The sequence below is a fragment of the Allobosea sp. FBZP-16 genome, from assembly GCF_002831785.1.
GTDB classification, from domain to species: domain Bacteria; phylum Pseudomonadota; class Alphaproteobacteria; order Rhizobiales; family Beijerinckiaceae; genus Allobosea; species Allobosea lupini.
Window position 1 is genome coordinate 1 of record NZ_LNCQ01000028.1, and the last position, 43,216, is coordinate 43,216.

Consider the following 43,216-nt stretch of genomic DNA (forward strand, 5'->3'; position numbering starts at 1 on the left):
CGCCGCTCGCCATCCTGCGCGGGCGCCATCGCATGCGGCTGATCGTCAGGACGGCGCGCGAGATCAACCTGCAGGACTATCTGCGTGCCTGGCTCAAACGGGCGCCGCGACCGAAGGGCTCGGTCAGGGTCGCGGTCGACGTCGATCCGCAGAGCTTTCTTTAGCCGGATTCCCGCTGCGTAGCCGCGCAGGTGGCCGCGCCCGGCGCCGGCTGCTTCTTTCGACCGCATCCAAAGCATGTGGGGCGGGTATTTCGTTGGTTGCGCACCCCGAAACCCCATGCTATCGCACCGCCGCAATCCAAGCGCCGCAAGCCCTGGAACAGGTTTGTCGCGCGCTTGATCATCGCAGTGTCGGGGCCGTGCACTCCACCTTCGCCAGAAGGTCGCCGGAGCGGTCCCCTGGAAGAGAGAGCGAGAGCGTGGCCGAGGGCGGATCGCAGGAACAGTCCCCAGTCTCGGGCGTGGCCGAGCGCTATGCGACGGCTCTGTTCGAACTGGCCAGCGAGGCCAAGACGGTCGACGCCGTCGCCAAGGACCTCGATGGCTTCGCCGCGATGATCGCCGAGAGCGATGATCTCAAGCGCCTGATCGAGAGCCCGGCTTTCTCGGCGCAGGATCAGGTCTCCGCCATCACCGCGCTCACCGCCAAGGCCGGCATCGCCGGGCTTGCCGCCAACTTCATCGGCTTCGTCGCCAGCAAGCGCCGCCTGTTCGCGCTGCCGGGCATGATCCGTGCCTTCCGTGCCAAGGTCGCCGAGGCCAAGGGCGTGGTCAGCGCCGAGGTCACGCTCGCCGAGCAGCCCTCGGCCGCCCAGCTCAAGGACATCACTGCCGCCCTCAGGGAGGTTGCGGGCAAGGATGTCGACGTTTCGCTCAAGGTCGACCCGGCCATCATCGGCGGTCTCATCGTCAAGATGGGTTCGCGCATGGTCGATGCGTCCCTGAAAACCAAGCTCAATTCTATTCGTCTTGCCATGAAAGAGGTCGGCTGATGGACATCCGCGCCGCTGAAATCTCCGCTATCCTGAAGTCGCAGATCTCGAACTTCGGCTCGGAAGCCTCGGTCACCGAGGTCGGTCAGGTTCTCTCCGTCGGTGACGGCATCGCCCGCGTCTACGGTCTCGACAAGGTCCAGGCCGGCGAGATGGTCGAGTTCGAGTCGGGCGTGCGCGGCATGGCCCTCAACCTCGAGAGCGACAATGTCGGCGTCGTCATTTTCGGTTCCGACCGCGAGATCAAGGAAGGCCAGACCGTTAAGCGCACCGGCGCCATCGTCGACGTGCCGGTCGGCAAGGAGCTGCTCGGCCGCGTCGTCGACGCGCTCGGCAACCCGATCGACGGCAAGGGCCCGATCAAGGCGGCCCAGCGTGCCCGCGTCGACGTCAAGGCCCCCGGCATCATCCCGCGCAAGTCGGTGCACGAGCCGATGGCGACCGGCCTCAAGGCGATCGACGCCCTGATCCCGATCGGCCGCGGCCAGCGCGAGCTGATCATCGGCGACCGCCAGACCGGCAAGACCGCCGTGGCGCTCGATACGATCCTCAACCAGAAGCCGCTGAACGTCGAAGGCGCGCCGGAGAGCCAGAAGCTCTACTGCGTCTACGTCGCCGTCGGCCAGAAGCGTTCGACCGTCGCCCAGCTCGTGAAGGTGCTCGAGGAGCGCGGCGCGATGGAGTATTCCATCGTCGTGGCGGCCACCGCCTCCGACCCGGCCCCGATGCAGTTCCTGGCGCCCTTCGCCGGCTGCTCGATGGGCGAGTATTTCCGCGACAACGGCATGCACGCCGTGATCATCTATGACGACCTGTCGAAGCAGGCCGTCGCCTACCGCCAGATGTCGCTGCTGCTGCGCCGCCCGCCGGGCCGCGAGGCTTATCCCGGCGACGTGTTCTACCTCCACTCCCGCCTGCTCGAGCGCGCCGCCAAGATGGGCGAGGCCGCCGGTCTCGGCTCGCTGACGGCGCTGCCGGTCATCGAGACGCAGGCCAACGACGTCTCGGCCTACATCCCGACCAACGTGATCTCGATCACCGACGGGCAGATCTTCCTCGAGACCGACCTGTTCTACCAGGGCATCCGCCCGGCGGTGAACGTCGGCCTCTCGGTGTCGCGCGTCGGCTCGGCCGCCCAGACCAAGGCGACCAAGAAGGTTGCCGGCAAGATCAAGGGCGAGCTCGCCCAGTATCGCGAGATGGCGGCCTTCGCCCAGTTCGGCTCCGACCTCGATGCCGTCACGCAGCGCCTGCTCAACCGCGGCGCCCGCCTGACCGAGCTGCTGAAGCAGGGCCAGTTCTCGCCGCTGAAGATGGAAGAGCAGACGGTCGTGATCTATGCCGGCGTCAACGGCTATCTCGACCCGCTGCCGGTCAACAAGGTCCGCGCCTTCGAGGACGGGCTGCTCTCGCTGGTGCGCGGCAAGCACGCCGACCTGCTGAACGAGATCGGCTCCTCGAAGGACCTTTCGGACGCGAATGCCGCGAAGCTGAAGGGGATCGTCGAGGGCTACGCCAAGTCCTTCGCCTGATCTTTGCGAGCGCAGCGAGGCAATCCAGCCCCGCTGCGCCAGTTCTGGATTGCTTCGTCGCTGCGCCCTCGCAATGACGGATAGGGGATCAAGACCGGATGCCGTCCCTTAAGGACCTACGCAACCGCATCGCCTCGGTGAAGGCGACGCAGAAGATCACCAAGGCCATGCAGATGGTCGCGGCAGCCAAGCTGCGCCGCGCCCAGAGCGCGGCCGAGGCGGCGCGTCCCTATGCCGAGCGCATGGAGACGGTGCTGGCGAACCTCGCCTCCGGCATCTCCGGGCCGGGCGCGCCGAAGCTGATCGGCGGGACGGGCTCGGACAAGGTGCACCTGCTCGTGGTCTGCACCGCCGAGCGCGGCCTCTGCGGCGCCTTTAACTCCTCGATCGCCCGCCTCGCCCGCGACAAGGCGCTGGCGCTGAAGGCAGAGGGCAAGACGGTCAAGTTCATCTGCGTCGGCAAGAAGGGCTTCGACATCCTGCGTCGGCAGTTCGCCGCCGACATCGTCGAAGTGATCGACCTGCGCGCCTTCAAGCAGCTCGGTTTCGCCAATGCCGAGACGATCGCGCAGAACATCCTGGCGCGCTTTGCCGCCGGCGAGTTCGACGTCGCGACGCTGTTCTTCTCGAAGTTCAAGTCGGTGATCTCGCAGATCCCGACGGCACAGCGCATCATCCCGGCCGAAATCCCGGCTGGCACCAAGACGATGAGCGCCGTCTATGATTACGAGCCGGAGGAAAGCGAGATCCTCGAGACGCTGCTGCCGCGCAACCTCACGGTGCAGGTGCTGCGTGCGATCCTGGAGAACGCCGCTTCCGAGCAGGGCGCGCGCATGTCGGCGATGGACTCCGCCACGCGCAATGCCGGCGAGATGATCAAGAAGCAGACGCAGCTGTACAACCGCTCGCGCCAGGCGATGATCACCAAGGAACTGATCGAGATCATCTCCGGCGCGGAAGCGCTCTAACCGCCTAACTTCAGGCCGGCGTGCCGGCCATCCGACACGCTGAACGCGAATCCGAGGTTCGAACCATGGCCAAAGCCGCTACCAAGACCAAGACCGACAAGCCCGCCAACACCGGCACCGGCCGCGTCGCGCAGGTCATCGGCGCCGTCGTCGACGTGCAGTTCGACGGCGTCCTGCCCGAGATCCTGAATGCGCTCGAGACCGACAATCTCGGCAACCGCCTCGTCCTCGAGGTCGCCCAGCATCTCGGTGAGAACACGGTTCGCACCATCGCCATGGACTCGACCGAAGGTCTGGTCCGCGGCCAGGTGGTCACCGACACCGGCGCCCCGATCGCGGTTCCGGTCGGTGACGAGTGCCTCGGCCGCATCATGAACGTCATCGGCGAGCCGGTGGACGAGGCCGGTCCGATCAAGACGTCGGGCACCCGCGCCATCCACCAGCCGGCTCCGAGCTATGCCGACCAGGCGACGGAAGCGCAGATCCTGGTCACCGGCATCAAGGTCGTCGACCTGCTGGCGCCTTACGCCAAGGGCGGCAAGATCGGCCTGTTCGGCGGCGCCGGCGTCGGCAAGACCGTTCTGATCATGGAGCTGATCAACAACGTCGCGAAGGCGCACGGTGGTTATTCCGTGTTCGCCGGCGTCGGCGAGCGCACCCGCGAAGGCAACGACCTTTATCACGAGATGATCGAGTCGGGCGTGAACAAGAAGGGCGGCGGCGAAGGCTCCAAGTGCGCTCTCGTCTACGGTCAGATGAACGAGCCCCCGGGTGCCCGCATGCGCGTCGCCCTGTCCGGCCTGACCGTGGCGGAAGACTTCCGCGACCGCGGCCAGGACGTGCTGTTCTTCGTCGACAACATCTTCCGCTTCACCCAGGCGGGCTCCGAGGTGTCGGCGCTGCTCGGCCGTATCCCGTCGGCGGTGGGCTATCAGCCGACGCTTGCCACCGACATGGGCAACCTGCAGGAGCGCATCACCACCACCAACAAGGGCTCGATCACCTCGGTGCAGGCGATCTACGTGCCGGCGGACGACCTGACCGACCCGGCGCCGGCGACCTCGTTCGCGCACCTTGACGCCACGACCGTGCTCTCGCGCTCGATCGCGGAAAAGGGCATCTATCCGGCGGTCGACCCGCTCGACTCGACCTCGCGCATGCTCTCTGCCGCCATCGTCGGTGACGAGCACTATGGCGTCGCCCGCCAGGTCCAGCAGATCCTCCAGCGCTACAAGGCCCTGCAGGACATCATCGCGATCCTGGGCATGGACGAGCTCTCGGAAGAGGACAAGCTCGCCGTCGCCCGCGCCCGCAAGATTGAGCGCTTCCTGTCGCAGCCCTTCTTCGTCGCGGAAGTCTTCACCGGCTCGCCTGGCAAGCTCGTCGCGCTCGAAGACACGATCAAGGGCTTCAAGGGCCTGGTCGAGGGCAAGTACGACCACCTGCCGGAAGCCGCCTTCTACATGGTCGGCTCGATCGAGGAAGCGGTCGAGAAGGCCCAGCGCCTGGCTGCCGAGGCGGCGTAAGTTTCACGGGCCATCCCGGCCGGCATCGGTCGGTCGGGGGGGCGTGACACGCGTCTTTCCCGGGCTTGTCCCGGGAATCTCTGGACGAGAAGACACTGGTTTCAGAGATGGTCGGGTCAGGCCCGACCATGACGAGCCTGGAGAGATTTTACGATGGCCACCTTCACATTCGAACTCGTCTCGCCGGAGCGCATCCTGTTCTCGGGCGACGCCGTCAGCGTCATCGTGCCGTCGGTGGAGGGTGAGATGACCGTGCTCGCCGGTCATGCGCCGGTCGTCGCCGTGCTGAAGCCCGGCATCGTCCTGGTCCAGACCGACTCGAGCAACGGCAAGGAATTCTTCGTCTCCGGCGGCCTCGCCGAGATCAACGCCACGAGCCTCACCATCCTGGCTGAGCAGGCCCGCTTCCTCGAGGACGTCGACACCGCCGTCCTGGATGCGGAGATTCTGACCGCCGAGACCCGCCATGCCGGTTCGCATGACGAAGCCGAGAAGAAGCGCCTGCACGACCAGCTCGTGCAGCTGCGCGAGTTCAAGGGCGTGTTCGAGCAGCGCAAGGCCGCCTGACGGACCGCGTCGCGGTCTGGGGCGAGAGACAACGGGCCGCGCAAGCGGCCCTTTTTCGTTGGGTCTGGAGGCGAGGATCAGCTCGTCGGCTTGGCGAACTCGGCAAAGGCCGCGACCACTTTCTCGTAGACCATTCGCTTGAACGGCACGACGCGCTCCGGCATCTCCGCGAGCGGCAGCCAGGCCCACTCCGAGAACTCGGCGGGCTCGTCACCATTCGGCCGGCTGATGTCGAACTCGGTCTCGCTGCCGGTGAAGCGGAAAGCGACCCAGCGCTGGCGCTGGCCGCGAAAGACGCTCAGCCTGTGCGGCGGGCCGGCATAGGCGGGGAAGTCGTAGGCCCACCACTCCTGCGTGGCGGCGAGGAATGCGGCGCTGCTCACCCCGGTTTCCTCGGCGAGCTCGCGGCGGGCGGCCGCAACGATATCCTCGTTCGCGTCGATGCCGCCCTGCGGCATCTGCCAGTCGAAGCCCGGCAGGACGATCTCGGGCCCGGCGCTGTGCGAGCGGCCGGCAAAGACGCGGCCCTGCGCGTTGAACAGGGCGATGCCGACATTGGGACGATAGGGGAGGGAGGAGGTCATGACCCCTCCCGCTACCACGTGATGGCCAGCAAGGTGAACTCAGGCCGCGATCGCCTCGGCCAGTGCGACGACACGCTTGGCCATCTCGGCATGCAAACGCTCGACCATGCGCCCGTCGAGCTGGATCGCGCCCTTGTCGGCGTTCCCCGGCTCGTCGAAAGCCGAGATGATGGCGCGGGCCCGCGCGAGCTCGGTCTCCTCCGGTGCGAAGATGCCGTTCGCCACTGCGACCTGGTTGGGATGGATCAGGGTCTTGCCGTCGAAGCCGAGGTCGCGGGCCTGCTCGCATTCGGCGCGGAAGCCGGCCTCGTCCTTGAGGTCATTGTAGACGCCGTCGATGACGTCGATGCCATGGGCGCGCGCGGCGAGGATCGCCGTGGTCAGCCAGGGCAGCATCGGCGCACGGCCGGGCACAAAGCGGGCGCGGGTTTCCTTGGCAAGGTCGTTGGTGCCGAGGATGAAGCAGGTGAGACGGGTCGAGGGATCACGGGCGGCCCGAGCGATCTTCTCGCAATCGAGGATGGCGAGCGGTGTCTCGATCATCGCCCAGATCTGCGTTTCCGGCCTGGCCCAGAGCCCTGTCAGGCGATGGCCGATCTCGATCAACGCTTCCGGCGAAGACACCTTGGGGATCAGGATCGCGTTGGGCGCGGCCTCCGTCGCGGCGGCGAGGTCTGCGTCGAACCAGGGCGTGTCGATGCCGTTGGTGCGGATGACCAGCTCGCGCCGGCCATAGCCGCCCGCCTTCACCGCGGCGCAGACCTGTTCGCGCGCCAGTCCCTTGGCGTCCGGAGCGACCGCGTCCTCGAGATCGAGGATCAGCGCGTCGGCGGCAATCTCGCGGGCCTTCTCCAACGCGCGGGCATTGGAGCCCGGCATATAGAGGACGCTGCGGCGCGGACGGATGTCGGTCATAGTGTCTCTCCGGATAGAGGGTCGCCGGGTTCGCTGCAGTGCACACTAAGCTGCGCCGCAATGCAATGTCAGTTCTGCGAAAGACGAATGACGGGGCTGTGATGGGCTGGATTGCCGGTGTGGATGGCTGCAAGGCCGGCTGGATCGCGGCTTTCGCCGATCCTACCGGGCATCTAGCACCATTTTTCCGGGTCATTCCGCGCTGGAGCGATCTGCTTGCCGGCCAGACTGTGCCGGAGCTGATCGCGGTCGACATGCCGATCGGCTTGCCGGACCGGATCTCCGGATCGGGACGTGGGCCGGAGCAGGCGGTGCGGGCGCTCCTCGGCGAGCGGCAATCCTCGGTATTCTCTATTCCCTCGCGCAGCGCGGTACACGCAACCGACTATGCTGAGGCCTGCCTATTGGCGCTTGCGACCTCGGAGCCGCCGCGTAAGGTCTCGAAGCAGGGCTTCCATCTCTTTCCGCGCATCCGCGAGATCGACGCCCTGCTGCGGGCCGAGCCTGATTGGCGCGAGCGCATCTTCGAGACGCATCCGGAGCTTGCTTTCGCGACCATGCGCGGTGCGCCGCTGGTGCACCCGAAGAAGATCAAGGGCGTGGTCAACCCGGCCGGGATGGCCGAGCGCCGCGCTCTGCTGCTGGCGGCAGGACTGCCGGAGGCCATCGTCCATGCGAAACCGCCGCGCGGTGCCGCGGCTGACGATGCCCTCGACGCCCTCGCAGCGCTGGTCGTCGCCCGGCACATTGCCGCCGGGCGCGGGAGGCCCTTTCCCGATCCGCCGGGACGCGATAGCCACGCTCTACCTATCGCGATCTGGACCTATGTCGCGGATCGCTCCCTCGCCCAGGATCCGCCCATGACAGACAAGCCTGTGCCGCGCTCGATGATCGAGGCCGCGGCTGACCGCATTGCCGGCCATGCCCGCACCACTCCGGTGATGCGGCTTGGCACCGGCGCTTTCGGCTCGCGCGCCGATGTCTCGCTCAAGCTCGAATGCCTGCAGCATGCCGGCTCGTTCAAGACGCGCGGCGCTTTCAACAACCTGCTCTCGCTCGATGTGCCGGCCGCCGGCGTCGCCGCGGCCTCGGGCGGCAATCACGGTGCAGCGGTCGCCTATGCCGCCGGCCAGCGCGGCGTGAAGGCGACGATCTTCGTGCCGGAGATCTCGCCGGCCGCCAAGATCGAGGCGATCCGCCGTTTCGGCGCCGAGGTCCGGATCGGTGGTGCGCAATATGACGACGCCCAGGCGGCCTGCGACAAGTTCGTGGCCGAGACCGGCGCGCTGAAGATCCACCCCTTCTCGGCCAAGGAGACGATCGCCGGCCAGGGCACGCTCGGCCGCGAATGGCAAGGCCAGGAGCCCGATCTCGACACCGTCCTCGTCGCGGTCGGCGGCGGCGGGTTGATCTCTGGCATCGCCGCCTGGTTCGCCGGCACCAGCGTCAAGGTCGTCGGCGTCGAGCCGGAGGGCTCGCGGGCGCTGCACGCCGCACTCGAGGCGAAGGCGCCGGTGACGGTGACCGTCGCCTCGGTCGCGGCCGATTCGCTGGGGGCCCGCAATGTCGGCCAGCTGGTCTATGACGTCTGCAAGGATGCGGTCGACCATGTCGTGCTGGTCCCGGATGCGGCGATCACCGAGGCTCAAGCGCTGCTCTGGCGCGATTTCCGCCTCGCGGTCGAGCCCGGCGGTGCGGCGGCGCTGGGCGCGCTGATCGCCGGCTCCTACAAGCCGCAGCCTGGCGAGCGTCTCGGCGTCCTCGTCTGCGGCGCCAATGTCGATCTCGCCAAGCTGATCGAGATCATCGCGTGAGCCGGCGGGGCATCGCGAAGGGCGGCAAGGCGCTCTATGGCGCGCCGCTCGGCGTGCTGATGCTGGAGGCGCGTTTTCCGCGCATTTTCGGCGACATGGGTAACGCCACGACCTGGCCTTTCCCGGTTCTCTACCGCGTCGTCTCCGGGGCCAGCCCGGAGAAGGTGGTGCTGAAGGGAGCGGCCGGACTGCTCCCAGATTTCGTCGCGGCGGCGCAGGAGCTGATCCGGCACGGCGCCGAGGCGATCACCACCAATTGCGGCTTCCTCTCGCTGTTTCAGCAGGAGCTGGCGGCTGCGGTCGGTGTTCCCGTCGCGACGTCATCGCTGATGCAGGTGCCCTGGGTGCAGGCGACCCTGCCGCCGGGCAAGCGCGTCGGCCTCGTCACCGTCTCGGCGGCGACGCTGACGCCGCAGCACCTTGCGGCCGTCGGCGTCCCCGCCGACACACCGGTCACCGGCACCGAGAACGGCCGCGAATTCTTCCGCGTGCTGATCAAGGCGGAGAAGGACGAGATGGATATCGACCTCGCCGAGCAGGACGTGGTCGAGGCGGCGCTGCGACTGGTCGCAGGCCATCCCGAAGTCGGTGCCATCGTACTCGAATGCACCAACATGCCGCCCTATGCGGCTGCGGTGCAGGCGGCGACGGGCCTGCCGGTCTACGACATCTATTCGATGATCACCTGGTTCCATGCCGGTCTGCGGCCGCGCGACTTCCGGCTCTGACTTCGGCTTCGGGCGAGCTTTACGGCGGGCCGCGCCGCAGCGCACAATGAGGTCCCGCCGCGAGAGCCGAGCCGATGTCCGAGATCACCAGCAAGACCAATACCGGCCGCTTCTTCGAGGACTTCCGGCTCGGCGAGACCATCGTCCACGCGACGCCGCGCACGGTCACGGTCGGCGACGTCTCGCTCTACACCGCGCTCTACGGGACGCGCTTCGCCGTGCAATCCTCGGATGCCTTCGCCAAAGCGATCGGCTATCCGGTCGCGCCGGTCGACGATCTCCTCGTCTTCCACATCGTCTTCGGCAAGACGGTGCCGGACATCTCGCTCAATGCCGTCGCCAATCTCGGCTATGCCGATGGCCGCTTCCTCAAGCCGGTCTTTCCGGGCGACACGCTCTCGACGACGTCGGAGGTGATCGGTCTGAAGCAGACCTCGGGCGGCGATGCCGGCATTGTCTATGTCCGCTCGATCGGCCGCAACCAGCATAATGAGATCGTGCTGAGCTATGCTCGCTGGGTGCTGGTGCGCAAGCGCCGGCCCGGCACGCCGGCGGAGTTCGAGCTGGTGCCCGAGCTGCCGAAGAGCGTCGCCCCGGAGGCGTTGGGCGAGGGCTGCCCGCCGCTGCATCCGGCCGCCTATGACGATGCGCTTTCGGGCTCGCCCTTCCGCTGGGGCGACTACCGGGCAGGCGAGCGCATCGACCACGTCGACGGCATGACCGTCGAGGAGGCCGAGCACCAGATTGCGACGCGGCTCTACCAGAATACCGCCAAGGTCCATTTCGACGCCTATGGCGCCCGCGAGACCCGCTTCGGCAAGCGCCTGATCTATGGCGGGCATGTCATCAGCCTGGCGCGCGCCCTGTCCTTCAACGGGCTCGGCAACGCCTTCCACATCGCGGCGATCAACGCGGGTCGCCATGTCTCGCCGCTCTTTGCCGGCGACACCGTCTTCGCCTGGAGCGAGGTGCTGGAGGCGGCCGAGGTGCCTGGACGCGAGGATGTCGGCGCGCTCAGGCTTCGCCTCGTCGCGACCAAGAACCTGCCCTGCAACGAGCACCCGCTGAAGCACGCCGACCAGTACGCCGACGGGGTGATCCTCGATTTCGACTACTGGGCGCTGCTGCCGCGGTGACGATCCGGAAGCGGTCGAGGGCCGTCGTGAACTGAAAAGTTACAGATTTTGATTTCTGTAATCGCCCGAATGCATACCGCATTGCGACAAGGACATGGTTTCGTTAGAGAGCCATACACTCTAGAACGATACCAAGCGATCTTCGCTTCGTGAGCTTGAAGGGTCGGGAGTTCAAGACTTGGCCGAGTCCAGACCGGCGGCACGCCCGCTTTCACCGCATCTGCAGATTTATCGCTGGTCCTGGACCATGGCGATGTCGATCGCCCATCGCGCCACCGGTTCGGCGCTCTATGCCGGTACCCTGCTGATCGCGCTCTGGCTCATCGCCGCCGCCTCGGGCCCGGCCGCTTACGAAACGGCGCAGTGGATCGCCGGCTCCATCCTCGGCCGGCTCGTGCTGTTCGGTTACACCTTCATGCTGCTGCACCATATGGTCGGTGGTCTTCGCCATTTCGTCTGGGATCTCGGCCACGGCTTCGACCCGCAGACCCGCACGAATCTGGCGAAGTACAGTGTCGTCGTCTCCGGCGGGCTCACCGTGCTCGTCTGGATCATCGCCCTGACGCGCTGAGGACCAAAGCCGATGCTCTCCAACTCCTCGATGCGCACTCCGCTCGGCCGCGTCCGCGGCCTCGGCTCCGCCAAGTCCGGCACCGGCCATTTCTGGCTGCAACGCCTCACCGCCGTCGCCAACCTCGTCCTGACGATCGGCTTCCTCTGCGTCGTGCTCTCGCTGATCGGCAAGCCCTATGGCGCCGCGATTGCGACGCTGGCCAAGCCGCAGGTCGCGATCCTGATGTTGCTCTTCGTGGTCTCCGGCGTCGTCCACATGCGCCTGGGCATGCAGGTCGTCATCGAGGACTATGTCCATCATGAGGGGCTGAAGATCCTCGCCGTGATGGCCAACACCTTCTTTGCGATCGCGGTCGGCGCTGCCTGCGCCTTCGCGCTCCTGAAGATCTCGTTCGGAGGCTGATCATGGCGATCACCCGCGCCCGTGCCGTCCCGGCCTATACCGGCCAGGCCTACCCCATTACCGACCATACCTTCGACGTCGTCGTCGTCGGCGCCGGCGGCGCCGGGCTTCGCGCCACGGTCGGCTGCTCGCAGGCAGGCCTGCGCACCGCCTGCATCAGCAAGGTCTTCCCGACCCGCTCGCACACCGTCGCCGCCCAGGGCGGCGTCGCCGCCTCGCTCGGCAATATGGGCAAGGACACCTGGCAGTGGCACATGTACGACACCGTCAAGGGGTCGGACTGGCTCGGCGACCAGGACGCCATCGAATATCTCGTGCGCAACGCACCGGCCGCCGTCTACGAACTCGAGCACTGGGGCGTGCCCTTTTCGCGCACGGAGTCGGGGAAAATCTATCAGCGCCCCTTCGGCGGCATGACCACCGATTTCGGCAACGGGCCTCCGGCCCAGCGCACCTGCGCTGCCGCCGACCGCACCGGCCACGCCATGCTGCACACGCTCTATGGCCAGGCGCTGCGCTACAACACCGAATTCTTCATCGAGTACTTCGCCATCGACCTGATCATGGACGAGGACGGGCATTGCCGTGGCGTGATCGCGCTCAAGCTCGATGACGGCACGCTGCACCGCTTCCGCTCGCAGCAGACGATCCTGGCGACCGGTGGCTATGGCCGCGCCTATTTCTCGGCGACCTCGGCCCATACCTGCACCGGCGATGGCGGCGGCATGGTGCTGCGCGCCGGCCTGCCGATGCAGGACATGGAGTTCGTCCAGTTCCATCCGACCGGCATCTACGGCTCGGGCTGCCTGATCACCGAGGGCGCCCGCGGCGAGGGCGGCTACCTCACCAATTCCGAGGGCGAGCGCTTCATGGAGCGCTATGCCCCCTCCGCCAAGGACCTTGCCTCGCGCGACGTCGTCTCACGCTCGATGACGATGGAGATCCGGGCCGGCCGCGGCGTCGGCAAGGACAAGGACCACATCTACCTGCATCTCGACCATCTCGACCCGAAGATCCTGCACGAGCGCCTGCCCGGCATCTCGGAGAGCGCCAAGATCTTCGCCGGCGTCGACGTCACCCGCGAGCCGATCCCGGTGATCCCGACCGTGCACTACAACATGGGCGGCATCCCCACGAACTTCCACGGCGAGGTGCTGACCAAGGTCGACGGCGATCCGGACCGGGTCGTGCCGGGCTTGATGGCGATCGGCGAAGCCGCCTGCGTCTCCGTCCACGGCGCCAACCGCCTCGGCTCGAACTCGCTGATCGACCTCGTCGTCTTCGGCCGCGCAGCAGGGCTGCGCTGCGCCGAGACCGTCAAGGCCGGCGAGACGCAGCCGGAGCTGCCGGCGAACTCGGCCGATCTCTCGCTGACCCGTCTCGACAAGTATCGCAACGCCAAGGGCGGCACGCCGACCGCGGTGCTGCGCGACAAGATGCAGCGGACGATGCAGTCCGATTGCGCCGTCTATCGTACCGGCGAGACGCTGGAGGCCGGACACAAGGCGATCCACGAGGTCTGGGCCGGCATCACCGACATCGGCACGACGGATCGCTCGCTGATCTGGAACTCGGACCTGATCGAGACGCTCGAGTTCGAGAACCTGATCACCCAGGCGGTGGTCACCATGGACTCGGCGCTGCAGCGCCCGGAGAGCCGCGGCGCCCATGCCCGCGAGGACTATCCGGACCGCAACGACAAGGACTGGATGAAGCACACGCTCGCGTGGATCGACGACGAGAAGCGCACCGTCACGCTCGATGACCGTCCGGTGCACACCTACACGCTCTCGAATGACATCGAATACATCAAGCCGAAGGCGCGGGTGTACTGAGGACGATCTGACCGATGGCCGAATTCAATCTCCCGCAGAACTCCCGCCTGACCGAGGGCAAGGCCTGGCCGAAGCCGGCCGGCGCCAAGAAGGTCACCGAGTTCAAGATCTATCGCTGGAACCCGGACGACACCGCCAATCCGCGCACCGACACCTATTATGTCGACCGCGACGATTGCGGGCCGATGGTGCTCGACGCGCTGATCTGGATCAAGAACAAGGTCGACCCGACGCTGACCTTCCGGCGCTCCTGCCGCGAGGGCATCTGCGGCTCCTGCGCCATGAACATGGACGGCAAGAACGGCCTCGCCTGCACCACCGGCATCGACGAATGCGGCGGCAAGGGCAAGGTCGCGATCTATCCGCTGCCGCATATGCCGGTGGTCAAGGACCTCGTTCCCGACCTGACCCGCTTCTACGCTCAGCACGCCTCGATCGAGCCCTGGCTCAAGACCACGACGCCGGCGCCCGAAAAGGAATGGAAGCAGGCCAAGGACGACCGCGAGAAGCTCGACGGTCTCTATGAGTGCATCCTCTGCGCCTGCTGCTCGACCTCCTGCCCGAGCTATTGGTGGAACGGCGACCGCTATCTTGGCCCCGCCGCGTTGCTCCAGGCCTATCGCTGGCTGATTGACTCGCGCGACGAGGCCACCGGCGAGCGCCTCGACGATCTCGAGGACCCGTTCCGGCTCTATCGCTGCCACACCATCATGAACTGCGCTAACGCCTGCCCGAAGGGGCTCAACCCCGCCAAGGCGATCGCGGAAGTGAAGAAGATGATGGTGGCCCGCCAGGTCTGAGCCGGCCGGAATTCTACTGGCGCGGCCGTCTGACGCGGCGGCCTGCGCTTCCGGTGCTCACGTACTGATGTACGCTCCGCTCCGGTTCTCGGCCGCCACGCCAGCCGACTCACGCCAGCGAATTCCGGCTCGCCTGAGCGAGGTTCGGTTTCGGGCCGCACGGATTTCCGCAATTCCGCCGCCGATTTCGCCGGATTCGGCCCTCAATCGATCACGTCCGCGACAAGACGCCGCGTTCTCATGGTGACGCCAAGTCACCGCATGAGGGCGAATGATGTCGCAAGACCACGGGCAGCAGACCGAGAGCAGACGTGAACCTCCTCTCTCGCCCCTCGGCATCACGCCGCGGCGCTTCGGGCGCAGTCCCGGCCTGAAATTCTTCGTCATCGGTTTTCTGGCGCTGCTGCTGCTGATCCCGCTGATGTTCGTCTCCAGTCTGCGTGGCGAGCGGTCGGCAACCGCCAATCAGGCGGCCCGCGAGATCGGCGATGCCTGGGGCCGCGAGCAGATCGTCGGCGGCCCGGCTCTGCTGGTGCCCTATCTGGTGCCGCCCAAGGCCGCCAATGCGGCGCCGACGCGCGAGGTCGCGGTCTTCCTGCCGGATGATCTCCAGGCGAGTTCGGAGGCGCAGACCGAAATCCGGCGGCGCTCGATCTTCGACGTGCCGGTCTATCGCAGCAAGGTCACGCTGAATGCGCGCTTCCTGCCGCCCGATTTCAAGACGATCACCTCGGAGGACGTGCAGCCGCTCTGGAACGAGGCGGTGCTCGCCGTCGGGGTCGGCGATGTCCGCGGCCTGAAGAACCGGGCCATGGCGCAAATCCGCGACGGAGCCGCGATCGAGTTCGAGCCGACGCTGGGAGCCGGCATTCGCGACGGCAACGGCATCCATGCCGCCTTGCGCGGCGTCGACCTGACCAGGCCGCTCGTCGTCGAGGTCGGGCTCGACCTCAACGGCTCGCGCAGCTTCTCGATCGTGCCGCTGGCGAAGAACAGCGCGCTCCGGATGAGCTCGAACTGGCAGCATCCGAGCTTCTCCGGCGCGCATCTGCCGGATGATCGGGTGATCGACGCGAACGGCTTCTCGGCCTCCTGGCGGGTCTCGCATCTGGCGCGCAATCTGCCGCTCGCCTTCACCCATGACAAACGGGCGGACGTAACCTTCATCGCCGGCGCCGTCGGCGCTCGTTTCTACCAGCCGGTCGACCTCTATCAGCTCGTCGAACGCGCCATCAAATACGGCGTGCTCTTCGTCGGCGCGGTCTTCCTCGCGGTGTTCGGGTTGGAGCTGGTGGCGCGCGACAATCTCCACGCCGTCCAGTACACACTCGTCGGCTTCGCGCTGGTGCTGTTCTATGTGCTGCTGCTGTCTCTAGCCGAGCATCTCGGCTTCCTGACCGCCTATCTGACCGCTGCCGCGGCAACGACGGCGCTGATCGCGCTCTATATCGGCCTCGTCCTGCGCAGTTTCGTGCGTGGCGGCGTCCTGGGGCTGATCCTCGCCACCGGCTATGGGCTGGTCTATGCGCTCCTGAAATCCGAGGATTTCGCCCTGCTCGCGGGAGCGATCGGCGCCTTCGTTGCGCTGACGGCACTGATGCTCGGCACGGCCAGGGTCAATTGGTCCGGCCTTGGTGACGGCATGGCCAAGAGCATCACCGCTGATCCGGTGCAGCCGAGCGGCTCGGCGTGACGTTCAGGAGAGATAGCGGCCCGGCGCGAAAGGCGCCGGGTCGGCCGGAGCCGCTTCGCCGCAGATCAGCGCGGCGAGGATCTCCCCCGTCACGGGGCCGGTCGAGAAGCCGATATGCTGGTTGCCGAAGGCGAGCCAGAGGCCGGGATGGCGCGGCGCCTCGCCGATCACAGGCAGCGAATCCGGCAAGGTCGGGCGTGAGCCGCGCCAGGTTGCATCGTCCGCCGGCTCCGTCAGCGGAAAGGCCTCGCGCGCCCGCGGCAGCACCTGCTCGATCTGGGCATGGTCGTCGGGGGCATCGCGATCGGCGAGCTCGACGCCGCTGGTCAGGCGCAGGCCGCGCTCCATCGGCGCCAGCATGTAGGACGCCTCGACATCGTAGATCGGGCGGTTGAGGAAGCGCCCCTGCGCCGGCTTGTAGTGGCGGTGATAGCCGCGCTCGACATTGAGCGGCACTTTCAGGCCGAGAGGTCGCAGCAGATCGGCGCTCCAGGGTCCGAGCGCGACGACCGCGAGTGCGGCGTCGTGCTGGGCGCCCTTGGTCGTGACACGCCAGCTATCGCCCTGCCTCGACAGGGCGGTGACCTCGTCGCGCAGGATCGTGCCGCCCCGCGCGGCGAACAAGGCCGCATAGGCCTCGACAACCGCGCCCGGCCAATCGACCGAGGCGCTGTCCTTGTGGTGGAGGGCAGCAGAGAATATCGGATTGAGGCTCGGCTCCAGCGCCGAGAGCGCCTGCCGGTCGAGCGCCTCGACGCGGACATCGTGGTCTTCCAAGAAGGTCCGGCGCGCCTCGGCGGCGGACCGGCCGGCCTCGCTGCGCCAGAGCTCGAGGAAGCCGGTATCGCGCAAGCGCCAGGCGATGCCGGCTTCCGTCATCAGCCGCTTGTGCAGCGGCAGGGAGGGCGCGATCAGGCTTTCCAGCGCCGCGACGCGGTGGCTGAGCCGCTCCGGCCTGGCCTCGTTGAGAAAGCCGAGAATCCAGCCGGGATTGGCCAGGAGGTGGCCGAGCCGGTAGCGCACTGCCGCATGCCGGTTGCCGAGGTATTTCGGCAGGTTTTTCCACAGGCCGGGATTGTTCAGCGGCATGATCGAGGAGCGGCTGATCACCCCGGCATTGCCGTAGGAGGTCTCGCGGCCGGGCTCGCGCCGGTCGATCAGCGTGACCTTGAGGCCGCGCTTCTGCAAGGCAAGCGCGCAGGAGACGCCGACCATGCCGGCGCCGATCACCATGACAGTGCGGCTCACGCGATGGAATCCTGCTCGGCCGGCGCTTTCAGCCAATGGTCGAGGAAGCTGTCGAGCCAGGCGCGGACCGGCGGATCGTACTGGTACCAGCCGTCGAGATGCTGGTGGCGCAATTGCGCGCCCGGCATCAGCGTACGCTCATGGCCGCGTACCGACCAGCGGCACATCATCGCCAGCGTCACTTCAGGGTGGAATTGCAGGCCGTAGGCCTTGCGGCCGGCGCGGATCGCCTGGACCGGGAAGTCGCCGCCGGTCGCCAGGCATTCGGCCCCGGTCGGGCAGTCGAAGCCCTCGCGGTGCCATTGATAGACGATGCCCGGCCAAATGCAGCCGGAAGCAGTGGCATGGGCGCGGCCGGCCTCGGTCAGGCTGAGCGGGTAATAGCCTACCTCGGCCCGGCCCTCGGCATGGCTGTAGACGGTCGCGCCGAGATGACGGGCGAGCATCTGCGCACCCAGGCAGAGCCCCAGGAACGGCGCATCTTCCTTAAGGCAGGTGCCGATCCAGTCGGTTTCGGCCTTGACGAAATCGTCGGGGTCGTTGGCGCTCATCGGCCCGCCGAAGATCACTGCGCCGGCATGGTCTCGCATGGTCTGCGGCAGCGGGTCGCCGAAACGGGGCCTGCGGATATCGAGGGCATGGCCGCGCTCGGCGATCAGGCGGCCGACACGGCCGGGCGTCGAATGCTCCTGATGGAGTACGATCAACACCGGTTTGCGAGGTGGCAGGGCGTCGAGGCGGGTGCGGAGCCGGCGACGGGCCTCGAAGCGATAGGACAGATCGTTCATCGCGATGGTCGATTGCGCTCCCGAAACCGGATTCTCCGCGCCGGATCATACTTAAAATGCGGTTTGCCGGCTGTCGCTGCAAGCAAATTGTAAGCCAGCGCCAGCATGACGGAGCCCAGCGCCGTGCATGCTCCGTGCAATCTTTCATCAACACACCTCTGGCAATGCAACCATCAGTGCTGACGACGATTGACTTTCGCGCTAGGCTCAGGCATGAGAATGAACATTCATTCTCATTGTTCCAAACAAGCATGTCACAAGTCGTATCCTCCTTCTCGGCCGAACGCGGTCTCTCGGAGCGCCATATCCGCATCCTCGACGCGGCCGAGCGCGTTTTCGCGCGCGCCGGTTTCCATGCCGCGACGATGAACGACATTGCTGTGGAAGCCGCGATGAGTCCGGGCAATCTCTACCGCTACTTCTCGTCGAAGGACGCGCTGATCGCCGGCATCAGCGAGCGCGACCGGACCGAGGTCGCGGCCGATTTCGCCCAGCTCGACCCGGCCAAGGGCGGCTTGCTCGATCAGCTCGAGGAGCTCGGCCGCCAGCACATGGTGCGTAAGCCCCGCGAGAAGGCGATCATCGCGCTGCAGATCTGGGCCGAGGCGTCGCGCACACCCGAGATGGCGCAGATCTGTGCCGGGTTCGACGAGGTGGTCGAGCAGGGCCTAGGAGCCGCCGTCGCGGCTGCCAAGGCGAGCGGCGAACTGCCGAGCAATCTCGATCAAGCGCGTTTTCTGACGGCGCTGTTCATGATGGCGGACGGCTTCTTCTGCCGGCGTGCCGTCGATCCGAATTTCGACGCCGCCGCCGGCGCCGAAGCCCTGTTCGCCGCGATGCGGGGACTGGCGCAGACCATGCTGCTGCCGCTCGCCGACGGCCAAACTTCGTAAGAAGGCCGACCATGCCCATCTCGACCAAAAAACTGATCTTGCTGCCGCTCGTCGCGCTTGCCTATGCGCCCGGAGCGGCCTTCGCCCAGGTGCCGGCCTCCGCTGCTACCGCCCAGAAGCCCTCCGCTGGGCCTGCGATCACGGTGACATCGGCCAGGCGCGATGAGATCGTGCAGAGCGTCGTCGTCTCCGGCTCGATGATCGCGCGCGACGAGATCATGGTTGCGCCCGAGATCGACGGCGTCGTCATCACCGAGCTGCTCGCCGAGGAGGGCGATCGCGTCGTCGCCGGCCAGGTGCTGGCGCGTCTGTCGCGCACCACGCTCGAAGTGCAGCGTTCCCAGAACGAGGCGCAGATCAAGCGCGCAGAGGCGGCGGTCGACCAGGCCAAGGCGCAGATCGTCGAGGCCGAGGCCAATCTCGTCCAGGCCAACAACGCCTTCGACCGGACCAAGGCGCTGCGCGACAGCGGCAATGCCAGCCTCGAGACCTTCGACCAGCGCGCTGCCGCGGCGCGAGGCGGGCAGGCGCGATTGAACTCGATGAAGCAGGCGCTCGCGATCGCCACCGCCGATCTGGCGCTGGCCCAGGCTCAGGGCCGCGATATCGACGTCAGGCTCGCCCGCACCGAGATCAAGGCGCCGAAGGCCGGCATCGTCAGCCGCCGCAACGCCAGGCTTGGTGCGATGGCGACGATGGCGGCGGCCGAGCCGCTGTTCAAGATCATCGCCGACGGCGCGATCGAGCTCGAAGCCGATGTCGCCGAGGTCGAGCTGCCCAATCTCAAGATCGGGCAGGCGGTCGCGGTCACGCCGGCCGGCTCCGACAAGCCGCTCGCCGGTCAGGTCCGGCTGATCTCGCCCGAGGTCGACAAGGCCTCGCGGCTCGGTCGCCTGCGTATCACGCTGACGGGCAACCCGCCGGTCGCCGTCGGTTCCTTCGCGCGCGGCGTGATCGAGACCGGCCGCAAGACCAGCATCGTGCTGCCGCTCTCGGCGATCACCTATGCCCGCGGCGGCGCCATGGTCCAGTCTGTCAAGGACGGCAAGGTAACGACGAAGAAGGTCACGCTCGGACTGATCGGCGGCGGGCGCGCCGAGATCGCTTCCGGCCTCGCCGAGGGCGAGAGCGTGGTCGCGCGGGCCGGCACCTTCGTGCGCGATGGCGACGCCATCACGCCGATCGCGTCGAACTGAACCGACGGAGCTATCCGTGAGCGTCAATTTCTCCGCCTGGTCGATCCGAAAGCCGGTTCCGGCGATCCTGCTCTTCGTCGTGCTCTGCGTGCTCGGGCTGCTCTCGTTCTCGAAGCTGCCGGTGACGCGCTTCCCGAATATCGACGTGCCCTTCGTCTCGGTGACGGTGACCCAGTCGGGCGCTGCCCCGGCCGAGCTGGAAAGCCAGGTCTCCAAGCGCGTCGAGGACGCGGTCGCCAACATCACCGGCGTCAAGCATGTGATGTCGACGCTGACCGACGGCTCTTCGGTGACGCTGGTCGAGTTCAGGCTCGAAACCAACACCGACCGCGCCGTCAACGACGTCAAGGACGCGATCGCCAAGATCAGGGCCGAGCTGCCGCGCACCATCGACGAGCCGGTGATCCAGCGCATCGACGTCGAGGGCCAGTCGATCCTGACCTATGGCGCCTCCTCGCCCGGCCTGACGCTGGAGCAGCTCTCCTGGCATGTCGACGATGTCGTCGCGCGCGAATTGCAGGGGCTGAAGGGCGTCGGCCGGGTCGAACGCTATGGCGGCGTTGATCGCGAAATCCGGATCTCGCTCGATCCCGACCGTTTGCTGGCGCTCGGTACCACTGCCGGCGACGTCAACCGCCAGATCCGCGCAACCAATGTCGACTTGGCTGGTGGGCGTGGCGAGGTCGGCGGCCAGGAGCAAGCGATCCGCACGCTCGCCAGCGCCAAGACCGTCGCCGAACTGGCCGACAGCAAGATCCAGCTCACAGGTGGGCGCGAGGTCCGCCTGAAGGAACTCGGCCGGGTCGAGGATGCCAGCTCGGAGCCACGTGCCTTCGGCCGACTGAACAAGCAGCCTGTAGTGTCCTTCGCAGTGTTCCGTTCGAAGGGTTCGAGCGAGCTCTCGGTCAAGGACGTGGTCGCGGCCAAGATCGACGACCTCAACAAGCGCTATCCGACGATCAAGCTGGCGCCGATCGACGACGCCGTCGCCTACACCTACGGCAACTACAAGGCGGCGATGGAGACGCTGCTGGAGGGCGCGGCGCTGGCCGTGCTCGTCGTCTTCGTCTTCCTGCGCAACTGGCGGGCGACACTGATCACCGCGATCGCGCTACCGCTCTCGGCCATTCCGACCTTCTGGGCGATGGAGCTGCTCGGCTTCTCGCTCAATCTCGTCAGCCTGCTCGGCATCACCCTGGTGACCGGCATCCTGGTCGACGACGCGATCGTCGAGATCGAGAACATCGTCCGGCACATGAAGATGGGCAAATCGCCCTATCGCGCCGCGATGGAGGCCGCCGACGAGATCGGCCTCGCGGTCATCGCGATCACGCTGACCATCGTCGCCATCTTCGCGCCGGTCTCGTTCATGGGCGGCATCGCCGGCCAGTATTTCCGCCAGTTCGGCCTCACCGTCGCGATCGCTGTGCTGTTCTCGCTCCTGGTCGCGCGCCTGATCACGCCGATGATGGCAGCCTATCTGTTCAGGCCGGTGAAGCACCACGACGCCAAGGACGGCTTCGTGATGCGCGGCTATTCCTGGCTGCTCGAGGCCTCGCTCAGGAAGCGCCGCATCCCGGTGCTGCCGCGCTTCGACGGTTCGGGGACATGGCGGAAGCTGCCGTTCAACACGGCCTATCTCACGCTGATCGCCGGCTTCGGCTTCCTGTTCGTCTCGATCCAGGCGACGGCGCTGCTGCCGACCGGCTTCTTCCCGGAGGAGGATACCGCCCGCATCGTCGCATCGGTGGAATTGCCGCCCGGCGCGACGCTTGAGGACACCACCGTCGCGACCGACAAGATCGTCGACAAGCTGCGCGAGATCCCGCAGGTGACGAACGTCTTCGTGCTTGGCGGGGCATCGCCGACCGGCCAGCGCGAGGTCCGCCGCGCCGCGGTCTTCATCCTGCTGACGCCGAAGGCCGAGCGTGACGTTCCGCAGAAGGAACTCAAGGTCGTCATCGCCGAGAAGCTGGCCGGCGTGCCCGACGTCCGCGCCTGGTACGTCAACGAGCGCGGCGAGCGCGAGATGGCGTTCTCGATCCTGTCCAAGGACGGCGACGCACTCGACGAGACGGTGGCGAAGATCGAGGCGCGCATGCGCCAGGTCGACGGCTACTTGAACGTCGCGACCGCCGGTTCGTTGAGCCGGCCGGAGATGCGCGTCACGCCGAAGCTGGAACAGGCCGCCAATCTCGGCGTCACGCCCGAGGCGATCTCGGAGGCGCTGCGGGTCGCCACCATCGGCGACATCGGTCCCAACCTCGCCAAGTTCAACGCCGGCGACCGGCTGGTGCCGATCCGCGTCCAGCTCGACGAGCAGGCCCGTACCGACATCCGCAACATTGCGGCGCTGCGCGTCATCAGCGCGTCCGGCGTCTCGGTTCCGCTCACCGCCGTGGCCGAGATCGGCTTCGGCGAGGGGCCGTCCTCGATCGACCGCTATGACCGCGTCCGCCGCGCCGCCATCGGCGCCGACCTGAAGCGCGGTTTCGAGCTCGGCACCGCACAGGAGAAGTTCCAGGAGATCGTCAAGGAGGTCGGCCTTCCCGAGGGCGTGCGCATCGCTGCGACAGGCGATGCCGAGATCCAGGGCGAGGTGGTCGAAGGTTTCATCCACGCGATGACCACCGGCCTGATGCTGGTGCTCGCCGTGCTGATCCTGCTGTTCGGCTCGGTCTTCCAGCCGATCACCATCCTGCTCTCGCTGCCGCTCTCCTTCGGCGGCGTGGTGATCGCGCTGCTCGCCACCCACAACCCTGTCTCGATGCCCGTCTATATCGGCCTGCTGATGCTGATGGGCATCGTCACCAAGAATGCGATCATGCTGGTCGATTTCGCGGTCGAAGAGGTCGCGCGCGGCAAGGACCGGCTGACGGCACTGCTGGAAGCCGGCCACAAGCGGGCGCGGCCGATCGTGATGACCACCATCGCCATGGCCGCCGGCATGCTGCCCTCGGCCTATGGCGTCGGCGATGGCGGCGAGTTCCGCGCGCCGATGGCGATCGCGGTGATCGGCGGCCTGCTCGTCTCGACCGTGCTCTCCCTTGTCTTCGTGCCGTCCTTCTACGTGGTGATGGACGATCTCGGCCGGCTCACCGGCTGGGTCTTCGGCCGCTTCCTCGGCAAGGCCGAGGACGAGAGCCAGTGGGAGGCGATCCGCGAGGAGGAGACGCCTGGTGAAGCCAGCGCCAAGGCGATGGCCGGCAAGCTGCCGCCGCCGCGGCTGGCGGCGGAGTGAGGGCAAGGGCGCTTTAGCCGGACAGGTAGCGCATCGGGGCAGCCGCGCCGCGCCCCGATGAGCTACCTATTTTGCACGGCTGCTGCCTGCGGAATGCAGCGTCTTACACTCCTGCCATGGAAGACCAGGTCCTCGCAGGAACAGCGCCGAGCAGCCAGGGCCAAGACGGTCGCGGCGCCGTTGCCGTGCCCGCAAGGGGCGTGCCTCTGGGGCCCATCGCGCTCGTCATGCTGGCGGCGAGCTTGCCCATCCTGGCGTCGGGCGGCGCCTTCTTCGTCGACGGACCGAACCATCTTTTCCGCGTGACTCTGTGGGAGATGCTGCTGGCCGACGACGCGGCGGCGCAATTCTTTCAGGTCGGCGAGAGGCTTTATCCGAATCTCGCCATCGACGTGTTCACCAGCGCTCTCGGCAAGATCGTGTCGCCGTCCGTCGCGCTGACAGTATTCATCTGCACGGCGGTGTGCGCCTATATCGCGGCCGCCGTCTGGTGCCGGCAGGCGCGGGGAGAGCGAACGGACCTTCCCATTCTCCTCCTCATCCTTCTCGCCGTCTATTCCGAGCCCCTGTATTGGGGGCTGTTCAACTACATCCTCGGGCTCGGCGTCATGTTCGTCGCGCTGCACAGGGCGGTCGAGCAGCACAAGACCCCCTCGGCCGGCTTCGTCGTCAGCCAGGCCCTGATCCTGGGCGCGATGTGCCTGATCAGCATCTTCCCGGTGATGCTCTATGTATGCTTCTGCGGCGGCATCCTCATGGTTGCGGCATTCGACGACTGGCGGGCACGGCGCTTCGCCGAGAGCGCCAGGCTGCTCAGGTTGCACTGGCTGTCTGCGCTCGTGGTGGGCGTGCTTCTGCTGGTCATGGAGCCGGGGCAGTCGGGCCCGACGGAATGGCACCTGATCACCAAGGTCACAGGCATCTTCTCGGTCGGCAAGACGACGAACCTGTCGCTCGAATACGGCTTGTCGGCTCTTGTCCTCGGGGTCGTCGGCTGGCTGGCCTGGCGGCGTGGCCTGACTGCCGGCCGCCATGAGCTGGCCGGGCTGCTCGCAGGCTGCCTGCTGTTCATCGTCATGCCGAAAGACCTGATGAGCGTCGGGGCTGCGGATCGCCGCCTCGTCCCGGCTCTCGTGACGCTGGCAGTGATTTACCTGCGCGGCCCCTCGCCGCAGTCGGTCAGGCTGGATCGGGCGGTGTCTGCGCTGCTCATCGCGATCGCGGCCCTGAAGGCCGGGCTGCTGATCTATCTCTGGTCTCCGCTCCGGCAGATCGACGCGACCTACGAAGCGATCGCAAAGCAGATCCCTGCGAATGCGATCGTGCTGCTCGTTCCGGAGGTCGGAGAGGTGCGTCCCGGCGCGGTCGAGCGTGCCTGGCGTTTTGCGAGACTGGTCAGGGCGTTTCAGCCGGTGCCGGCAACCGAAGCGCATGTCTTCGTCGAGCATCCGCATCTGCTGCTGCGGCATCTGGCCGGCCGGAACGTGCTGCCGACGCAGGTCTTCCTGAACTTCTGGGCAAAGCGGGCACACGACCTCCCGCAACTGCCCGACCCCGCGACCTCCGAGACATTGGCGGAGGTCGCGGCGGAGCTCGCATGGCTGCCCCGGGACGTCACTGTCTTCGTGGTTTCGCATGTCGAGCTCGACAATGTGCTCGTGCCCGATCTGGCGGTGCGGAAGATCACCGAAGTCGCTGATGTGAGACTCTACTTGGCGACTCGGATCGGCGATCTCCTGAAATGGTCCGCTGAATAGATGGAGATGTCTCCGGCGCCGGCTCGATCTGCCTGTATCGACAGATCGCAAGGTCGCGGCTGTCTTGGTCCGCCACCGCGCAGGATCAGTTAGGTCCCAGTCGCGCGACGAAACCGAACTCAGCCCTTCCGCACCAGCAGCACGGCCGCCAGAATGGCGACGCCGCCGAAGGTCTGGGCCGGCGAGGGCTGCTCGGCGAAGATCGCCCAGGCGGCGAGCACCGATACCAGCGCCGGCCACACCATCACCAGCGAGGCGGCGTTCGCCCCGTAATGGCCGAGCGCCAGCGTGATCAGGCCCTGGCCCATCGCATGCGAGACCAGGCCGAGCGCGGCGACTGCGAGCCAGCCGGTCAGGCTCTGCGGCAGGATGGTCTCGCCGAGGCCAAGCGCAGCGGCGATGCAGAACACGGCACAGATGGCGCTCGAGATCAGACCGATGCGACCCGAAGCTGCGCGGTTGCGGGCGCGGCGGACGGCAAGGATATAGGCGGCATAGGAGAAGGCGGCGCCGATGGCGAGGCCGTCGCCGAACAGGCCGGCACCTGAGAGCGGCGTTGCGCTGCCCGAGAGCTTCGGCAGCACCAGCAGGCCGGCGCCGCCGATGGCGAGCAGCAGGGCGCCGAGGATGCGCCGGGTCGGCTTTTCGCGGAATAGCAGCCAGCCACCCAGGATGACGCCGACCGGCGAGAGATTGCCGAGCAGCGAGGCGTTGGCGATCGAGGTGAAGCCGAGCGAGGCGTTGTAGAGCACGACGTCGACGCCGAAGGCGAGGCCGGCGAGCGCGATCGGCAGCATGGCGCCGGGCTTCACTCCGGCAGCGCTGTCGCGGCGGTTCTCCAGCGACATCCAGGCGGCGAGCACCGGCAGTGCAAAGGCCATGCGCCAGAAGCCGGCGGCGGCTGGGCCGACATCGGCGAAGCGCACGAAGATGCCGGAGAAACCGATGCAGGTCGCGCCGAGCAGCAGCAGGAGGAACATGCCGAGCGCCGGCGCGGCGGGACGATCAGGCACGGCAAGGATCGGGGCGGACATGGGGTAGGCTTTCAGAGATGAATGTCACTGCCCTCATCCTGAGGAGCCGCGCAGCGGCGTCTCGAAGGATGCTCCAGGAGGCTCGGGAACCATCTGGAGCATCCTTCGAGACGCGATCTGCGATCGCTCCTCAGGATGAGGGCTGTTCTACTGCCCCAAATGTAGGGTGCTTCCCGCAATCGGAAAAACGGATTAACCTGATTCATCTATTGCTGTTTCCGATGAATTGGTGATGTCGACCCATCTCGATCTCGATGCCCTCGCCATGCTCGTCGCGGTCGCCGACACCGGCGGTTTCACGGCGGCCGGGGCGAGGCTTGGGCGCACGCAATCGGCGGTTTCCGGCCGTATCCAGGATCTCGAGGCTGTGCTCGGCAGGCAATTGCTGGAGCGCTCGCGGCGCGGCGTCACGCCGACCGAGGCAGGCGAGCGCCTGCTTGCCCAGGCGCGCCGCCTGCTCGCGATCGAACGCGAGGCGAGGGCCGAGCTCGACGGCGACAAGGCGGTTGGCCGGCTGCGGATCGGCCTGCCGGACGATTATGTCGACGCCTATTTGAGACCGCTGATCGTGCGCTTCGCCGAAGAGCATCCACGCGTCGAGATCGAGGTTCACTGCGAATTGTCGAAGCGGATCGAGCCGGCAGTGGCGGCGGGCGAGCTCGACCTTGCGGTGATCACCCAGGATCCCGGCCGGCCGAAGGGCGAGCGCCTGAGGCGCGAGCCGTTGGTCTGGGTCGCGGCGCGCGGTCATCGGCCGGAGCTCAGCGAGGTCCTGCCGCTCGGCCTGTTCAACGAGGGCTGCCGGGCGCGTCCGCGCATCCTGAACGCGCTGCAGGCGGCCGAGCGGCCGCATCGGCTGGTGTTCTCGTCGTCGCATATGGCAGGGCTGCTTTCAGCGGTCGAGGCGGGCCTCTGCGTCACCGCGATCACCGAGAGCGCGGCGCCTGCTTCCCTGCGTCGGCTGGAGCCGTCCGAGAATCTGCCTGTTCTGTTCGAGCTCTCGGTCGCACTGGTGATCGCACCGCAGGCCGGCATAGCCGCGCGTCATTTCGCGCAGGCGCTGCGTGAGGCGATGGCGGCGCCACGGCTGGCGGCGTGAGACGCCTTACTCCGCCGCCTGCGGCTTCAACACCCCGCGGCGGATCTGATCCTCCTCGATCGACTCGAACAGAGCGCGGAAATTGCCCTCGCCGAAGCCGTCATCGCCCTTGCGCTGGATGAACTCGAAGAAGATCGGGCCGACCACGGTGGCCGAAAAGATCTGCAGCAGCACCTTGCTCATCCGGCCTTCCTTGGAGCCGAGCGCGACCGCGCCCTCGCCGTCGATCAGGATGCCGTTGGCCTTGAGCCGGGCGACCGGTTCGCCATGGTTCGGCACGCGGCCGTCGACCTTCTCGTAATAGGTCTCGGGCGGCGACGGCATGAAGGGCAGGCCGTTCTGGCGGAGCTGCTCGACGCTTGAGTAGATGTCGCGCGAGCCGAGCGCGACATGCTGGATGCCCTCACCCTTGTACTGGCGCAGGTACTCCTCGATCTGGCTCTTGTCGTCGAGGGATTCGTTGATCGGGATGCGGATCTTGCCGCAGGGCGAGGTCAGCGCCCGCGAGATCAGGCCGGTGAGCTTGCCCTCGATATTGAAGAAACGAATCTCGCGGAAATTGAAGAGCTCGCCATACCAGTCGGCCCAATGGTCCATGCGGCCGCGCATGACGTTGTGGGTGAGGTGGTCGAGATAATACATCCCGGCCTGCTCGGGATGCGGGTCGCTCTCGCAGAGCCATTCGAAGTCGACATCGTAGATCGAGCCCTTCTCGCCATAACGATCGACGAAATAGAGCAGCGAGCCGCCGATGCCCTTCACCGCCGGGATCTGCAACTCGCCCGGGCCGACCTTGCTCTCATAGGGCTCGGCGCCGAGCGACACCGCGCGCTCGAAGGCATGCTTGGCGTCGACGACGCGGAAGGCCATGGCGCAGGCGCAGGGGCCGTGCTCGGCGGCGAAGCCCTGAGCGAAGGACTCCGGCTCGGCATTGACGATGAAGTTGACGTCGCCCTGGCGATAGAGCGTGACGTCCTTGGAACGGTGCTTCGCGACCTTGGTGAAGCCCATGGTTTCGAACAGCGCGCCGAGTTTCTCCGGCTCGGGATGGGCGTATTCGACGAATTCGAAGCCGTCAGTGCCCATCGGGTTGGCGGCGGAAATGGCCGGCGGCTCGGCGTCGTGCGGGAACGGTCCCATATGCGTCCTCCTCGAAATCTGCGTTGGTCGATCCTCGCGCATTCGGACGGCGAAAGGTTTGCAAAATTCGACGCTCCAGGATTGAGTTTGCACGGATCGTGTACGGAAGCGCAGGAAGGCTCACGAAATGCCGCAGCTCGATGCTTTCGACTGGCGCCTGCTCGAAGCGCTCCAGCAGGACGCCTCGCTGACCAATGGTGCGCTCGCCGAGCGGGTCGGCCTCTCCGCCAGCCAGGTCTCGCGGCGGCGCCAGGCGCTGGAGGGCGCGGGCGTGATTCGCGGCTATCGCGCCTTGATCGATCCGGAGGCGATCGGGCTTTCCGTGACCGTATTCATCCATGTCGCGCTCAACACCCATTCGCGCGACAATGCCCGGCGCTTCCGCGACCTCGTGAAGCTGACGCCCGCGGTGCTGGAGGCGCATGCGCTGACCGGCGAGGCCGACTACATGCTGAAAGTGGCGGTCGGCGATCTCAAGGAACTCGCGCGCCTCGTCAACGAGGTACTTTTGCCGCATGAGAGCGTCGCGCGCGTGCGTTCGGAGATCGCACTGGAGACGCTGAAGGAGCCGGGACTTTTGCCGCTGGCGATGGCGTGAGATTGCCTCTTCCGCCGATGCTGCAGCGCGCTATAACTCGGATATGGTCGTTCTCAATCGCATCTACACCCGCACCGGCGACGACGGCACCACGGCGCTCGCCACCGGCGCGCGCCGGCCGAAATTTGACCTGCGCGTCTCCGCCTATGGCACGGTCGACGAGACCAATTCCTGCATCGGCATGGCGCGGCTGCACTGCGCCGGGGAGGATCCCGAGCTCGACGCGATGCTCGGCCGCATCCAGAACGATCTCTTCGACCTCGGGGCGGAGCTTGCCTCGCCCGACACCGGCGAGAAGCTGGCATGGGAGCCGCTGCGGATCGTGCAGGCGCAGGTCGACCGCTTGGAAGCGGAGATCGACCAGCTCAACCGACCGCTCGGAACGTTGCGTTCCTTCGTGTTGCCGGGTGGCACGCCGGGCGCCGCCCACCTGCATCTTGCCCGCACTGTCAGCCGCAGGGCCGAGCGGCTGATGGTCGAATTGTCGCAGGAGGAGGGCGAGAGCGTCGCGCAGCCGGCGCTGAAGTTCATCAACCGGCTGTCGGACTTCCTCTTCGTCGCCTCGCGCCACCTCAATGCCAGGGCGGGGGGCGACGTGCTCTGGACGCCCGGCCAAAACCGCTAGAGCAGGATGCGAAAAAGTGGGAACCGGTTTTTCGCAGAGATCCTGCTCTAAACTCTCGGAATCGATCACTTCTTACGATCTTGGATCGAGACGATCCAAGATCATCGTGATCTAGCCGATGTTCGTACCGCTGCATGACGGCGTGCCGATGCGCTTCATCCGCGTCGCCTATGTCACCTATTTCCTGATCGCGCTCTGCATCGTGCTGCGGCTCATGCTGATGCACTGGACCAGCGAGGCGAGCGAGGTCGCCGTGCTGGCCGGCTTCGGCACGATCCCGGCAGTGCTGTTCGGCGAGGCGCAATTGCCGCAGGAACTGCTCAAAGCGCCACCCTGGCTGACGCTGATGACCGGCATCATGCTGCATGCCAGCTTCGCCCATCTGATCGGCAACATGCTGTTCCTCTGGGTCTTCGGCGACAATGTCGAGGATGCGATGGGGCATCTGCGCTTCCTTGTCTTCTTCCTGCTCTGCGGCGTCGCCGGGGCTCTGCTGCATGCGCTGATGAACCCCGAATCGGAGCAGCCGCTGATCGGCGCCTCCGGCGCGATCTCGGGCGTGATCGCCTCCTATCTGATGCTCTACCCGCGCGTGCGCGTTTGGGGCCTCGCCTTCAAATGGATTCCCCTGCACATCCCGGCGATGTACGCGCTCGGCGCCTGGATCCTGTTCCAGCTGCTCTCGGCGCTGTTCGACGAGCAGGGCGCCGTCGGCTGGTGGGCGCATCTCGGCGGGCTCGGCGCCGGCGCAGCGCTGACGCCGCTCCTGATCCGGCGCGAGCTGCCCTTGTTCGGCCGCGGCATGCGGGGGCTGCCGTGACTTTCATGGCGTTGACAAGCGCAAATTCCCGTCGCTACGGTCCGTCCGCATTTCAGCCGGGTGCCGCGATGCTGGCCGTCGCTTGGCCGGCGGATCGGCATCAGATCGCATCTCTCCACAACCGGTGACGCCCTTATGAAGATACTTGTGCCCGTGAAGCGAGTGGTCGACTACAACGTGAAGATCCGCGTGAAGGGCGACGGTTCCGGGGTCGAACTGGCCAATGTGAAGATGTCGATGAATCCCTTCGACGAGATCGCGGTCGAAGAGGCGCTGCGGCTCAAGGAAGCCGGCAAGGCCACGGAAGTGATCGTGGTCTCGGTCGGGCCGGCGCAGGCCGCCGAGACGATCCGCACTGGCCTCGCCATGGGTGCCGATCGCGGCATCCTTGTGAAGACCGACGCCGCCACCGAGCCGCTGGCGGTAGCCAAGCTGCTGAAGAAGGTCGTCGAGCAGGAGACGCCCGAACTCGTCATCCTCGGCAAGCAGGCGATCGATGACGATTGCAACCAGACCGGCCAGATGCTGGCGGCGCTGCTCGGCTGGCCGCAAGGCACGTTTGCTTCCAAGGTCGTTCTGGATGGCGGTTCTGCCGACGTCACCCGCGAGGTCGATGGCGGCCTGCAGACCGTGCAGCTCAAGCTGCCGGCGATCGTCACCACCGATCTTCGCCTCAACGAGCCGCGCTATGCCTCGCTGCCCAACATCATGAAGGCGAAGAAGAAGCCGCTCGACGAGACCACGCCCGAGACCCTCGGCGTCGATGTCGCCCCGCGCCTCAAGGTGCTGAAGACGGCTGAGCCGGCCGGGCGCTCCGCCGGCGTCAAGGTGGCCAACGCCGCCGAACTCGTCTCCAAGCTCAAGACCGCCGGGGTGATCTGATGACCACGCTGCTGCTCGCCAAGCACGACAACAAGAGCCTCAACGAGGCCACCCGCAAGGCCCTGAGCGCCGCCAAGGATCTTGGCGCGCCCGTGCATGTCCTGGTTGCCGGCCTTGACGCCAAGGCTGTCGCCGAAGCCGCTGCCAGGCTCGACGGCGTCGAGAAGGTGCTGCTCGCCGACGACGCATCCTACGAGCATCGCCTCGCCGAGCCGCTGGCGGCGCTGATCGTCTCGCTCGCGCCTGCTTACGACGCGCTGGTCGCGCCCGGCACCACCACCGGCAAGAACGTCATGCCGCGCGTTGCCGCGCTGCTCGACGTGATGCAGATATCGGAAGTGACGAAGGTCGTCTCGGCCGACACCTTCGAGCGGCCGATCTATGCCGGCAACGCCATCCAGACGGTGCAGTCATCGGATGCCAAGAAGGTGATCACCGTCCGCGGCGCCTCCTTTGCCGCGACCGGCGATGGCTCCGCCAGCGCGCCGATCGAGAGCATCTCGGCTGCCGAGAATCCCGGCACCTCGTCGTTCAAGGGCGAGGAGGTCGCCAAGTCCGACCGGCCGGAGCTGGCCTCGGCCAAGATCATCGTCTCGGGCGGGCGAGCGCTCGCCTCCGCCGAGAACTTCGCCAAGGTGATCGAGCCGGTGGCGGATCGCCTGGGCGCGGCGATGGGCGCTTCGCGCGCGGCGGTCGATGCCGGCTACGCGCCGAACGACTGGCAGGTCGGCCAGACCGGCAAGGTCGTCGCCCCCGAGCTCTATGTCGCGGTCGGCATCTCCGGTGCGATCCAGCATCTCGCCGGCATGAAGGACTCGAAGGTCATCGTCGCCATCAACAAGGACGAGGAGGCGCCGATCTTCCAGATCGCCGATTACGGCCTCGTCGGCGACCTCTTCACCATCCTGCCCGAGCTCGACAAAGAGCTCGAAAAAGCCGGCAAGTAATCGGTAGACTAAGTCGCGTCGCGGGCGGCGATCAGGCCGTCCGCGCCAGCTCCCTCGGGGAACAGAAGCGTCACATGGACCACCAGATCAAGACCGTCGGCATCATCGGGGCCGGGCAGATGGGCAACGGCATCGCCCATGTCGCTTCGGTCGCGGGCTTCGACATCAGGCTGCACGACGTTGCCGAAGACCGCATCAACGCGGCGCTGGCGACGATCGATGGCAACATGGCCCGGCAGGTCGCCAAGGGTGCCATCGCCGACGAGGATCGCCGCACCGCGATGCGCCGGATCGTCGCGGCGCCGAAGCTGGAGGATCTGGGCCCGTGCGACCTCGTGATCGAGGCTGCGACCGAGAGCGAGGAGGTGAAGCGCAAGATTTTCACCGCCGTCTGCGCCCATCTGCGCCCTGACGCGATCCTGGCCTCGAACACCTCGTCGATCTCGATCACGCGGCTAGCCGCGGCGACCGATCGCCCCGAGCATTTCATCGGCATCCATTTCATGAACCCGGTGCCGCTGATGCAGCTCGTCGAGCTGATCCGCGGCATCGCCACGGACGACGGCACCTTCGAACGCGCCAAGGGCTTCGTCGCGGCGCTGCACAAGACGGCGTCGGTCTCCGAGGATTTCCCGGCCTTCATCGTCAACCGCATCCTGCTGCCCATGATCAACGAGGCCGTCTACACGCTCTATGAGGGCGTCGGCTCGGTCGAAGCGATCGACACGGCGATGAAGCTCGGCGCGAATCACCCGATGGGGCCGCTCCAGCTTGCCGACTTCATCGGCCTCGACACCTGTCTGTCGGTGATGCAGGTGCTGCATGACGGCCTCGCCGATTCGAAGTACCGGCCATGCCCGCTGCTGGTGAAGTACGTCGAGGCCGGCTGGCTCGGTCGCAAGACCAAGCGCGGCTTCTACGACTATCGCGGCGAAAAGCCGATTCCGACGCGCTGAAGACTATGCCGTCATGCTCGGCCTTGAGCCGAGCATCTCGAAAACCAGATTCCGCATGCGATTCCCGGGTCTGCGCTGAGTTTCTCCTCGGGTCGACCGAAGGTCGGACCCGTGGGCTCCGCCTGGGAATGACGCGTGCGTCTGCGCATTCGCGCCGCAACATCGTCGCTTCACATTCCTGTCGCATCGCGCTTACATTGATGCGGCAGGATTCGTGCGAGCCCTAGAAGCGGAGGCGCGATACGGGTGACGGCGCATGTGATGCATCCGATGGCCTCGCCGGACGGTTGTCCGGCGCTGGTGCTCAACGCCGATTTCCGGCCGTTGAGCTACTATCCGCTCTCGTTGTGGAGCTGGCAGGACGCGATCAAGGCGGTCTTCATGGACCGGGTCAACATCGTCTCCGAATACGACACGGTGGTGCACAGCCCGAGCTTCAATATGAAGCTGCCCTCGGTCGTCTCGCTCAAGACCTATATCAAGCCCTCGCGCACCCCGGCCTTCACCCGCTTCAACGTCTTCCTGCGTGACCGCTTCGCCTGCCAGTATTGCGGCACGCGCGACGAGCTGACCTTCGACCATGTCGTGCCGCGCTCGAAGGGCGGGCTCACCACCTGGGAGAACGTCGTCGCGGCCTGCTCGCCCTGCAATCTGATGAAGGGCGACAAGATGCCGACCGCGGTCGGCATGATCCCGATGCAGAAGCCGTTCGCGCCGTCGATCAACGACCTGCACCGCAACGGCAAGCTGTTCCCGCCGAACTATCTGCACGACAGCTGGCTGGATTATCTCTACTGGGATTCCGAGCTGGAGCCGTGAGCTCCGGCACCATTATCGCGAGCGCGAGCGCGGATCCGAGGCATCGCGCAGCGCATCGCCGAGCAGGTTGAGCGCCAGCACCGTGACGAGGATGGCAAGGCTCGGGAAGACCGCCAGCCACCAGGCGTCGAGGATGTTCTCGAAGCCCTCGCGAATCATCGCGCCCCAGGTCGGCGCCGGCGGCGGCACGCCGAGCCCGATGAAGCTGAGCGAGGCCTCGGTGCGGATCGCCGAGGCCAGCCAGAGCGAGCTCATAACCACCACGTCCGAGATCATGTTCGGCAGGATGTGCCGCGTCATGATCCGCAACGGGCCGCAGCCATAGGAGCGGCTCGCCTCGACGAAATCGCGCTGACGCAATGTGATCGTCGGGGCGCGGGCGACGCGGGCGAAGGGCGCGACCTCGGTCACCGCGATGGCGATGATCAGGTTCTCCAGGCTGGCACCGAGCATGGCCGCGATCATCAGGCCGAGCAGCAGCGTCGGGAAGGCGAGCAGTACGTCGAGCACGCCCATGACGAGCTGGTCGAAGACGCCGCCGATATAGCCGGCGAGCACGCCGATCGCGGTGCCGACCAGCATGGCGATCAGGATCGCGACGAAGCCGACGAAGAGCGAGATGCGCGCGCCATAGATCAGGCGCGAGAGCACGTCGCGACCATAGGAATCGGTGCCGAGCCAGAATTCGGCCGAAGGCGGCTCCAGCCTTGCCACGATGTTCTGCTCGAGCGGATCGTGCGGGGCGAGCCAGGGTGCGAACAGCGCGATGCAGACGATCAGCGCCAGCAGCACGAGCCCGATCCAGGCGAGCCGGTTCTGCGTGAAGGCGAGCCAGAGCCCGCCGGGCTGGATCGCGACGGGGGTGTCGGCGGCGCTCATGAGTATTTCACCCTGGGATCGACGAGGCCGTAGGCGAGATCGGTCAGCGTGTTCACGACGATCACGCAGATCGCGAAAATGATCATCAGCCCCTGCAGCAGGGTGTAGTCGCGGGCGTTGAGCGCGCCGATGATCAGCTTGCCGAGGCCGGGCCGGTTGAAGATGATCTCGGTCAGCACCGAGTTGCCGATCAGCGTGCCGAAATAGAGCCCGACCACGGTGATGATCGGGATCAGCCCGTTGCGCAGGGCATGGGTAACGACGAGCTGGGCCGGGCCGACGCCCTTGGCGCGAGCGGTGCGGATATAGTCCTCGGTCAGCACGCCGAGCATGGCGGCGCGGGTCACGCGCATCACATAGGCGGTCATGATGATGCCGAGATTGAGCGCCGGCAGGGCCAGCGCCCGCATACGCTCGGTGAGGCTGCCGGAGCCGCTGGTGTTCCCGAGCACCGGGAACCAGTTCAGCTGGATCGCGAAGACGATCAGCATCAGGATGCCGGAGACGAAGGCCGGGAAGGACAGGCCGACCAGAGAGACGACTCGCGAGACATAGTCGACCCAGCCATTGCGGCTCAGCGCGGCGGCGACGCCGAGCGGCAGGCCGAAAAGAAGTCCGATCGTGATGGCGGCGACGGTGAGCTCGATCGTCGAGGGCAGGACCAGCAGCACCTCGCGGATGACGCTGCGCCCGCTCGACAGCGACTGTCCGAAATCGCCGGTGAGGATCTTGCCGAGGAAGGCGAGGTACTGGACGTGGACCGGCTGGTCGAGGCCGAGCTTTTCGCGCAGCGCTGCGAGCGAGGCGGCGCTGGCCTGGTCGCCGAGGATGACCGAGGCGGCATCGCCCGGCACCAGCCGGACCAGCACGAAGATCGCGGTCAGCATCACGAACAGCGTGGGGATGGCGAGCAGGATGCGCCTGACCAGATAGCCGATCATGCCACCGCCCTTTCCTGCATCAGCCGTCCGGGCGCGAAAGCGGCGATCTCGCGGCGCGTCCGGCCCTCGGTGACGAGCTCGGCGAGGATCGCGCCGACCACCGGGACGAGCTGGAAGCCATGGCCGGAGAAGCCGAAGGCATGGACGAGGCCGGGCGCGTTCGGCGAGAGGCCGATGACCGGGATGTGGTCACGCGTCTCTGCCTCGATGCCGGTCCAGCAGCGGGCGATCCGAACGCCCAGCACGGCCGGGAAGAGATCGCTGGCGGCGCGCGCGCCCCGGGCGAGCTGGCGGAAGTCGACGCTGCTGCGCTCCTGATCGAGATCGGCCGAGCCCTGCAGTCCGCCGCCGATCACCAGCGTGCCCTGGCCGGCTTGCTTGAAGGAAAGCGCCCGGCCGACGACGCTGACGACGGGATCGAGCAGAGGCGCGAGCCGCTCGGTGACGATCATCATCGAGGCGCGCACGCCGAGCGGGATCACATCGCCGAACAGAGCGGCGAGCCGGCCGGCCCAGGCGCCGGCGGCGTTGACGATCTGCGGGGCGCGAAAGCGCCTGCTGCCGCAGACGATGAGCCAGTCGCCGCCTAACCGGTCGACGGCCTCGACGCCGCAGCCCTCGGCGATGACGACGCCTTCGGCCTCGCAGGATCGGCGGAAGGCGGCGATGGTCCGGTGCGGGTCGGCGGCGCCGTCGCGCCGCGCCACCAGCGCCCCGACGCAATGCGGGCTCAGGGCCGGCACCAGGCGACGCAATTCGGCGGCGTCGATGATCTCTTCATGGCTGTAGCCGAGAGCGCTGGTGCGCGCCTGCCGCTCGATCAGGGCCGGCATGTGCTCAGGCATCTCGGCGACACGCAATTGGCCATGGGCATGGAAGCCGCAAGTGTCGCCGACGATCGTCTCGATCCGGTGCCACATCGCCATGGCTTCAAGCGAGATCGGGATCTCGGCAATGTCGCGGCCGAGGGTGCGAACGCCCGCCGCCGTGGCGCCGGAGGCATGGCGGCCGGTCCAGCGCCGCTCGACCAGCGCGACCTTGCGGCCGGCGCGAGCCAGGTGCAGCGCGGCGGAGAGGCCATGCAGGCCGCCGCCGACCACGATGACGTCGTATGCGGCGTCGATCATGCCGCCGGTTCCTGTTCGTCGAGGCTGGCAAGCTCGCCGAGCGTCACCGGCTTCAGCGGCGGCCGGATCCGGTAGAAGCCGACCTCCTCGACAGGGCGGTTCTGCGCGGCGGCGACGATATGGGCCATGGAATAGCCGCATTGCCGGCCCTGGCAGGGGCCCATGCCGGCGCGGGTGAAGGCCTTGAGCTGGTTGGGGCCGGGCCGGCCCTCGACCGCGCGGGCTCGGAGCTCGCCGGCGGTGACCTCCTCGCAGCGGCAAATCAGCGTCTCGTCGGGCGGAGCATAAAGCTGCGGGCGTGGCGCATAAAGCGCATCGAGGAAGGGGCGCAAAGCGAGCGCGCTGGAGAGGGCGCTTCGCTCGGGAGTAGCGGCGGTTTCGGCGGTGGCCTCGTCGAGCCGACCGAGTTTCGCCGCGATCCGCAGCGCCGCGAGTCGACCGCGCGGTTCGGCCGCCTCGGCGCCGCCGATGCCGGCACCGTCTCCGGCGACGAAGATATTGGCCTGCGAACTCTCGCCCCAGGCATCGAGCACCGGGACATAGCACTGCTGGCCGGCATGCCAGCGCACGGCGCAGCCGAGCGCCAGCGGCGCATGGATGTTCGGCACCACGCCCTCATGGACCAACAGCACCTCGGCGGGGACCTCGGTCTCGCGGCCGTCTTCCGTGCGATAGCGCAGGCGCTGGAGACGGCCCTCTCCCTCGGCGCGCAGCTCGGTGACATGGCGGATGATCGGAACGCCGGCCCAGCGCAGCGCCAACGACCAGGACAGGCCTTTCAGGAGATCGCCGAGGCGGGCGAGCCCCTGCGGCAGGTGGCGCAGCGCTGGACCGACACGTCCACGCGGGGTGGTGTCGAGGAAGCCGGCGATGCGGCCGCCCGCTGCCAGAAGCTGGGTCATGTAGAGTAGAGGCAGCGGTCCGCAGCCGGCGATCCAGACCGGATTTTCAGGCACGGAATCGGCGGTCTTCAGCAGGATCTGCGCGGCGCCGACGGTGAGCACGCCCGGCAGGGTCCAGCCCGGAAAGGGCACAGGCCGCTCCTGCGCGCCGGTGGCGAGGATGATCGCCTGCGCCGTCATGATGCGCGCCTTGCCACCACGCGTGACGAAGGCGCGGAAGCCGGGCTCGATCTGCCAGAGCTGGCTCTCGGGTTCGTAGAAGGCGCCGCAGGCGCGGAAGGCCGCGGCGCGCTCGGTGCCGGACAGGTAGCTCAGCCCGAGCCGCTTGGCGCGCGACGTCGCGGCGACGGTCTCGATTCCCCGCCAGATCTGGCCGCCGGGCGTCGGCTGATCGTCGACGACACGGACGGAGAGCCCGTGGCGGCGGGCGGTGACGGCGGCGGCCATGCCGGCCGGGCCGGCGCCGACGATCAGGAGATCGGTGTGCTCGCTCATGCCGACAGGCTCCGGCGGCCCTGCTGGCGAGCGATGCGCATGCCGTCCGCGACCGGCGTCAGGCAGCTCTGGACCGAGCCCTGGCCGTCGATCTCGACCAGGCATTCGAAGCAGACGCCCATCATGCAATAGGGCGCGCGCGGGCTCTGCGAGACCGGCGTGGTCCGACTCCAGCCTTCCTTCTGGCGCAGCAGCACCGCGGCGACGCTTTCGCCGAGCTCGGCCGCGACGGGGCGTCCGTCGATGAAGATGGTGACCGCCTGCGGCCCCGGATCATGCAGCTTGCGGAACATCGAACCGACTCTGGTGGAAGGGAGAAAAGCGCTCGGGCAGGCTGCCCGCGGCGATCGCCGAGGCGAGCTCCTCGGCATGGAGGGCGGCGAGCGTCACGCCGGAATGGCAGAGCGCCACGAAGGCGCCGGGATGGCTCTGCGACTGCGCATAGATCGGGTAGCTGTCGGGCGTCATGATGCGCAGCCCGGCCCATTGCCTGACGAGGCCGACCTTCGCCAAGGCGGGAACGATCTGCACGGTCTTGCGGCTGAGCCGCGCCGCCGCCTCGCCGGTGGTGGAGACGTCGAAGCCGGGATCGTCCTTGGTCGCGCCGATCATCACCGTGCCCTCGCCGGTCTGGCGCAGGCCGCTGGCGGGCAGAGGCAGGAAGGGAGCGAGCCGTTCGGTGACCAGCACCTGGCCGCGCTCCGGTCGTAAGGGAACGTCGAGACCGACCTGGCGCGCCAGCTCGGGCGAGCCGAGCCCGGCGGCGACGACGATCCGCGGTGCCGTGAGCATCTCGCCGTCGAGAGTAAGCTTGAAATCGGTGCCGACACGCTCGATCCGTTGCACCCGCGCGCGATGGCGTAGCGCGCCGCCATGATGGACGACGCCGGCATGCAGCGCCGCCAGAAGCCGCAGGGGGTTGGCGTGCCCGTCGCGCCGGCCGAAGCTGGCGCCGGCGACGTCCGGACCGAGCGTCACCTTGGGCAGCAGCTTTTCCAGTGCCGGGCGATCCAGCATCTCCCAATCCGGCTCGTCGTCGCCGCGCTGGTTATGGAGGCGCAGCAGATCGACGCGGCGCTTCTCATAGCCTTCTTCGCCGAGGCAGAAGGCAAGGCCGCCATTTTGCTCATAGGCGAGGTCGATCGCCGTTTCTGTCTCCAATTCTCCGGTGAAGCCGCGCCAGAGCGCGATGCTGTCGCGGGTCAGGGCCTGGTAGGCCGGCATGCCCAGGCCCTTGCCCTGCAGCCAGACCAGCCCGAAATTCGCCCGCGCCGCGCGGAAATCGCCATCGTCGCCGTCGAGCAGCAGCACCTTCTGCTGCCTGCGGGCGAGGCCGTAGGCAATGGCGGCCCCGACCGTTCCTCCCCCGATAACGACGATGTCCGGCCGCATGAAAATCCCTTTCGCCCTTTGACGTTAGGGAGCGACATTGTATTTCGTCAAAGTCGTTTTTCTCTGCACTCTATTCCCTGGGGTTATGCCATGGTGAGGCGGCTCAATCTGCGCCAGGTCGAGGCCTTCAAGGCGGTGATCGAATACGGCACCGTCAGTCGCGCCGCGGAGATGATGAACGTCTCGCAGCCGGCGATGAGCAAGCTGATCGCCCATCTCGAAGAGGATACGGCTCTACGCCTGTTCGACCGCGTGAAAGGCAGGCTCGTCGCGACGCGGCGCGGCATGCGGCTCTACGAGGAGATCGACCGGATTTTTGCCGGCGTGCGCCAGGTCGAGAATGCGGTCGAGGCGATCCGCCGCGACGAGCAGAGCCGCCTCCTGATCGGGGTCATGCCGGCCCTCTCCGGCTCCTTCATCCAGGAGGCGACCTCGCGCTTCCTCGCCAGGCAGCCCCGCGTGTTCTGCTCGGTCCAGTCGCGCAGCTCGCAATGGATTTCCGATGCGCTGGTCACGCACAGGCTCGATGTCGGCCTGATCATCGCCCCGGTCGACAACCCCTATGTCGCCGCCGAGCCAATGATGGGCCATCCCGTTGTCTGCATCCTGCCGCTCGGCCATCCGCTGACGGCGAAGGAGGTGATCACGCCGCGCGATCTCGCCGGCGTCCCCTTCATCTCTTTCGATCCGGAAAGCCATACCCATCGCAGCATCAGCCGGGTGCTGGAAGGCCATGGCGTCGTGCCGGAGGTGGTGATGGTCGCGAATGTCTCGCCGACCCTCTGCGAGTTCGTCGCGGCCGGCGTCGGCGTCTCGCTGGTACATCCGCTGATCGTCGGCGGCCTGCGCGACAAGATCGCGATCCGCCGCTTCGAGCCGGAATTCCAGCTCGATTTCCAGCTCTGCCGCAACCGCGACAGTCGCAATGCCAGGTTGGTCGCGGCCTTCCTGGAAAGCGCGCGCGAGGCGGCGGCGGAAATCTCGCGGACGATCCTGACGCCGACTCCGGGCTGATCATGGGTAGCGGCTACGCTTCGATCTGGCTGAAGCGTCATTGCGAGCGCAGCGAAGCAATCCAGGGGACGTAGAGCATTGCCGCCCTGGATTGCTTCGTCGCTCCGCTCCTCGCAATGACGAACTCTCGCCCAAACGGCGATCGGATTTGATCGAAATTGCTGAGGCCTCAGCGCGCCTTCAGCGTGGTCTGCTCGGTGATCGGCGGGGCGAGGTTGAGCGCGCCCTTCAGCTCGTAGCCGAAGTCGAGCTTGTCGCTGCGGGCCCACACCTGGCGCAGTTCGAACAGCGGAATGGCGCAGACATCGTCCATGATCTTGCGCTGCGCCTCCTTCCACAGCGCCTTCTGCGCATCGGCATTGGGAGCGACCCGGGCTTCCTCGATCTCCTTGTCGGCGATGGCGCAGTGCGAGAAGTTCGTCGCCGCGGTCGGGGTGTTCACCGTCGCGCGCGAGTGGAAGAACTCGCTGAGATAGGTGTCGGCGATCGGGAATCGCGCCGCCCCGTAGAAGACGAGCCCGCTCAGGTCCTTGCGGCTCTGGCTCTGATAGGTCGCGTGGTCGACGACCTGCATTTCCAGCTTGATCCCGGCCTTGGCGAGCTGTGCCTGGATGATCTCCATGAACGGCTGCTGCGCCGAGATGTTGGAAACGATCGCCTTGATGGTGATGCCGTCCTTGTGGCCGGCCTCGGCCAGCAGGGCTTTGGCCCTGGCGAGATCGAAGCCATAGCGCAGCGTGCAATCCTCGCCGAGATAGCCGGGCGGCACGATCGAGCAGCCCTTGGGGCCGACATCCTTGCCGACGAAGCGCACGAGGTCGTCGACATTGACGGCGGCGGCGATGGCGCGGCGCACGCGGATGTCGTCGAGCGGCGGCTGGCTGCGGTTGATGTGCAGCAGCCGGTATTCACCGGGCTGGAAGATCTCGACATTGAAGCCGGGGCGCTTGCGGGCTGAATCGACCCAGCGCTGCTCGCGCTTGCCGTAGAACAGGTCGAGCTCGCCGGAGGTGAAGGCGAGCTCGCGCGCGCTGTCCGAGGGGATGGCGCGCATCATGATCGTGTCGATCTTGGGCTTGCCGCGGAAATAGTCGGGGTTGGCGGCGAGCTTCACATATTGCTGGGTTACCTGCTCGACGAAGGTGAAGGCGCCGGTGCCGACGGGCTTGGCGCCATAGCGGTCGCCCAGTTCCTCGCCGGCCTTGCGGCTGACGATGTTGCCGCCATGGTAGTTGGAGACGCGGCCGAGGAAATTCACGTCCGGGTATTTCAGGGTGATCCGGACGGTGAGGTCGTCGACCTTCTCAACCTTGTCGATCGCCGAGAAATCGGAGGAGAAGGTCGAGCGCTTCGGATCGCCGGCGCGCTGCAGGGAATAGACGACGTCGTCGGCATCGAGCGTACCCCAGTCGCCATGGAACTTGACGCCCTTGCGCAGGTGGAAGGTCCAGACCTTGCCATCCGGCGAGATCTCCCAGCGCTCGGCGAGGTCGGGTTCGAGATCCTTGGGATCGGCGCTGCCGGGCTTGAAGCGCACCAGGCCGTTATAGAGCCAGCCGACCAGCGCCTTGTCGTCGGTCGCGCTGGCGCGGTGGGCATCGAGCGTCGAGACATTGCTGGCGCCCGAGCTGACCCGGAGGACTGTCTCCTGCGCCAGCGGCTGACCGTGCAGGCCGGCAACCAGCATCAGGCCCGCAAGCCCGGTGGCATGCATCTTCATCGCTTTGTCCCCTCTTTGCTTGCTGGAGCGATAGTGGGGACGGCCAACCCAGTCTGTCCAAGTCGAAATCGGGGATGAGGTATTCTGCAGGGTTATGGCGAGGCGTGCGCTCGCTGCACCATCGCCAGGCCACGAAGCGGGCTGGAGTTCAGTAGCGATTGCGCTGGGTGATGTCGCGGATCGCGGTCAGGCCGGACATCGCCTGTGGCGAGCCATTGGCGCGGTAGAGCGCCTGGAAGACCTGCGCGGCATCGTCGAAGCGGCCGAGATTGAAATAGGACCAGCCGCGCATCAGCATCAGGTCGGTGCTCTCGGAGGCATAGCGCGCCCGTTCGCCGAGCGTGATCAGCGCACCGTTGAAGTCCTTGGCATCGTACTGGGCATAGAAACGTTCGGAGAGCAGCAGGCTCTGGAGCTCCTTGCGACGTGCCGGGGGCAGATTGGAGCTGGCGGCCGCGGCGCCCGCCTCCGCCGTCAGTCCCTGCTGCAGCTTCGCATAGGCCTTCCCCGCGGCGGCATCCGCGGCGATCTGGGCATTGCCGCTGCGCTGGGCGGCGTCGAAGGCTTCGGCCGCGGCGGCCGGCCGCTTCAGGTTGAGCAGGCACCAGCCGCGCTGCAGCGCCGCCGCCCCGCTG

At 67.0% G+C, this 43,216-nt stretch carries 40 protein-coding genes and 1 pseudogene; 27 read left to right on the plus strand and 14 right to left on the minus strand.

What is annotated here, in order from left to right:
* From CXY91_RS30195 to CXY91_RS14565, 6 genes are all read left to right on the plus strand, one after another.
* Window positions 1–164, plus strand: a 164-nt coding sequence (locus CXY91_RS30195) for a hypothetical protein (RefSeq protein WP_158673415.1), incomplete at its 5' end; no start/stop codon positions are given.
* A gap of 257 nt (window positions 165–421) precedes the next feature.
* Complete coding sequence (locus tag CXY91_RS14545; protein WP_091832821.1) at window positions 422–994, plus strand: F0F1 ATP synthase subunit delta; 573 nt, start codon at window positions 422–424, stop codon at window positions 992–994.
* Window positions 994–2,526: a F0F1 ATP synthase subunit alpha gene (gene atpA, locus CXY91_RS14550; protein WP_091832824.1), complete on the plus strand. Its 1,533-nt coding sequence runs from the start codon at window positions 994–996 to the stop codon at window positions 2,524–2,526. Before CXY91_RS14545 ends, atpA begins: the two co-directional genes overlap by 1 nt.
* A gap of 98 nt (window positions 2,527–2,624) precedes the next feature.
* Window positions 2,625–3,494: a F0F1 ATP synthase subunit gamma gene (locus CXY91_RS14555; protein ID WP_091832827.1), complete on the plus strand. Its 870-nt coding sequence runs from the start codon at window positions 2,625–2,627 to the stop codon at window positions 3,492–3,494.
* A gap of 65 nt (window positions 3,495–3,559) precedes the next feature.
* Window positions 3,560–5,020, plus strand: a complete 1,461-nt coding sequence (atpD, locus tag CXY91_RS14560; protein WP_091832830.1) for a F0F1 ATP synthase subunit beta — start codon at window positions 3,560–3,562, stop codon at window positions 5,018–5,020.
* Between the two features lie 153 nt (window positions 5,021–5,173).
* On the plus strand, window positions 5,174–5,587 hold the full coding sequence (locus tag CXY91_RS14565; RefSeq protein ID WP_091832833.1) for a F0F1 ATP synthase subunit epsilon: 414 nt from the start codon (window positions 5,174–5,176) through the stop codon (window positions 5,585–5,587).
* 77 nt (window positions 5,588–5,664) lie between these two features.
* On the opposite strand, the gene CXY91_RS14570 is transcribed toward CXY91_RS14565, so the two are convergent.
* Window positions 5,665–6,171 carry an RNA pyrophosphohydrolase gene (locus CXY91_RS14570; RefSeq protein ID WP_100962084.1) on the minus strand — a complete coding sequence of 169 codons (507 nt, stop codon included), beginning with the start codon at window positions 6,169–6,171 and terminating at the stop codon, window positions 5,665–5,667.
* A gap of 39 nt (window positions 6,172–6,210) precedes the next feature.
* Window positions 6,211–7,086 (minus strand): HpcH/HpaI aldolase/citrate lyase family protein, encoded by an 876-nt coding sequence (locus CXY91_RS14575; RefSeq protein WP_100962085.1) that lies wholly within the window; start codon window positions 7,084–7,086, stop codon window positions 6,211–6,213.
* A 101-nt stretch (window positions 7,087–7,187) separates the two neighbouring features.
* Here CXY91_RS14575 and CXY91_RS31240 point away from each other — a divergent pair, with 101 nt between their 5' ends.
* The 8 genes from CXY91_RS31240 (at window position 7,188) to creD (ending at window position 16,068) form a co-directional block, all read left to right on the plus strand.
* Window positions 7,188–8,900 (plus strand): serine/threonine dehydratase, encoded by a 1,713-nt coding sequence (locus tag CXY91_RS31240; RefSeq protein WP_158673416.1) that lies wholly within the window; start codon window positions 7,188–7,190, stop codon window positions 8,898–8,900.
* Window positions 8,897–9,628, plus strand: coding sequence for an aspartate/glutamate racemase family protein (locus tag CXY91_RS14585; RefSeq protein ID WP_100962087.1), 732 nt, complete (start codon window positions 8,897–8,899; stop codon window positions 9,626–9,628). Before CXY91_RS31240 ends, CXY91_RS14585 begins: the two co-directional genes overlap by 4 nt.
* A gap of 74 nt (window positions 9,629–9,702) precedes the next feature.
* Window positions 9,703–10,764 (plus strand): MaoC family dehydratase, encoded by a 1,062-nt coding sequence (locus CXY91_RS14590; RefSeq protein WP_091832850.1) that lies wholly within the window; start codon window positions 9,703–9,705, stop codon window positions 10,762–10,764.
* A gap of 178 nt (window positions 10,765–10,942) precedes the next feature.
* Window positions 10,943–11,335: a succinate dehydrogenase, cytochrome b556 subunit gene (gene sdhC / locus CXY91_RS14595; protein ID WP_091832853.1), complete on the plus strand. Its 393-nt coding sequence runs from the start codon at window positions 10,943–10,945 to the stop codon at window positions 11,333–11,335.
* A gap of 12 nt (window positions 11,336–11,347) precedes the next feature.
* On the plus strand, window positions 11,348–11,740 hold the full coding sequence (gene sdhD / locus CXY91_RS14600; protein WP_244543789.1) for a succinate dehydrogenase, hydrophobic membrane anchor protein: 393 nt from the start codon (window positions 11,348–11,350) through the stop codon (window positions 11,738–11,740).
* Window positions 11,741–11,742: 2 nt separating this feature from the next.
* Window positions 11,743–13,575, plus strand: a complete 1,833-nt coding sequence (gene sdhA / locus CXY91_RS14605) for a succinate dehydrogenase flavoprotein subunit (protein ID WP_091832857.1) — start codon at window positions 11,743–11,745, stop codon at window positions 13,573–13,575.
* Window positions 13,576–13,589: 14 nt separating this feature from the next.
* The gene (locus tag CXY91_RS14610; protein ID WP_091832860.1) at window positions 13,590–14,375 is read left to right on the plus strand and encodes a succinate dehydrogenase iron-sulfur subunit; all 786 of its coding nucleotides are present in this window, start codon (window positions 13,590–13,592) and stop codon (window positions 14,373–14,375) included.
* Between the two features lie 271 nt (window positions 14,376–14,646).
* Entirely contained in the window at window positions 14,647–16,068 is a 1,422-nt protein-coding gene (gene creD, locus CXY91_RS14615) for a cell envelope integrity protein CreD (protein WP_100962088.1), read from the plus strand.
* A 3-nt stretch (window positions 16,069–16,071) separates the two neighbouring features.
* On the opposite strand, the gene CXY91_RS14620 is transcribed toward creD, so the two are convergent.
* Window positions 16,072–17,316 carry an NAD(P)/FAD-dependent oxidoreductase gene (locus CXY91_RS14620; protein ID WP_248307496.1) on the minus strand — a complete coding sequence of 415 codons (1,245 nt, stop codon included), beginning with the start codon at window positions 17,314–17,316 and terminating at the stop codon, window positions 16,072–16,074.
* The gene (locus CXY91_RS14625) at window positions 17,313–18,104 is read right to left on the minus strand and encodes a glutamine amidotransferase (RefSeq protein ID WP_100962090.1); all 792 of its coding nucleotides are present in this window, start codon (window positions 18,102–18,104) and stop codon (window positions 17,313–17,315) included. The genes CXY91_RS14620 and CXY91_RS14625 overlap by 4 nt, the downstream gene beginning before the upstream one ends.
* 56 nt (window positions 18,105–18,160) lie before the next feature.
* On the opposite strand from CXY91_RS14625, the gene CXY91_RS14630 reads away from it, so the two are divergent.
* From CXY91_RS14630 to CXY91_RS14645, 4 genes are all read left to right on the plus strand, one after another.
* The gene (locus tag CXY91_RS14630; protein WP_100962091.1) at window positions 18,161–18,997 is read left to right on the plus strand and encodes a TetR/AcrR family transcriptional regulator; all 837 of its coding nucleotides are present in this window, start codon (window positions 18,161–18,163) and stop codon (window positions 18,995–18,997) included.
* An 11-nt stretch (window positions 18,998–19,008) separates the two neighbouring features.
* Window positions 19,009–20,193, plus strand: coding sequence for an efflux RND transporter periplasmic adaptor subunit (locus tag CXY91_RS14635; protein WP_100962092.1), 1,185 nt, complete (start codon window positions 19,009–19,011; stop codon window positions 20,191–20,193).
* 16 nt (window positions 20,194–20,209) lie between these two features.
* On the plus strand, window positions 20,210–23,434 hold the full coding sequence (locus CXY91_RS14640) for an efflux RND transporter permease subunit (protein ID WP_100962093.1): 3,225 nt from the start codon (window positions 20,210–20,212) through the stop codon (window positions 23,432–23,434).
* Between the two features lie 200 nt (window positions 23,435–23,634).
* On the plus strand, window positions 23,635–25,191 hold the full coding sequence (locus tag CXY91_RS14645; RefSeq protein WP_158673418.1) for a hypothetical protein: 1,557 nt from the start codon (window positions 23,635–23,637) through the stop codon (window positions 25,189–25,191).
* A 119-nt stretch (window positions 25,192–25,310) separates the two neighbouring features.
* Here the strand turns inward: CXY91_RS14645 and CXY91_RS14650 are convergent, their stop codons facing one another.
* Window positions 25,311–26,225: a DMT family transporter gene (locus CXY91_RS14650; protein ID WP_100962095.1), complete on the minus strand. Its 915-nt coding sequence runs from the start codon at window positions 26,223–26,225 to the stop codon at window positions 25,311–25,313.
* 232 nt (window positions 26,226–26,457) lie between these two features.
* On the opposite strand from CXY91_RS14650, the gene CXY91_RS14655 reads away from it, so the two are divergent.
* A complete protein-coding gene (locus CXY91_RS14655) occupies window positions 26,458–27,324 on the plus strand; it encodes a LysR family transcriptional regulator (RefSeq protein ID WP_100962096.1) in 867 nt (288 codons plus the stop codon).
* A 6-nt stretch (window positions 27,325–27,330) separates the two neighbouring features.
* On the opposite strand, the gene hppD is transcribed toward CXY91_RS14655, so the two are convergent.
* Complete coding sequence (gene hppD / locus CXY91_RS14660; protein WP_100962097.1) at window positions 27,331–28,464, minus strand: 4-hydroxyphenylpyruvate dioxygenase; 1,134 nt, start codon at window positions 28,462–28,464, stop codon at window positions 27,331–27,333.
* Window positions 28,465–28,591: 127 nt separating this feature from the next.
* On the opposite strand from hppD, the gene CXY91_RS14665 reads away from it, so the two are divergent.
* The 7 genes from CXY91_RS14665 to CXY91_RS14695 all read left to right on the plus strand — a co-directional run bounded on the left by CXY91_RS14665 (window position 28,592) and on the right by CXY91_RS14695 (window position 34,111).
* Window positions 28,592–29,062: an Lrp/AsnC family transcriptional regulator gene (locus tag CXY91_RS14665; RefSeq protein WP_091832899.1), complete on the plus strand. Its 471-nt coding sequence runs from the start codon at window positions 28,592–28,594 to the stop codon at window positions 29,060–29,062.
* A gap of 43 nt (window positions 29,063–29,105) precedes the next feature.
* Window positions 29,106–29,687: a cob(I)yrinic acid a,c-diamide adenosyltransferase gene (locus tag CXY91_RS14670; protein ID WP_100962098.1), complete on the plus strand. Its 582-nt coding sequence runs from the start codon at window positions 29,106–29,108 to the stop codon at window positions 29,685–29,687.
* 118 nt (window positions 29,688–29,805) lie between these two features.
* Complete coding sequence (locus CXY91_RS14675; protein WP_100962099.1) at window positions 29,806–30,507, plus strand: rhomboid family intramembrane serine protease; 702 nt, start codon at window positions 29,806–29,808, stop codon at window positions 30,505–30,507.
* A 135-nt stretch (window positions 30,508–30,642) separates the two neighbouring features.
* On the plus strand, window positions 30,643–31,389 hold the full coding sequence (locus CXY91_RS14680; RefSeq protein WP_100962100.1) for an electron transfer flavoprotein subunit beta/FixA family protein: 747 nt from the start codon (window positions 30,643–30,645) through the stop codon (window positions 31,387–31,389).
* A complete protein-coding gene (locus tag CXY91_RS14685) occupies window positions 31,389–32,336 on the plus strand; it encodes an electron transfer flavoprotein subunit alpha/FixB family protein (RefSeq protein ID WP_100962101.1) in 948 nt (315 codons plus the stop codon). Before CXY91_RS14680 ends, CXY91_RS14685 begins: the two co-directional genes overlap by 1 nt.
* A 74-nt stretch (window positions 32,337–32,410) precedes the next feature.
* Window positions 32,411–33,292, plus strand: a complete 882-nt coding sequence (locus tag CXY91_RS14690) for a 3-hydroxybutyryl-CoA dehydrogenase (protein WP_091832915.1) — start codon at window positions 32,411–32,413, stop codon at window positions 33,290–33,292.
* Between the two features lie 261 nt (window positions 33,293–33,553).
* Complete coding sequence (locus tag CXY91_RS14695; protein ID WP_091834276.1) at window positions 33,554–34,111, plus strand: HNH endonuclease; 558 nt, start codon at window positions 33,554–33,556, stop codon at window positions 34,109–34,111.
* A gap of 12 nt (window positions 34,112–34,123) precedes the next feature.
* Here CXY91_RS14695 and CXY91_RS14700 read toward each other — a convergent pair whose 3' ends face one another.
* Genes CXY91_RS14700 through CXY91_RS14725 form a run of 6 tightly spaced genes read right to left on the minus strand, consistent with a single transcriptional unit; the run spans window position 34,124 to window position 39,847 of the window.
* On the minus strand, window positions 34,124–34,990 hold the full coding sequence (locus CXY91_RS14700) for an ABC transporter permease (protein WP_100962102.1): 867 nt from the start codon (window positions 34,988–34,990) through the stop codon (window positions 34,124–34,126).
* On the minus strand, window positions 34,987–35,931 hold the full coding sequence (locus tag CXY91_RS14705) for an ABC transporter permease (protein WP_100962103.1): 945 nt from the start codon (window positions 35,929–35,931) through the stop codon (window positions 34,987–34,989). The genes CXY91_RS14700 and CXY91_RS14705 overlap by 4 nt, the downstream gene beginning before the upstream one ends.
* Complete coding sequence (locus CXY91_RS14710) at window positions 35,928–37,058, minus strand: NAD(P)/FAD-dependent oxidoreductase (protein WP_100962104.1); 1,131 nt, start codon at window positions 37,056–37,058, stop codon at window positions 35,928–35,930. The genes CXY91_RS14705 and CXY91_RS14710 overlap by 4 nt, the downstream gene beginning before the upstream one ends.
* Entirely contained in the window at window positions 37,055–38,455 is a 1,401-nt protein-coding gene (locus tag CXY91_RS14715; protein WP_100962105.1) for an FAD/NAD(P)-dependent oxidoreductase, read from the minus strand. Before CXY91_RS14715 ends, CXY91_RS14710 begins: the two co-directional genes overlap by 4 nt.
* Window positions 38,452–38,748 carry a (2Fe-2S)-binding protein gene (locus tag CXY91_RS14720; RefSeq protein WP_100962106.1) on the minus strand — a complete coding sequence of 99 codons (297 nt, stop codon included), beginning with the start codon at window positions 38,746–38,748 and terminating at the stop codon, window positions 38,452–38,454. Before CXY91_RS14720 ends, CXY91_RS14715 begins: the two co-directional genes overlap by 4 nt.
* Window positions 38,729–39,847 carry an NAD(P)/FAD-dependent oxidoreductase gene (locus CXY91_RS14725; RefSeq protein ID WP_100962107.1) on the minus strand — a complete coding sequence of 373 codons (1,119 nt, stop codon included), beginning with the start codon at window positions 39,845–39,847 and terminating at the stop codon, window positions 38,729–38,731. The genes CXY91_RS14720 and CXY91_RS14725 overlap by 20 nt, the downstream gene beginning before the upstream one ends.
* 90 nt (window positions 39,848–39,937) lie before the next feature.
* On the opposite strand from CXY91_RS14725, the gene CXY91_RS14730 reads away from it, so the two are divergent.
* On the plus strand, window positions 39,938–40,861 hold the full coding sequence (locus CXY91_RS14730) for a LysR substrate-binding domain-containing protein (RefSeq protein WP_100962108.1): 924 nt from the start codon (window positions 39,938–39,940) through the stop codon (window positions 40,859–40,861).
* A gap of 169 nt (window positions 40,862–41,030) precedes the next feature.
* Here the strand turns inward: CXY91_RS14730 and CXY91_RS14735 are convergent, their stop codons facing one another.
* Window positions 41,031–42,581 (minus strand): ABC transporter substrate-binding protein, encoded by a 1,551-nt coding sequence (locus CXY91_RS14735; protein ID WP_100962109.1) that lies wholly within the window; start codon window positions 42,579–42,581, stop codon window positions 41,031–41,033.
* 148 nt (window positions 42,582–42,729) lie between these two features.
* A pseudogene (locus CXY91_RS14740) lies at window positions 42,730–43,216 on the minus strand (cellulose synthase); the annotation flags it as partial.

Excerpts from the sequence above, each read along its gene's own strand:
- atpA (WP_091832824.1), top strand. The coding sequence starts at position 994 with ATGGACATCCGCGCCGCTGAAATCTCCGCTATCCTGAAGTCGCAGATC.
- CXY91_RS14555 (WP_091832827.1), top strand. The coding sequence starts at position 2,625 with ATGCCGTCCCTTAAGGACCTACGCAACCGCATCGCCTCGGTGAAGGCG.
- atpD (WP_091832830.1), top strand. The coding sequence starts at position 3,560 with ATGGCCAAAGCCGCTACCAAGACCAAGACCGACAAGCCCGCCAACACC.
- CXY91_RS14565 (WP_091832833.1), top strand. The coding sequence starts at position 5,174 with ATGGCCACCTTCACATTCGAACTCGTCTCGCCGGAGCGCATCCTGTTC.
- CXY91_RS14570 (WP_100962084.1), bottom strand. The coding sequence starts at position 6,171 with ATGACCTCCTCCCTCCCCTATCGTCCCAATGTCGGCATCGCCCTGTTC.
- CXY91_RS14575 (WP_100962085.1), bottom strand. The coding sequence starts at position 7,086 with ATGACCGACATCCGTCCGCGCCGCAGCGTCCTCTATATGCCGGGCTCC.
- CXY91_RS31240 (WP_158673416.1), top strand. The coding sequence starts at position 7,188 with ATGGGCTGGATTGCCGGTGTGGATGGCTGCAAGGCCGGCTGGATCGCG.
- CXY91_RS14590 (WP_091832850.1), top strand. The coding sequence starts at position 9,703 with ATGTCCGAGATCACCAGCAAGACCAATACCGGCCGCTTCTTCGAGGAC.
- sdhD (WP_244543789.1), top strand. The coding sequence starts at position 11,348 with ATGCTCTCCAACTCCTCGATGCGCACTCCGCTCGGCCGCGTCCGCGGC.
- sdhA (WP_091832857.1), top strand. The coding sequence starts at position 11,743 with ATGGCGATCACCCGCGCCCGTGCCGTCCCGGCCTATACCGGCCAGGCC.
- CXY91_RS14610 (WP_091832860.1), top strand. The coding sequence starts at position 13,590 with ATGGCCGAATTCAATCTCCCGCAGAACTCCCGCCTGACCGAGGGCAAG.
- creD (WP_100962088.1), top strand. The coding sequence starts at position 14,647 with ATGATGTCGCAAGACCACGGGCAGCAGACCGAGAGCAGACGTGAACCT.
- CXY91_RS14625 (WP_100962090.1), bottom strand. The coding sequence starts at position 18,104 with ATGAACGATCTGTCCTATCGCTTCGAGGCCCGTCGCCGGCTCCGCACC.
- CXY91_RS14630 (WP_100962091.1), top strand. The coding sequence starts at position 18,161 with ATGCGGTTTGCCGGCTGTCGCTGCAAGCAAATTGTAAGCCAGCGCCAG.
- CXY91_RS14635 (WP_100962092.1), top strand. The coding sequence starts at position 19,009 with ATGCCCATCTCGACCAAAAAACTGATCTTGCTGCCGCTCGTCGCGCTT.
- CXY91_RS14650 (WP_100962095.1), bottom strand. The coding sequence starts at position 26,225 with ATGTCCGCCCCGATCCTTGCCGTGCCTGATCGTCCCGCCGCGCCGGCG.
- CXY91_RS14655 (WP_100962096.1), top strand. The coding sequence starts at position 26,458 with ATGTCGACCCATCTCGATCTCGATGCCCTCGCCATGCTCGTCGCGGTC.
- hppD (WP_100962097.1), bottom strand. The coding sequence starts at position 28,464 with ATGGGACCGTTCCCGCACGACGCCGAGCCGCCGGCCATTTCCGCCGCC.
- CXY91_RS14665 (WP_091832899.1), top strand. The coding sequence starts at position 28,592 with ATGCCGCAGCTCGATGCTTTCGACTGGCGCCTGCTCGAAGCGCTCCAG.
- CXY91_RS14670 (WP_100962098.1), top strand. The coding sequence starts at position 29,106 with ATGGTCGTTCTCAATCGCATCTACACCCGCACCGGCGACGACGGCACC.
- CXY91_RS14675 (WP_100962099.1), top strand. The coding sequence starts at position 29,806 with ATGTTCGTACCGCTGCATGACGGCGTGCCGATGCGCTTCATCCGCGTC.
- CXY91_RS14680 (WP_100962100.1), top strand. The coding sequence starts at position 30,643 with ATGAAGATACTTGTGCCCGTGAAGCGAGTGGTCGACTACAACGTGAAG.
- CXY91_RS14685 (WP_100962101.1), top strand. The coding sequence starts at position 31,389 with ATGACCACGCTGCTGCTCGCCAAGCACGACAACAAGAGCCTCAACGAG.
- CXY91_RS14690 (WP_091832915.1), top strand. The coding sequence starts at position 32,411 with ATGGACCACCAGATCAAGACCGTCGGCATCATCGGGGCCGGGCAGATG.
- CXY91_RS14695 (WP_091834276.1), top strand. The coding sequence starts at position 33,554 with ATGCATCCGATGGCCTCGCCGGACGGTTGTCCGGCGCTGGTGCTCAAC.
- CXY91_RS14700 (WP_100962102.1), bottom strand. The coding sequence starts at position 34,990 with ATGAGCGCCGCCGACACCCCCGTCGCGATCCAGCCCGGCGGGCTCTGG.
- CXY91_RS14705 (WP_100962103.1), bottom strand. The coding sequence starts at position 35,931 with ATGATCGGCTATCTGGTCAGGCGCATCCTGCTCGCCATCCCCACGCTG.
- CXY91_RS14710 (WP_100962104.1), bottom strand. The coding sequence starts at position 37,058 with ATGATCGACGCCGCATACGACGTCATCGTGGTCGGCGGCGGCCTGCAT.
- CXY91_RS14715 (WP_100962105.1), bottom strand. The coding sequence starts at position 38,455 with ATGAGCGAGCACACCGATCTCCTGATCGTCGGCGCCGGCCCGGCCGGC.
- CXY91_RS14720 (WP_100962106.1), bottom strand. The coding sequence starts at position 38,748 with ATGTTCCGCAAGCTGCATGATCCGGGGCCGCAGGCGGTCACCATCTTC.
- CXY91_RS14725 (WP_100962107.1), bottom strand. The coding sequence starts at position 39,847 with ATGCGGCCGGACATCGTCGTTATCGGGGGAGGAACGGTCGGGGCCGCC.
- CXY91_RS14730 (WP_100962108.1), top strand. The coding sequence starts at position 39,938 with ATGGTGAGGCGGCTCAATCTGCGCCAGGTCGAGGCCTTCAAGGCGGTG.
- CXY91_RS14735 (WP_100962109.1), bottom strand. The coding sequence starts at position 42,581 with ATGAAGATGCATGCCACCGGGCTTGCGGGCCTGATGCTGGTTGCCGGC.